Here is a 55,871-nt window from a genome sequence, read left to right on the forward strand (position 1 = left end):
GGACGACCCGACTCCTGGCCCGGGGGGGGGGTGGTGTTGGGGGGTCAGGCCTCGGGGGGGGGGGGGGGGGGGGGGGGGGGGGCGGCGGGGGCGGGGGGGGGGGGGGGGGGGGGGGGGGGGGGGGGTTTTTTTTTGGGGGGGGGGGGGGGGGGCCCCGCCCCCCCGCCCCCCCGCCACTCCCCAGCACACCACCCCGAACCCATCACCTTCGCAGGAGCACAGAGAGCCGATGAGCACCACGACGGTCGGCGGTCCGCGCAGCACCGGGGCGGACCGGACGAAGCGGTGGTACCGGGCACGCCGGTCGTTGCAGGGCGTGTCGTTCGTCCTGCCGAACTTCCTCGGCTTCGGCCTGCTCACCCTGGGCCCGGTCGTCGCGCTGTTCTACATCTCGTTCACCAACTGGAACGTCTTCGGCAAGGCCAAGTGGATCGGCCTGGACAACTTCACCCGCCTGTTCGGTGACGCGAGCTTCCACCGGGCGCTGCTCAACACCCTGTACTACTCGGCGTTCCACATCCCGCTCACGCTCGCCGTGTCACTGGGCCTGGCCCTGCTGCTCAACCGCAAGCTGCGCGGCGTCGCCTTCTTCCGCACCGCCGCGTTCTTCCCCTACGTCACGTCGATCGTGGCCATCGCCATCGCGTGGAACCTGCTGTTCAGCCGCGACGCCGGCCCGATCAACCAGATCCTCGGCCTGTTCGGGGTGGACGACCCGCCCGGCTGGACCGCGTCGTCGGACTGGGCCATGCCCGCCGTCATCGTGGTCGGGATCTGGCGCGAGATGGGCTACTACATGCTGCTCTTCCTCGCCGGGTTGCAGACCGTGCCGCCGGAGCTGCACGAGGCCGCCCGCATCGACGGCGCCAACGCCTGGCAGCGCTTCCGCACCGTGACACTGCCGTGCCTGCGCCCCACCACGTTCTTCGTCACCGTGATGCTCACCATCGGCAGCTTCAAGGTCTTCGACCTCATCCTGGTGATGACCAACGGCGGCCCGGGCCAGTCGACCCTGGTGCTGTCGCAGTACATCTACCAGAAGGGCCTGGTGGAGAACCGGTTCGGCTACGCCTCCGCGATCTCCGTCGTGCTGTTCGCGCTCTGCATGGTGGTCACGGTCGTGCAGTTCGCCGTCAACCGCAGGAGGAACGCCTGATGGCCGCACCGAACACGCTGCCGGACCTCGCCGCGCCCGCGCCCGCCGAGCGGGGTCGCCGCACGCCGGCCGACCGCCGCGACCGCCGGTCCCCGGGCGTCGGCAAGGTGCTCGGCTACGTCGTCCTCGCGCTGGCCGCGGCCGGGTTGCTGCTGCCGTTCTTCTGGATGGTCTCGTCGTCGTTGAAGACCGACAGCGGCGTGTTCGCCATCCCGGTGAGCTGGTTCCCGGAGTCGCCGCAGTGGGGCAACTACGTCGAGATCTGGCGGATCTCGGACATGCTGGTGTGGCTGAAGAACACCGTGTTCCTGTCCGTGGTCGTCACCGCGTTGCAGCTGTTCACCGGCAGCTTCGCCGCCTACGGCTTCGCCAAGGCCCGGTTCCCCGGCCGCAACGTGCTCTTCCTGGTCTACATCGGCACGATCGCCGTGCCGTGGCAGGCTTACATGATCCCGCAGTTCATCATGATGTCCGAGGTCGGACTGACCAACACGCCGTGGGCCGTCATCGCCCTGCAGGCGTTCAGCGCGTTCGGCGTGTTCCTGATGCGCCAGTACTACATGACGATCCCCGACGAGCTGTGCGAGGCGGCCCGGGTCGACGGCCTGAGCGAGTACGGCATCTACTTCCGGATCATGCTGCCGCTGTCGGTGCCCGCGCTGGCCAGCCTGGCCCTGCTCACCTTCGTGACCACCTGGAACGACTACCTCGGGCCGCTGATCTACCTGCGCGACCCCGACCTGTGGACCATCCAGCTCGGCCTGAAGTCGTTCGTCAGCGAGTACAACGCCGAGCACGCGCTGATCATGACCGGCTCCGTGCTGTCCGTCGTGCCCATCGCCGTGGTGTTCCTGCTGGGCCAGAAGTACTTCGTGCAGGGCGTCGCGACCAGCGGGCTGAAGGGCTGACGGCGGTGGGGTACGAGGTCTACAACCGGGTCTTCGCCACCGCGTACGCGTTGTTGGGCACGAGCGCGCTGGTCGTCGTGGCGAGTGCGCCGTTCCTGGCCGTGCTGCTGTTCACCCCGGTCGCGGTCACGTGGCCGCTGCTGGTGCTCACCGCGCCGTTCCTGGGGCCGGCCGTCGCCGCCGCGCACGCCGTGTTCGAGGCCGGGGCGTCGGACGTCCTGCGGGGGTTCGCGCGGGGGTGGCGGTCACACGGCCGCCGGGCCGCGCTGGTCGCCGGTGCGGCGGCCGGAGTGGTGGTCGTCCTGGCCGTCGACGCCCGCGCGGCCTGGGGCACCCCGGTCGGGGCGGTCGCCCTCCCCGTGCTGGCCGTGCTCGGCCTGCTCACCGTCGTGACGGCGCTGGTGACGCTGACGGGGTTGGTCGAGCGGCCGGACGTGCCCGTCGCGCGGCTCGCCCGCGCCTGCCTGTTCCTGGCGCTGCGCCGGGCCCACTTCAGCGCGGTGTCGCTCCTCGTGCTGTGGGTGCTGGCCGCGGCGGTCGGGGCGCTGCCCGTGCCCGCCCTCGCGCTGCTCACCGGTCCCGCCCTGTACGTCGTGTGGGTGGGCAGCCGCGCGACCCTGCGGCCCGTGCGCGCCGTCGAGGAGCCCGAACCCGCCGCGGGTTGAGCCGAGTTCGCTGTTCCGTCACCCGTTTCGAGGGAGAACCATGTCCGCGGAAGCAGACCGCGCCGCACCGACCACCGACCACCTGGCCGTGGCCTGGGACGCCGCTGTGGCGACCGTTCGGGGCAACATAGCCGACTTCACCGCCTGGTACCCGGACGACACCACGACCGGGGGCGCCTACCGGCCGCGCACACCCCGCGACGGCCAACCCGAGGGGGCCAACGTCGGCTGGACCACCGGCTTCTGGCCGGGGATGCTGTGGCTGGTCTGGGAGGGCACCGGCGACGACGCCGTGCTGGCCGCCGCGCGCCGCCAGGTCGACAGCTTCGCCGACCGCGTCACCCGGGGCGTCGACCTGAACACCCACGACCTGGGTTTCCTCTACACGCTGTCCTGCGTGACGCCGTGGCGGCTGCTCGGCGACGAACGCGCCCGCGACGCCGCGCTGACGGCCGCCGACCACCTGATGGTCCGCTTCCTGGAGCCCGCGGGCATCCTCCAGGCATGGGGCGACCTGGCGAACCCGCTGCAACGCGGCCGCACGATCATCGACAGCCTGATGAACCTGCCGCTGCTGTACTGGGCCGCCGAGACGACCGGCACGCCCGCGTTCCGCGAGGCCGCCATCCGGCACACCGAGCAGTTGCGGCGGCACATCATCCGCCCGGACGGCACCACGTTCCACACGTTCTACTGGGACACCGAGACCGGGGAGCCGCTGCGCGGCGCGACCGAGCAGGGGCACCAGGACGGTTCGTGCTGGGCGCGCGGGCAGGCGTGGGGCGTCTACGGGTTCGCCCTGGGCTACCGGCACGTGCGCGAGCCGTCGTTCCTCGACGCGGCCCGGCGCTGCGCGGACTACTTCCTGACCCGCCTGCCGGACGACCGCGTCGCCTACTGGGACCTGGTGTTCGGCGACGGCAGCGGCGAGGAGCGCGACTCCTCGGCCGCCGCGATCGCCGTGTGCGGCCTGTACGAGCTGGCCGAGCACGTGGACGACCCGGAGGTCGCGTCGCGCTACCGCGCCGAGGCCGACGCCATCCTGACCACGTTGACCACCGGGTACTCGACGGCGCACGACCCCGGGTCCACCGCGTTGCTGCTGCACGGCGTGTACGACAAGCCCAAGAACGTCGGCGTGGACGAGGGCAACCTCTGGGGTGACTACTTCTACCTGGAAGCCCTGTCCCGCCGCCTGCGCCCCGACTGGCGCAGCTACTGGTGACGCCGAGGGGGTGGGCGCGACCAACGCCCACCCCCTCGGTCGGTCAGGTGGTGAGCCGGAACGTGGCGTCGGCGCGACCCGTCGCGTCGGTGATCGGATCCAGCTTCAACTGGTAGGCGTAGTGCCGGATGTACCGGTCGGTGTGGTTGTAGGACTGGAACGACGACCACGACGCCGACGCCAGCCCGGCGACCTGGCGGAACGTCGCGTCGGCCTGGAACGTCGAGGTGCCGTCGTCGGCCGCGAGGACGAAGTCGTAGTTGACGTGCCGCAGGTAGTAGCCGGGGTAGTTGACCGACTGGAACGACACCGTGCCGGTGCCCGCGAGACCCGGCACCACCCGGAACTGCGCGTCCTGCGCCGGGCTGACGTTCGGGTCGATGCGCACGTCGAAGTCGGCGTGGCGGACGTAGCGGTCCTGGAAGTTGTAGGACTGGATGCGGTTGACCGGCGCGCCGGCGCCCCACTTGGCCAGGACCCGGCTCTCCTCGGCCGCGGTGAGGTTGAGGATCGACCCGTGCCGCTTGCGCGTGCCGCCCAGGCTGTAGTCGGTGCGGGTGACGAAGTTGCGCGTGCTGCCGAGGTTGGTGGACGTGATCGGCATGTACCCGCGGCCGGTGGCGTACTGGTCCAGCCACAGCGCCCACTCGTTGCGCCCGTTGAACTGCATCCACATGGGGCCCTCGACCACGTTGCCGCCGCCGGTGCCGTTGGAGATGCCCATGTGCGACAGGTTCCCGATGGTCGTCCACGAGCCCAGGACCGAGTTGCTGCCCTCGACGGTGATGTGGCCGTCGGCGGAGGCGCGGTAGTAGCGGTAGCCGCCGACGCTGCCGGGCGACTCGATGATCTGCGTGTCGATGATGCCCTGGCCCGCGCCGCGGTCGATGTAGAGCACCGGTGTGGTGAACGACCGGAAGTCACGCGTGCGCACGTAGTAGATGCGGTGCTTCTTGACGCCGTTCAGCGTCGCGTTGGTCGCCCAGTAGACGACGTAGTCGCCGGTGGAAGGATCGTGGATCGCCTCGGGAGCCCACGCGTTGCCCGCGCCGGAGATCGCGCCCGCGACGTTGAGCAGGCGTGGCGCGGACCAGGTCACCAGGTCGGTGGACTCCCACACGACCAGCGACTTGCTGCCGTTGTTCGCCGCGTCGGACCACGACGTGCCGGACGCGATGCGCAGGTCGGTGGCGATGATCCAGTACCGGTCGCCCGCGGGGGAGCGGACCAGCGCCGGGTCGCGCACACCGCGCGTGCCGACCGTGGACAGCAGCACGGGTGCGCCGTTGTTCAGGTCGGTCCAGCGCAGGCCGTCGCGGCTGTGGGCGAGGTAGATCTGCTCGCCGGTCGCGGACTCGCCGGTGAAGTGGGCCATCAGGTAGCCGGTGAACGGCTCCAGCGCCTCGGCCCGCCGCTCGGTCGTCACCGACCAGGACGTGAACAGCAGGGCCACGGCGGCGACGAGCGCGCCGACCCTGCGTGCGGTTGCGGTCACGGGTGATCTCCCTTGATCACGGGGTGGGGACGATCGGGGCGATGGTGCCGTCGGCGTTGAACACCATCCGGTCGACGGTCACCTCCCGGTTGGTGCCGTTGCCGGCCGGCACGGCGAAGCGGTGGTAGGCGACGTGCCAGGTGTCCGTGCCGGGCGCGCGCACCACCGAGTGGTGGCCGGGCCCCTTGATCCCCAGCTCCAGCCGCTTCTGGAGCACCACGCCGCGCTTGGTCCACGGGCCCAGCGGTGACGGCCCGGTGGCGTAGGCGACCCGGTAGTCCTCCTCGCGGGTGTCGTTCTCCGACCACATGAAGTAGTAGGTGCCGTTGCGCTTGAGCACGAACGACGCCTCGCGGTAGCCGCTGGGCGTGGTGGTGCGGACCTTCGCCGGGTCGAACGAGACCATGTCGGCGTTGAGCGGCACGACGTGCGCCGAGCCGTTGCCCCAGTACAGGTACGACTGGCCGTCGTCGTCGGTGAACACCATCGGGTCGATGGCCTGGCCGGGGTAGGCGCCCGCGCGGATCAGCGGCGCGCCGAGGGCGTCGCGGAACGGCCCGGTGGGCGAGTCCGACACCGCGACGCCCAGGTGCTTGGCCGTGTCGCCGGTCGCCGCGCCGCCGCTGAAGTACAGGTAGTAGCGGCCGTTCTTGGCGACCACGGCGGGCGCCCAGGCGGAGTTGTCGGCCCACGACACGTCCGGCCCGTGGTCGAGGATGACGCCGTGGTCGGTCCAGTTCACCAGGTCGGTGGAGGAGAACGCCTTGTAGTACGGGGACGCCCAGCTCGCGTAGCCGTCGGTGGTGGGGTAGAGGTAGTAGCGGCCGTTGAAGTTCGTGATGTGCGGGTCGGCGTACAGCCCCGGGATGACCGGACCCTTGGCCGTCTTCGGGGTCCACGGCGCGGTGAGGCGGAACGAGCTGTCCGCCCGGAACTGCGCGGTGTCCTGATAGGTGTCCAGCCACAGCTCGTAGTTCCGGTGCCGCAGCCGCCGGTCGGGGTAGTTGAACGAGGCCAACGACACCGAGCCGGTCACCGACCCGGTGACGGCGCAGAACGTCGCGTCGGCCCGGAACTGGGCCGTGCCCGCGTTCTCCTCCAGGTGCACCCGGTAGTCCCGGTGCCGCAGGAACAGCCCGTTGACGGCTTGGAACGAGTAGCACGACGGCGAGGCCAAGCCGGAGACCACGGTGAACGTGGCGTCCTGCCTGACCTGTGCCGTGCTGCCGGAGGTGACGGGGTCGAGCCGGCCGAGGTGGTCCAGGTGCCGGATGAACCGGCCGGGGACGTTCACCGACTCCAGCGACCGCGCCCCGGTCGGCATCGTGGCGGCCGAGGCCGACGGGACCGGCAGGGCGAGGGACGAGGCGGCGACGAGCAGCGACAGCGCGATGGTGCTGGTCCGTCGTGGCATCGAGGAGCTCCGATCTTCGGCGGTCGGGGCTTGGTGAGCGTTAACACGGACCGGGTGAAGGGCCTCCCGGCTGGAGCGCTGTGGCGAGTATGTTGCATGTTCGCGTTAACATCAAGAGGTGGCCGACGCGGTCCGCCGGCCGTCGCGGCGGTGCCTCGGTCACGGCCGCTCCGTCACCTCGCGGACACTTCCGACGGCGCGGCGGCCCAGGTGAAGCCGTCCGGGTCGGTGAACGCGCCGGTGTCGCCGTTGATCGCGATCCGGTGCGACCCGGCGCCGTCGGGGGAGACGCCGACGTCCTTGGCCAGCGCGCGGCGCCGGTAGAGGGCCAACTTGATCGGGCTGGACCCGGCGGCGAACTCGACGTACACCCGACCGAAGCTCTTGCCGACGGCCAATCCCCGCCCGACGTAGAACTTCCTGCTCGCGGCCACGTCCGCGACGCCCAGCAGGAGCACGACCTCGTCGACCTCCCGGGTGGCGGGCCCGCTGTCCTTCTTCGCCGAGGTCGCGATCTTCCAGGTCGTGCCGTCCGGCGCCTGCACCACGCCGCCGTAGCCCCAGAACGACTTCGCGGCGGGCTTGAGGGACGTGGCGCCCGCGTCGAGCGCGGAGGCGACGAGGCTGTCGACGGTGGACGGCTGGGAGACGGTGAGCGCCATGGTGAACCCGCGGAACCCGGTGGTGTGCTCCTGCGCGGTGTGGAAGCGCAGCCGGTCGCCCAGGCCGAACGCCTTGGCGTAGAAGCGTTCCGCGGTCCCGGTGTCGGCGACGTGGAGGGTGACGGAGTCGATGTGTGCCATGCCGACAACGCTAGGTCCGGCCCGCCGACGGGTGCTTCTCGATTCCTGACCGGTCCGCCGCCCGCCCGCTCGCCGACACGCCCTTGACACCCGCACGACCCGGCTCACACACTGGGCTTCGACGCGGTGATGTTTGCGCAAACATCGCGGTTCCCGAACCGGCTGATCCGCCGCGGCCGGCTGCACCACCCGGATGCGCCAGCGCACGGCCCGGCCCACGCCGGTCGCTGGTTCCTCCCGTCGTGGGCCGGACAAAGGAGTCCAGATGTCCCGCTTGTCCCCGAGGCGGTGGCGCGCGGTGCTCACCGCCGCGGTCGTCGGCCTGGCCGCCCTGCTGGTCCCCGGCGGCACGGCGCACGCCGCGCCGGTGACCGTGGACGTGGGCGTGCAGTTCACCGACACCGGCGGCAACCTCGTCCAGGCGCACGGCGGTGGCGTGATCAAGGTCGGCGGCTACTACTACTGGTTCGGCGAGAACCGGCACCCGGACAACCTGTTCCGCGCCGTGTCGGTCTACCGGTCGACCGACCTGAAGACCTGGGAGTTCCGCAACAACGTCCTCACCCAGAACAGCCACGCCGAGCTGCGGACGTCCTGGGTGGAACGGCCGAAGGTCATCTACAACGCCTCCACCGGCCAGTACGTCATGTGGATGCACTGGGAGAACGGCCAGGACTACGGCCAGGCGCGCGCCGCCGTCGCCTACTCGTCCACAGTGGACGGCAACTACACCTACCAGGGCAGCTTCCGGCCGCTGGGCCACATGTCCCGCGACATCACGCTGTTCAAGGACGACGACGGCACGGCCTACATGATCTCGGCCGCCCGGGAGAACTACGACCTGCACGTCTACCGGCTCAACGCCGACTACCGCGGCATCGCCCAGCTGGTCGGCAACCCGTGGCCGGGCGGGCACCGCGAGGCGCCCGCGCTGTTCAAGCGCAACGGCGTGTACTTCATGCTCACCTCGGGCGCCACGGGCTGGTCGCCGAACCAGGCGAAGTACGCCACCGCCACCAGCGTCTCCGGCCCGTGGAGCGCGATGCAGAACGTGGGCGACTCCACCACCTACCGCTCGCAACCGGCGTACGTGCTGCCGATCCAGGGCACCCAGGCGACGTCGTACCTCTACATGGGCGACCGCTGGGCCGGGGCGTGGGGCGGTCCGGTCGGCGATTCCAGCTACGTCTGGCTGCCCATCGCGTTCCCGAGCAACACCTCGATGAGCCTGACGAACGCGGGCCAGATCGTCATCGACACGGCCGCCGGCACGATCGGGACGGTGGCCCTGACCTACAACCGGATCACCGTGCGGCACTCCGGCAAGTGCCTCGACGTGGCCAACGCGAGCGGCGCGGACGGCGCGGCGCTGATGCAGTACGCGTGCGGCAGCGGCAGCAACCAGCAGTTCCGCCTCCAGTCCGCGGGCGGCGGCTACTACCAGGTGATCGCGCGGCACTCCGCCAAGTGCCTGGACGTCAGCGACGCCAGCACCGCGGACGGCGCGGCCGTGGTGCAGTGGAGCTGCGGCTCCGGCCAGAACCAGCAGTGGTCGCTGGTCGACGTCGGGTCCGGCTACCACCGGTTGGTCGCGCGCCACTCCGGCAAGTGCCTGGACCTGCCCGGCAGCTCGCAGGACAACCTGCAGTTCAAGCAGTACCCGTGCAACGGCGGGCAGAACCAGCAGTTCCAGCTCACCCGGGTCTGACCCGGGACGGCGGGGGACGGCGGCGCGACCACGCCGGCGTCCCCCGTCCGCCGGAGGGTCAGCCGGCGACGGCCCGCACCCGGCGCAGCACCTCGTCCACGCCCAGGGCGGTGGCCACGGCGTGCAGGTCGGGGCTGCGGGTGGAGCCGGTCAGGGCGAGCCGGATGATCTGCGAAGCCTCGCGGATCGACCCGCCGGCCGGGTAGGCCCCGGGGTTCTGCTTGAGGTCCTTCGGCTTGGGCGCGAACCCGTGCTTGGCGGCCAGGGTGCGGATCTGGTCGAACCACTCGCCGGAGTCCTCCAGGGGCTGGTAGGACTCGGCGAAGTCGGCCGCGAACGCGCGCACCAGCTCCGGCGCCACGCCCAGCTGGGCGAACTCCTCGCCGGTCACGTCGCGCGGAGTGAACAGCTCGGGGAAGAAGAACCCGTAGGACTCCCGGAACCCGGACCACTTGCGCAGGTCCTTGCGCGGGTTGGGCACGTCGTCGCCCCGCTCCACGGCCAGCGCGGCCAGCGCCAGGTCGCGGCGGGCGTCGAGCACCGGCACCAGCTCGGGGTCGTGCGCCACGGCCCAGGCGCGCACGGCGACGAGGATCTGCTCGCCGGTCAGCGTGGCGATGTGGTCGGCGGAGATGTCCTCCAGCTTCACCAGGTCGACCAGCGGCCCGGCGACACCGCACTCGGACAGCCGGATCGGCGCGTCCAGCGCCTCGGCCAGCGGCACCTCGGCCAGCCGGCCGTTGGCCAGGCCGCGCAGGTAGTACAGCACCGCCTCGGCCGGGAAGCCCTGCTCGATGTAGAAGTCCACCGAAGCCTCGGGGTCCTTGCGCTTGGACAGCTTGCGCTTGCCGCCGGGGATCTGCTTCATCAGCGGCGCGATGTGGGCGTAGCGGGGTGCCTCGAAGCCCAGTGCCGCGAACAGCTGGAGGTGCAGCGGCACCGACGAGATCCACTCCTCGGCGCGGATCACCAGCGTGGTGCGCATGAGGTGGTCGTCCACGGCGTGCGCGAAGTGGTAGGTGGGCAGCCGCACGTCGTTGGCCGAGGACTTGAGGATCACCACGTCGTTGCGGTTGTCCTCGTGCTCCAGCTCGCCGCGGATCACGTCCTGGAACCTGGCCCTGGCCTCGACGCCCGGCGAGCGGAAGCGGACCACGTACGGCGCGCCCTCGGCCAGCTTGGCCCGCACCTCGGCGGGGTCGCGGTCGCGCCACAGCGCCCAGCCCGCGTAGTAGCCGGGGGGCATCTTGGTGGCGTCCTGGCGGGCGCGGATGTCGGCCAGCTCGTCCGGGGTGGCGAAGCACAGGTACGCCTTGCCCTCGCGCAGCAGCTCGCGGACGTAGGTGAGGTAGATCGCCTCGCGCTGCGACTGGTAGTAGGGGCCGTAGTCGCCGACCTCGTCGTGCTCGTCGGCGGGCAGCCCGAAGTAGGCGAAGGCGTTGGTGAACTGGGCGGCGGCGCCGTGGACCTCGCGGGCCTGGTCGGTGTCCTCCACGCGCAGCACGTACGAGCCGCCGCTGCGGTGGGCGACGTCGCGGTCGATCATCGCCGCGTAGATGCCGCCGATGTGCACGAAACCGGTCGGGGAGGGGCCGAACCGGGTGACCTCGGCGCCCTCGGGCAGCTGCCGCGCCGGGTAGCGCTGTTCCCAGTGGGCCGGCTCCGGCAGGTCGGCGGGGAACAGGGCGTCGATCTCGGCGCGGTCAAGCATCGGTTTCACGGTCTCCAACAGCGGGTGGGTGGAAGGGCTCTGAGGCTACCAACCTGCGGCCGGCGCGCCCGACGAAGCCGCGCGTGCGGCACGCCCCAGCCGCCGAGCGTGGTCAACCGGGTCTCGGCGGCCTGCACGGGCAGCCGCGCGGGCTCGGGCACCGGCCCGCCACACCCGAGGCCGCAGCGGGCCCAGCCGCAGGTCCTGGTGCTGGAGGTCGAGCAGGCGGAACCTCAGGCACGCGTCCAGGGCCGGCCCGCCGTCCCGAACCAGGGCCGCGGTGCGGTACAGCCGCTCGGACCAGCGGCCGGCGACCGCGGCTCGGGCGGCATCGGGCACCACAGGCCGGCGCCTGCCCCTCGTCCGATCCCACCGCCACGCCGGCTCCATTGTGTCACTCTGGGTATCGGTTCGCGCCGTGATCGGTGAGCACAAGGGGTGGGTGGAGATCACGTGGCGCTGGGCGGAGTCCCGGTTCTTCGAGCGTGCGATGCCCCGGACGAACGCGTTACGGCAACAGGGTGACGTGCCGGCGGCGTGGTAACCCTTGTGATCACACCCGTCGATACGCGATCAGCACACCGTGAACGGAGGACACATGTCGTCCAGCGAGAAGCCGTTGACCGACGACGGCTTACCCGGCCTGTTCCACGTGGCCGACGCGATGTCCCTGCGCGGGCAGCGGGACTACCTCAGCGCGTTGCGCGCGCGCCTGGTCCTGGCCGTCGTGGCCGCGGTGTGCGGGGTGTTCGCGGTCAAGGTCGGCCGCGTCGACGTCGCGGCCGTGGGCACCGGCGTCGCGCTGCTGGTCATGCTGCTGGTCGAGCAGCACTTCCGCGGCAGCTCGCCGGAGACCAAGTGGTACGACGGTCGCGCGCTGGCCGAGTCCGCGAAGAGCATGGGGTGGCGGTTCGCCGTCGGCGGCGCGCCGTTCCCGCTCGGAGAGGACGAGCGGGAGTCCGAGCTGCGGTTCATCCAGCAGATGGGAGCGCTGCTCAAGGACGGGCCCAACAGCGGCATCACGCCGCCGGACCGACCCACGATCAGCCCGGCCATGCGGGCGTTGCGCCGGGCGGACCTGGGCACGCGCAAGCGGACCTACGTCGCCGACCGGGTCAACGAGCAGCAGGCGTGGTACGCGACCAAGGCCGCGACCAACGAGCGCCGGGCCCGCCAGTCGCAGCGGGTGCTGTACGCGTTCGCCTTCGGCGGCATCATCGCCGCGTTCGCCAGGGCGTTCGGCTACATCGGCTTCGACCTGGCGGGCGTGGCGGCGGCGCTGATCGCCGCGGGCGCGGCCTGGGCGGGCACCAAGCAGTACTCCACCCTGGCCCGCGCCTACGCCTACGCCTCCACCGAGCTGGGCATCGTCAAGGACCGGTTCGAGCTCGTGGCGGACGAGGCGACGTGGGCCGCCGAGGTCGCCGACGCGGAGGAGGCCATCAGCCGCGAGCACACGATGTGGCGGGCTTCCCGGACGCGGGCCACGTCCTGACGCGACCTCACCGGTCGAGGTGGCGCCGGACCAGCCGGGTCGTCGGGTGGTCCGGCCCGAGCGCGCGGACGCTCCGGTCCAGCGTGTCCAGGCCGAGCCGCGTCGCCTCCGCGCGCTCTCCCAGCTCCCGCAGGCCGTGCACCAGGTTGACCGCCGAGACGAGCGTGTCCGGGTGGTCGTCGCCCAGCAGGCGACGCCGGTCGGCCAGGGTCTGCTCGTCCAACGCCCGCGCCTCGGCGTGCGCGCCGACGCCGCGCAGGTCGGCCGCCAGATTGTTGGCCACGACCAGCGTGTGCGGGTGCACGTCGGACAGCAGTTCGCGGCACAGGTCGTGGGCCCGCCGCCGCAGCGGCAGCGCCTGCTCGGGCTCGCCCCGCCGGTTCAGGTGGGTGGCCGTGCGGTCCAGCAGCCAGGCGATGTCGTTCCCGACCAGCCGCAGGTCCCGGTCGGGCTCGGTGACGGTCAGCACGTGCGGCAGCAGCGGTCGCCACACCTCCGGGTCGTCGTCCTGGTTCTGCGGCACCGCCGCGCACAGCAGCAGCACGGCCGTGGTCGGCCAGCCCAGCAGCGGCCCGGCGGTGTCGTCGGCCCGCGCCCGCAGCAGCGTGGCGGGCACGGTGTGCAGCCGCACGCTGTCCCGCTCCGGCTGCACCATCGCCTGGCGGCGCAGCTCCGCCAAGGTCGCCTGGAGCGGCACCGGGTCGGCCGCGATGTCGGCCAGCGGCACGGGCAGCAGGTCGTGGTGCCGGGCGAACAACGTCAGCGGCACGGGTTCGGGCGCGAGCCACGCGATCAGCGTCAGGAGCTGGAACGCGGCGACGTCCTTGTCCGCGAGCCGGTCGAACGCCTCGGACCACGACGCGGCCACCGACGTCGGGTAGCCGCCGACGCCCTTGCTCGCGCCCAGCGCCTTGTCCGCCTCCACCCGCAACCGGGACAGGTAGCTGTCCGCGTCCAACGTGGTGTCGGCCAGCAGCGCCGCCGCCTGGTCGACCGCCAGCGGCAGGTCGCCCAACGCCTCCGCCACCCGTTCCGCGTCCGCCTCGTCCAGGTGGTGGGCCATCGCGCGCAGCAGTGCCACCGACTCGGCCCGGGTGAACGGCGTGACCGGCACGGAGGCGGCGAGGTCGTGCCAGTCCGGGTTCCGGGTGGTGATGACGACGTGCCCCGTGCCGCCGGGCAGCAACCCGCGCAACGCCGCCGGGTCCTCGGCGCTGTCGAACACCAGCAGCCACCGGCCCTGCGCGCGCAACGTGCCCGATAATCGGGCCGCGGCGGAGGCCGCGCTGTCCGACGGCCCGGCGACCCGCAACGCCCGCGCCAGCTCCGCCAGGTGGTTCACCACCAGCTCGGGCGCGCCGGCGGGCACCCACCAGGCCACGTCGTACTCCGCGGCGAACCGCTGCGCGTACTCCAGCACGGTCGTCGTCTTGCCCACGCCGCTCATGCCGAGCAGGGCGACGCACCGGGTGCGGGTCAGGTCCCGCCGCAGCCGCGCCAGCAGGTCGTCGCGGCCGGTGAACCGGGACAGCGGCGCGGGCAGGTTCCACAGCCGCGTGCCCGCCGTGCCCGCGCGGTCGACCTCCAGCTCGGTCAGCGCGTGGTGGACCGCGGTCTCGGCCTCGGCCGGCGACGACACCGTGGCGATCGTGCCGACCTCGGCCAGCCGGGCGCGGAACCGGTCCTGGCGCGGGCCGTGCTCGCGGTCCAGGAACAGCCGCGCGGGCCCCTCGGCGTCCTGGTCGAGCAGGAACACCAGCCGGGGGATGCCCGCCTCGCCCGCGACCTCGAACTCCAGCTCGGTGTAGGACACCTCGGGCCGGTCCCGCACCGGCGACCCGTACCGGAACCCGGCCAGCAGCACGTAGACGTCCGCCCGGAGCACCGCTTCCCGGCACACCTGCGCGGGCTTCTCCTCCCGCGCGGCGAAGTACGCCATGTCGATCACCGCGTCGCCGGCGCGGCTGATCGCGGACTCCACCGCGTCCACGAACGACCGGCCGGCGGGCAGCTCGCGCAGCTCCGACGTGTGGCTGATGAAGACCCGTCGGGGCGGTCGCGCTCGGTCCACGTCGATCAGCATCGCACGGGCGGCGCACCCCGCACTTTTCGGACGACGCGGGTCACCGCGACCCGGCGTGCTCCTCGGTCGACGCCGGTCGCGGCGCGAGGACGTTGGCGAACCCGACCGCCAGCAGGCACAGCGCCACCGGCACCAGGAAGGCCACGTTGAGCGGGATCCAGTGCGCCAGGCCGCCGATCAGCGCCGGACCGGCGAGCAGCCCCACGTAGCCGAGGCCGACGACGCGGGCCATCAGCGCGCCGGACGAGCGCTGGTCCAGGTTGCCCGCCGCGGAGAACAGCTGCGGCACGCTGCCGGACAGGCCGAGGCCGAACAGCGCCCAGCCCGCGAACGCGAGCGGCACCCACGGCGAGAACACCACGAGCGTGAGGCCGAGCGCGGCCAGCGCCGCCCCGTACCGCACGATCGCGACCGGGCCGACGAGCGCGGCGACCCGGTCGGTGGCGAACCGACCCACGGTCATCGCCACCGCGAACGAGCCGTAGGCGAACGCGGCCGTGCTGGTGGTCGTGCCCAGGACGTCCTCGGCGTGCAGCGCGGCCCAGTCGTTGGCGACGCCCTCGGCCAGCATCATGGCGAACGCGATCGCGCCCAGCAGCCACACCAGCCTGGTCGACGGCTTGGCCACCGGGGCGTCCGCGGTGGTCTCCTCGGCCTCGGGGCGGCCGTCCATCAGGAACCGGCCGGTCAGCAGCGACACCACGATGGTGAACGCGCCGCACGCGCTCAACGTCACCGCCGTCGGCACGTCCGCGCCCAGCGTGGCCGCGCCGACGAGCGCCGCGATCGCGCCGCCGATCGACCACATCGCGTGGAACGCCGCCATGATCGGCCGCGGGTAGGCGCGCTCGACCACCACGGCGTGGGAGTTCATGGCCACGTCGATCGTGCCGTTGCCGAAACCGAGGCACAGCAGGGCCAGGCCCAGCGTCCACCACGACGTGGCCAGGCCGGGGAAGAACATGGCGATGCCGAGCAGGACCCCGGCGGCGGGCAGGAGCCTGCGCTGACCCCACCGGTCCGCCAGCGGCCCGGCGACCTGCATGCCGAGGAACGCCGCGCCGCCGAGCACGAGCAGCAGCCCGCCGAGGGCGCTGTGCGAGATGCCGGTCGCGCGTTCCACGTTCGGGATGTGCACCACCCACAGACCGACGGCGAACCCGTTGAGGGTGAAGTAGATCCAGGTCGCGACGCGGGCGGCACGCGGCAGGGCGGTCGTCACAGGGTCTCCAGTCGTTCGGCTACGTGCACGAGCACCCCGCGCGCGGCCAGCTCGCGGCGCACGGCGGCGGGGGAGTCGGTGTCGGTGACCAGCACGTCCGGCCGGTCGGCGGGGCAGACGTGGGCGAGCGCGGTGCGGTCGAACTTCGTGCTGTCGGCGAGCACGACCGTGCGCGCCGACACGGCCATCGCCTGCTGCTTGACCTCGGCGTCGGCCAGGTTGTGCGCGGTGAGGCCGGCGTCGAGGTCGAACGCGCACGGGCTGAGCACGGCGACGTCGAAGCGCAGCGCCCGCAGCGACGCCAGCGCCAGCGGGCCGACCATGGCCAGCTCGCCGGGCCTGGGCTCACCGCCGGGCAGCAGCAGCCGCACCTCGGGGGCGTCCAGCAGCTCGCGCACCGCGTGCAGGGACAGCGGCATCACGGTGACCGGCCGGCCGCGCAGCAGCTTGGCGACCTCGACCGCGGTCGTGCCGCTGTCCAGCACGATCGTCTCGCCGTCGCGGACGAGCTCGACGGCGGCCGCGGCGATGGCGCGCTTGGCGTCGTTCGCGGTCGCGGTGCGCGCGGTGAACGGCGGCTCGACGCCCGCCGGGCTCAGCGGCACCGCCCCGCCGTGCACCCGGCGCAGCACGCCGCCCGCGGCGAGCAGGTCGAGGTCGCGGCGGATGGTCATCTCCGACGCGCCGGTGGCGGCGGCCAGCTCCGCCACGGCGACCTGCGCGCCGGAGCGGAGCCGTTCGGTGATCACCCGGTGGCGGTCGGCGCTCTTCACGTGAGCAACCGTCGCAAATCATGTGCGTTCGAACAAGCGATTTGTGCTTACGATCGCTTTTCCGGTCGTTCCCGGTCAGGCGGGCGTGCCCAGCGCCTCGACGGCCTCGACCAACGGGTGCAGCTCGGGTTCGTGGCGGGCTTCGTCCAGCCGCGGCGGTCGGTGGGGCAGAGGTAGCGCGACAGCAGGCCGCGGTCCTCCAGGCGGGTGACCAGCCGGGTGGTCGCGCTCTGGCTCAGCACGACGGGGGCGGAGACCTGCCCCACCTGGAGGTGGCCGCCCTCGCCGTCGTGCTGCCGGCTCAGCGCCTCCAGCAGCGAGTACTCGCGGGCGCTGAGGTCGTGCACGGCTTGGAGGGCGCGTTCCACCCGGGCCTCGATCTGGCTACGCGCTCTCGGCCGCGGCCCCGGTCTTCTCCGTGATGCCGGCCGGTCGGGTGGTCGCGTCCCTGGCGCACGGCGCGTTCTTCGGCGTGAGCTCGGTGGTCGCCGCCGCGCTCGTCGCCCCGGAGAGGAAGGCGTCCGCCATCTCCCTGATGTTCACCGGTCTGACCCTGGCGACGGTCGTCGGCGTGCCCGGCGGGACCGTGATCGGCCAGGCGGCCGGCCGGCGGGTCACGTTCGCCCTCGTCGCCTTGCTCGGCGTGGTCGGCCTGCTCGGCGTGGCGACGCTGGTGCCCGAGACGGGCCGGCCCGAGGGCGTCACCGTGCGCGCCGATGATGATCGAGGTCGCCGGGTACTCGCCGGGCTCGGTCACGTGGCTGCTGGTGCTGTCCGGCTCGCCCTGGTCCTGGCGTTCGTCGCCGCGCACCTGGACCGCCGCGCCACGGCGGCCCGGTCGGCCGCCGCGCGTGGTGCCGTTCTCGCAGAGGCCGCCCGGTGGGCCGGGCGGCCTGAGAGCGGCGTTCAGCGACCGAGCAGGGCGATGCGCACGGCGCGTTCGACCTGGTGGGCCGCGTTCTCGTGGCTCCGGGCGTTCGGGTGCACGAGCGTGGCGTGCGTGCCCTCGGGGCAGGGGATGGTCAGCGCGGGCAGGTGGATCTCGGTCGGCCAGTAGTCCTCGGCGTCACCGCAGATGCCCTCCACCCACTTCTCGCCGGCCGGTTGGCAGACGTCGTGGCCCACGCTGGAGCTGTGGATGTCGACGTACCGGTCGCCGAAGAACGAGCTGACGCTCTGGATCGTCCGGTTGAGCCGTTCGAGCACGCCCCGCAGCCAGTCGACGTCGTCGCGCCGGATGGAGAACAGCTCCGTCCAGTTCATGGGGGCGCAGTCGGCGCTCTGCTGCGGCAGCACGGCGGGGTAGCCGACCGTGAGCACCTTCGCGTTCGGCGCGGCTTGGTGGACGGCGGCCAGCATCGTGACGTACTCGTCCTGGACGCGGCTGAACTTGTCCTCGATGCCCTCTTCACCCTCGGGCGGGTTCTCGTAGTGCTCTCGGCACGATTGGCCGTTGAGTCCGAGCCCGACGCACTGGGCGAGCATCCCGGCGAACGGCAGGCTGTTGCCGCCCACGCCGACGGTGACCACGTCGGTGCCCTCGTCGAGCCCGGCCCGCTGCACCTGGGGGCTGACCGGCGGCCACTGCGCCGGCGCGTCGACCGGGCTGACCGGCTGCTGCTCGGCCTGCGCGATGTGGCGGATCTCGGCACCGCCGCAGCTGACGTCGGTCAGCTCCACCGGCCCGCCCGGCGGGAACTCGGTCAACGACCCGTGCACCAGGTCGGGGTAGCTGTCCGAGGTGCGGTCGCAGCCGTCCCGGTCCGGGTCGCCCAGGGCGGGCCGCGGGTCACCGATGAACACCCCCGCCGTGTAGGAATCGCCCAGCGCCGCCCACTGGTACGTGTCGGTCGTGGCGCTCGCCGGCACCGGCGCGGCGCCGAGCAGCACGACGGCGAGCGCCAGCCTGGTCACCCTGTGGATCATGGTCGTCCTTCCGCGGTACCGCTGTTGTCCAGCGTGGACGGTAAGGCGGAGGAATGCGGCACGGAGGACGATTCACCCTCCCTCGCATCGGGATCACTCCCCAGTGGCACGGCGGAACCCGGTCCCGCGAGCGCCGGGCCTCACCCGTCCGTGTGATCAGCCCCGCAGTCGCCTTGGCGCGATCCTTACGGCCCGAGGTGCGGCGGATCGGCTTCCCGGCGTGTTGACTGCCCCACGTGACCAGCCCGGAACGTGATCGGCACAGGGGAGAAACGCGCATGACCGACACGCCGCCGGGCGTGGTGCCGGCCCGGGTGGACAGCCCGGTCCGGCCCGCCACCCCGTCGTCCGCGCTCGGTCGGTGGCTGCTGGAGCACCGCGTCCAGCCGGTCGGCCCCGCCGGGACCGAGCAGCACGCCAAGCCGACGGCGTGGTGGAAGGTCATGTGCCTGACGGGGGTGGACTACTTCTCCACCCTGTCCTACCTGCCCGGCATCGCGGCGTTGGCGGCGGGCGCGGTCTCGCCGCTGGCGACGTTGCTCATCGTGGCGCTGACGCTGTTCGGGATGCTGCCGATGTACCGCCGGGTGGCCCGGGAGAGCCCGCACGGCCAGGGCTCGGTGGCGATGCTGGAGGACTTGCTGCCGTTCTGGCGGGGCAAGCTGTTCGTGCTGGTGCTGCTGGGTTTCGTGGCCACCTCGTGGATCATCACCATCACCCTGTCGGCCGCCGACGCGTCGGTGCACGCGCTGGAGAACCCGCGGGCACCGGAGTTCCTGCACGGGCAGGAGGTGCTGGTCACGGTCGTGCTGCTGCTGGTGCTCGGCGGGGTGTTCCTGCTCGGGTTCAGCGAGGCTGTCGGCGTGGCCATCCCGCTGGTCGCGCTGTTCCTGCTGCTCAACGCGGTGGTCGTGGTGGCGGGTGTGCTGGAGGTGCTGTCCTCGCCCGCCGCGCTCGACCGGTGGCTGGACGCGCTGACGGCCGGTGGGGGCGGCGTGGCCGGGGTCGTCGGTCCGGCGGTGCTGGCGTTCCCGCTGCTGGTGCTGGGCCTGTCCGGGTTCGAGACGGGGGTGAGCATGATGCCCCTGGTGGCCGCCGACGGCCGCACGCCGCAGGAGCGGCTGGACAACCGCATCCGCAACACGCGCAAGCTGCTCACCGCCGCCGCCCTGATCATGTCGGTGTACCTGGTCGCGACGAGCTTCGTGACCACGGTCCTGGTGCCGGTCGAGCAGTTCGAGCCCGGCGGCGCCGCCAACGGACGCGCCCTGGCCTACCTCGCCCACGAACTGCTCGGCGAGTGGGTCGGCACCGCCTACGACATCAGCAGCATCCTCATCCTGTGGTTCGCGGGCGCGTCCGCGATGGCCGGCCTGATCAACATCGTGCCCCGCTACCTGCCGTCCTACGGCATGGCCCCGGAGTGGGCCCGCTCGGTGCGGCCGGTCGTGCTCGTGTACACGGCGGTCTGCGTCCTGATCACGATCGTCTTCCGCGCCGACGTCAACGCCCAGGCGGGCGCGTACGCCACCGGCATCCTGGCCATGATGGTCTCCGCCTCGGCCGCCGTGACGCTGTCGTGCGCGCGGCAGCGGCGGCGGCGCGCGGCGGTCGCGTTCACCGTGCTGACGTTGATCATGCTGTACGCGCTGGTGGAGAACGTGATCGAGAAGCCGGACGGCATCACCATCTCGTTCTTCTTCATCCTCGCCATCATCGCCGTCTCCCTGGTCTCCCGCGTCAGCCGCACCACCGAGCTGCGCGCCGACCGCATCGAGTTCGACGAGGACGCCCGCCGGTTCATCGCCGACTCCATCGCCCACGACGGCGCGCTGACCCTGATCGCGAACCGCCGCCAGACCGGCGACGCGGCGGAGTACGCGGAGAAGGAGGCCGAGCAGCGCGGCACGAACCCGGTGCCCGGCCAGGCCGACGTGCTGTTCCTGGAGATCGACGTGGTGGACCCGTCGGACTTCAGCGACGTGCTCCAGGTGCGCGGCGTCGAGGTCGACGGCCACCGCGTGCTGCGCGCCGGCAGCCCCGCCGCGCCCAACGCCATCGCCGCGATCCTGTTCGTCCTGCGCGACACCACCGGCGTCCTGCCGCACTGCCACTTCGCGTGGAGCGAGGGCAACCCGATCGGGCACCTGTTCCGCTACCTGCTGCTCGGCCGCGGCGACACGGCGCCGGTGGTCCGCGAGATCATCCGCACCCACGAGCGCGACGAAGCCCGCCGTCCTCGCATCCACGTGGGCGGGTGAGGGCTCAGGCGTCCGCGGTGAGGCGCGCCAGCGTGCGGCGGCCCAACCGGCTCATCGTCGGGTTGCTCCCGGCGTAGTACCAGACGAGCCCCACCGCCTGCGCGAACGCCCACGCCCGGCCACGCAGCCACTGGAGGTCGTCGCACCCCAGGGCGTCGCGGAACGCCTGCCGCGGCACCGGGTCGAGCAGGTGCCACGCGCCGACGAGGTCCAGGGCGGGATCGGCCGGACCGAGACCGCCGACGTCGATGACCCCGCTGAGCCGACCGCCGGACACCAGGACGTTGCCGGGGATCAGGTCGCCGTGGGTCATCACGTCGTCGTCCTCGCGCGGCAGGTCGCGCCAGGCGTGCCACAGCCCGCGCAGCCTCGGCACGTCCAGGAGCTCGCCGCTGCGCTCGAAGCAGACCTCCACCCACTCGTCGTGGGACCGCAGGTCGCCGCCGCGACCCCGCCCGCCGAACGTCCGGCCCCGCGTGTCGATCGCGCGCACCCCCTTGACGAACTCGGCCAGGTCGCGCGCGAACGCCACCGACCCGCCCGGGTCCTCGTCGGTGGCCACGGTCCCGGGCAGCCAGGTCTGCACCGACCACGGCAGCGGGTAGCCCTCTCCGGGCTCGCCCATGGCGACCGGCTCCGGGGTGCGGAACCGCGTGCGGCCCAGGAGTTCGCGGGCCGCGTCGGCCTCGGCCGCCAACGACCGCCGCACCGACCCGACCTCCCCGGGCCGCAGTGGGAAGCGGGCGGCGAACCGGTCGCCGATGCGGAAGATGGCGTTGACCGTGCCTTCCGACGCCACCCGCGTCACGGGTGAGTCGCGCCACCGGGGGAACTGCGCGTCCACCAGTCGACGCACCGTCTCCGGCGCCACGGTCAGCTGGTCCTGGTGCATCTGCATGGCACGAGCTTCACACGACGACGTCCAGCACACCCATCACACCCAGGTCCTCGTGCGAGGCGACGGCGTTCGCCACCGCGAGACGCAGGTGGCGGCCAGGACAGTGGCCGGGGAGGTTGGTGCACGCGGGGATGTCCGAGAAACGGACCGGTGAGCCGATGTGAGTGTTCAGTCAGTCCCGGCGTGCGGTAACGGTCGGCGGAACCGCGCCGATGACCTGGGTACATCCGTTCCGCGTGAGGGGGTGCCTCGTGGAGGACCCTGCAGCAGGTCTGTTCATGCTGAAGGCCGAGGTCCCGGTCGTCGTCACCGGCGAGGAAGACCACCAGGCGTGGCTGGCGAGGTACCCCGTCGCGCCGGGTGGGAAGTGGCGCGTGGCGGTCGCCCTGGCGTGGTGCACGATCGCCTCGGGCAAGTACCAGGGCCAGTACGCCATCGAGGTCAGGCTGGACGGCCGGCGGGTCGGCGAGCTGACGTACCTGATGTCACGGCGTTACGCGGAGGTCATGGGCCAGGTGATCGACGCGGGCGAGAGTCCGGGTTGCCAGGCGGACGTCCAAGTCGGTGAGCGCGGTCACGAGATCGTGGTCCACCTGCCGCGTGACCCGTCGGCCGTCGTCGTGCCACCCGGATCTGCCACCCCACCGGTGAAACGGAAGTCCCACCGTCCGATGTGGATCGCAGCCGGGGTGGTGGTGTTCCTGTTCGTCGTCATCGCGGCCCTCGCGGACGACAAACCGTCCACGCCGGACTCCGCTGCCCCGCTGAGCACGACTGCGGCCCGCCCGACAACCGCCACGCCGACAACCACCGTGCCGACAACCACCGTGCCGACAACCACCGTGCCGACAACCACCGTGCCGACAACCACCGTGCCGCCCACAACGACGACGACCACCACGACCACCACGACCACCACGACGACAACCACAACCGTCGAACCGGCGCCGCAACCGCAACCGCAACCCCAGCCCCAGCCGAACCCGGCGACCCAAGCTCCGCCGCCGCCCGCGCCGAACCAGGGCTGCCACCCCAGCTACGAGCCGTGCGTCCCCATCGCGAGCGACGTCGACTGCAAGCCGGGCAAGGGCAACGGCCCTGTCTACGTGACCGGTCCGATCAAGGTCATCGGCCCGGACGAGTACGGCCTCGACTCGAACAACGACGGCGTGGGTTGCGAATAGGGAGGAAGAACATGTCACGGAAGTGGGGCGCGTTATCGGCGCTGGTCCTGGCGGTGGCCGGGGGCACGGCCGCCACGACCGGTTCCGCGCAGGCGGTCGCGGTGGACCAGACCTGCGTCGGGACCTGGGCCGTCACCTACGACCCGCCCATCACCAACACGCCGCAGGTCGTGGCCGGTCACCTCACCGGCTACTTCCCCGCCTGCACGAATCCAGTCGCGCCGAGCGGGTCGTACTCGCAGCACTTCACGGACACGGTGACGTGCGCGACGCTCTTGAGCTCGGGCGCGGCGTCGCGCACGTACACCTGGAGCAACCCGTTGGCCGCGCCCACGACGTTCGAGTACAACTGGACCGTCAGCGACGTCGCCGGTCAGGCGGTGATCACGAACACCGGGCTGATCACCGGCGGCACGTTCGCGCCGGCGAGCGCCGAGCAGGTGGCCGTGCTGGTGACGCCGGACGCCCTCCGGTGCGGTGGCGCCGGCATCTCCAGCCTGACCGGGCCGACGACGTTGACGGTCTTCCGCCCGTAACGGCCGTCACCAGGTGATCGGCAGGGTGGCGATGTAGTCGTTGAGCAGGCCCGAGATCAGCCGGTGGTCGTTGAGGGAGAAGTGCCAGTCGCAGCCGAGGCGGTCCAGGCCGGGGTTGTCGTAGTTCCAGAAGCGGACCCGGTCGTCGCCGCGGGCGTTGCGGTCGGCCACCACCTGCTGGGCGGTGTCGGCGAAGAGGTCGGTGGCGCTGACCACGATGACCGTGTTCGACCCGTACTGGGTGCGCAGCTTGTCGATGAAGCCCTGGTACGCGCTCTTGTACGCGGCGACCAGGCTCTCCGGCGTCCACGCCTCACCGGGGTTGATGGCGGTGGAGAAGTCGTTGGTGCCCAGGCCGACGACGACCAGCTGCGGTCGCCAGGTGTCCGGGTTGCGCCACACGTCGCCGGTCACGTTCTGGAGGCCGCGCTCGTAGGAGGTGCGGAACGAGGTGCCGGGCTCGCCGCCGTTGTAGTTGCGCACCATGCCGCGGCCGGAGTGGGCGTTGACCTGGTAGTCGGCGCCGAGGCCGCGGGCGGTCAGCGCGCCGAACGTCAGGTCGGTGTTGGTGTTGCGGTCGACGCCGCCGTTCGCCGAGCAGTCGCGCGTGGTGGACAGGTTGCCGTAGCCGGCGGTCAGCGAGTCGCCGATGAACTCGATCTGGCGGGTGCGGGCGGCGGGCTTGTCCAGCACCTGGCCGCCCGCGGCGGGGAGGAACCCGCCGAACTCGCCGGCGGCCCAGGGGCTCTCGGTGCGCTTGACCAGGCGGACGGTGTGCTCGGCGTTCGTCAGCCCGGTGATCCAGCGGGTGATCCGGCCGGGCGTGATCAGGGACGCCACGGTGGTCCCGTCGACCTGGACGTCGTAGTCGTTGGCGGCGTCGTTGAGCACGATGCCGACCCCGGTGCCGCGGAACCGGCTCTCGAAGTAGATGCCCGGCCAGGTGTAGCGGGCGGTGTCCTCGGTCGCCCGGACCCGGCCGACGGTGTGCGTCCGGGCGAGGAGGTCGCGCACCGGCGGCGTGGACGTGGTGGTCGTGGTGGTGGTGGTCGTGGTGACGGTGGCTCCGGTGCACGCGGTGCCGTTGAGCGTGAACTCGGTGGGCACCGGGTTGGAGCCGGTCCACGTGCCGTTGAAGCCGAACCCGGCGCTCGCGCCGGTGGCGAGGCGGCCGTTCCAGCTCAGGTTGTCGACCTCGACCCGCGCGCCCGACTGGCGCACCGTGCCGTTCCAGAGCTGGGTGACCTGCTGCCCCGCGCCGAACGACCACGCCACCCGCCAGCTCGCCACCGGGTCGCCGAGGTTGGTGACGGTGACGTTGGCGCCGAAACCGCCGGTCCACTGGTTGGCCACCTGGTAGGTGACCCGGCAGCCGACGGCCGCCTGGGCGGGCGCGCTGGTGACGGCCGCGGCGGCCAGGGCCGCGGTCACCGCGACGGCGACCGCGCCGGCGACCGCCGACCGGGACCGATGACGCGTGGTGTGCACGTGAACCTCCACGGGGCGACGTTGCTGGGAGCGCTCCCGGGCGACGGTAGCGAAGAAGTTGCGCAACGAGAAGGGCCGGCGAGGCTACGGCTGCGGTGCGTATCGATTGGTGGGCAACGCGAGCGCCGCCGTCGGTCACCGGACGCACGCAGTCCACAAAGGACCGGGCGTGCCGCTCGTGCGCCGGACCGCCGCGGAGCCGGCGCCACACCGCTCCGGCCTGCGGAGCGCCACGGGGGTGAACCGCGGGGCTCCCGGCTGCGCCGGGAGCCCCGTCACCCGATGGCTCGACCGCCCGGAGCCGGTGCCGGCCGCGTCGCCCTCGGGCCCGCGCCCGGACCGGGCTGCCGACCTCGTGCGCGGCGGGGACCTAGCCGGGCAGCGAGTCGGTCCACCGGGCGTCGATCCGCGCCCCCGCCGGGTCGGCCACCGAGTACACTGCGCCGTCCACGGTGATGAAGACCGACGTCCCGTTCACCCGGCCGGTCGCCGGGTCGACCACGAGCCGCCGCCCACCGGGCAGCACCAGACCCTGCCCACCCGGCACCGTCCCCACGCCCTCGACCTCCGGGTACGCGGCGATCGCGCGGAACGCCGCCGCCCGGACCCCGGGCGTCGCGGGCACCGCGGACACCAGGGCGACCAGCGAGTGGAACGTGGCCATCTCGCGGTCCTCCTCGGTGAACGGGCCGGCGCTCGACCGGGCGCCGCCGCGCCCGATCGCCTCGGTGATCCAGGCGCGCAACGCGTCCGGCTCGGCGGGCAGGGCGCGCAGCTCGCCGAACGTCAGGTCGACGCCGAACAGTGAGAACGGCTTGGGCCGCTCCAGGTCGAGCGGCATGACCCGGCCGCCGGTCTTCGCGCCCCGGAACCACAGGCCGCCGTCCCGCCCGGTCCAGTACTCGTACACCTCGGCGGAGTCGCCGACCGTCACCTCCACCTGCCAGTAGGCGCCCGACCCCTCGGGCGACCGCTCGGCCGCGGTGGCGGCGGCGAGCAGGACCTCCGGCCCGCTCGCCACCCGGTCCGGCGCGGTCGACGCGGCGGACGGCGGGCCGTCGGGCGGCGCGGTGGGCAGGGTCGTGAGCGCCACGGCGGCGGCCGCCGCGACGGTCAGCCCGGCGCCGGCGGTCAGCCACCCGACCCGCTTGCGGGAGGCGTGGCCGCCGCGCACCCGGTGCCGGAGCCGGTGCCGACTGCGGTCCACGACGTCCGGGGACGGGTCCTCCGCCAGCGCGGCGCGCAGCGTCTGCAGGTCATCCATCGTGGGCCTCCGGGTCGGTCAGAGCGGCGTCGAGCTTCTTGCGCGCACGGCTGAGCCGGGAGCCGACCGTGCCGGGGGAGATGTCCAGCGCCGCAGCGACCTCGCGGTAGCCGAGCTCGCCGAGCGACACCAGCAGCAGCACGTCCCGTTCGCCCCGGGTCAGCCCCGCCAGCGCCTCGGCCAGCCGGGGCCGCAGCCGCCGGGCCGCCACGGACGCGACCACCGCGTCCTCGTGGCCCTCCACGACGTGGTCGACCTCCACCCGCGCCAGCGCCCGGTAGTGGCGCGCCTCCTTGCGGCGGTGCCTGGCCACCAGGTTCGTGGCGATGCCGAACAACCACACCCGCACGTCACCGCGTTCGGCGTCGAACGCGCCCCGCCGGTCGAACGCCACGAGGAACGTCTCCGCGGCGATGTCCTCCGCGGTCTGGGTGCCGAGGCGGCCGGCCACGTACCGGTAGACGGCCGTGAAGTACCGGTCGTGCACCTCGGTGAACAGCTCCGGGTCCTGGCGGAACCGGGCGGCGAGTTCGGCGTCGGTGACCCGCGCGTCCGTTCCCGCCGTCATGTGCTCGCCTCTGCCATGGGGTGAGCCTTCCTGTCGACGACAGCTCTCACCCACACTTCGCCGCAGGCCCGATCTTCTTCCCGCCACGGCGGCGGCCCACCCGGGTCAGGCCGTCGGGACGGTCTCCCCGGCCTCGTGGCGGGCGGCGTGCAGGCCCGGGAACGCCAACCGCACCCGGCTCGCCAGGTAACGCGCACCGGCCGTGCCGCCGGTGCCCGGCAGGTCGCCCAGCATCCGCCGCACCACGGCCAGGTGCCCGGCCTGCCAGTCCCGGTACCCCCGCGCCACCGCGGACATCGCGTCGGCCACCCGGCGCAGCGGCCCACCCGACCGCCACACCTCGGGCAGCGTCACGCCCGCGGCGGCGGCGGCCTCGGCCAGGGCGGTGGCCAGCGGGGGTTCGGTCGGCCCGAAGCCCAGTGCCCGCTCCAGCGCGGCGAACTGGCGGGACTGCGCGCCGCTGGCCGTGCCCAGGTACGGGCGGAACCGGGCGAAGCACGCGGGCGGCAGCCGGTCGAGCACGTCCAACTGGGCCCGCAGCACGCCGAACAGCGCCGCCGCCCGCTCCACGTGCTCGGCCGCCGTGTCCGCCGAGCCGCGCCGCAGGGCGCTCGCGGCGAGGTCCAGGTCCAGCAGCAGTTGCGCCATCCACAGCTCGCTGGCCTGGTGGACCACGATGAACAGGTGCTCGGCCGAGCGGACCGCGTCCGATCCCGGGTCCGATCCCGGGTCCGACACCTCGGCGGGCGCCTGCGGGCGCTGCAACGACAGCAGCGCGTCCAGGCACAGGTAGCCCGAGTAGTCCAGGGTCACGGGGGTGCTCCTCCCTTCGACGACCGCGGGCTCAGCCGTGGGCCGGCAGGAGCAGGCCGTGCGCGGCGAACTCCTCCTCGGCGCCGGGCACCTCGAACACGCCGGCGGAGCGGAACACCCGCACGGTCGCCCGGCAGATGTGGGCGGCGCGGGCGTCACCGGCGCCGGGACCGTAGGAGTCGGCGACCACGGCGCGTGCGGTGTCGCCGTCCAGGCCCGCCAGCCGCAGCGCGCCCTGCACCGGCTTGACGTCCCAGTTCAGGCACGCCTTGACCAGGCCGGGCAGCGCGCGGGCGACCGGCGCGCGCAGGCCGGGGTCGAGCTGGGTCCACAGGCGGTGGAAGAAGTCGGCGAAGAACCGGTGGTGGTGGCCCTCGTCCTTGGCGTGGTCCCGGGTCAGGTCGCGCACCACGGTCAGCACGGTCGGGTCGTTCGGGATCTCGTTGAGCACCGCCGTGATCATCGTTTCGAAGACCACGACCTGGAGCAGCGGCACCACGGCGGGCGTGTCGGGCAGCAGCCGCGCGCCCGCGTCCTCCAGCGCGTCCACGAAACCGCCGTAGTCCCACGGCGGCAGCGGCACCCCGGTCTCGCGCGCGATCTGGTCGGCCAGGTCGAGGCTGTAGAGGGAGTGGTAGCCCTCGTCGCAGTAGACCTTGAACGCGTCCATCCTGGCCTGCGCCGGCAGGTCCACGCCCGACCGGTTGTTCGCGATCAGCTCGGCCGCGCGGTTGACGATCCTGGTCTCCAGGTGGGCTGTGGACAGCAGGAACTGGTACAGGTGGCGGATGGTGAGGTCGCGGCGGGCCCGGTCGGGCAGCGCGGCCACCGCCTCGTGCGCCAGGTGCGGGATGTGCTGGGCCGGGTAGAACACCTTGCCCTGGTCGGTCTCGTCGTGGAAGAGCCGGCGCGCGCCGCCGCGCACGCCGGCGGTCTCGTACCAGGACGCGAACGGACTGCTCATGGGGTGCTCCTCGACGGTGCGGTGGCCGCCGCGAGGCGGTCGATGCCGGTGGTGACCAGGTCGGCGGGCACGGCGTGGCACAGCCGGAACCAGCCGGGTCCGGGCGCGCCGAACGCGGACCCGGGCAGGACGTTGACCCGCGCCGCCCTGGTCCGCCGCCACAGCCGGTCCTCGGCGGCGAACGTCGGCTCGTCGAGCCGGTCGCGCAGGTCCAGCCACAGGCTCAACCCGGCGCTCGCGGGCACGTGCCGGATGCCGTGCGCGGTCAGCAGGGCGGACGCGTGCGCGTGCGACTCGCCCAGCCGACGCGCGTTCTCGGCGAGCAGCGCGGAGACCCGCCCCTCGTCGGACAGCAGGTCGCACAGCAGCGCCTGGGTGTCGGTGGACACGGTGGCGAAGTAGGCCACCGCGCGGGCCGCGTCCCGGGCCGGCCGGGCGGGGCGCAGCACGCCGACCTTGAGCCCGGACAGCCCGAAATCCTTGGCGAAGCCCCAGATCACGTGCACCCGGTCGGCGTGGGGTCCGAGCACGTCCGGGTCCAGCAGGCTGACGAACGGCTCGGGGCCGAACGCGCAGTGCGCGTGGATCTCGTCGCTGATCACGTCCAGGTCGTGCTCGGCCGCCACCCGCAGCAGGTCGCGCAGCACCGCGGCGGGGTAGACCGCACCGTGCGGGTTGGCGGGCGAGCTGAGCGCCACCGCGCGCACGGTCGCCCCTCGGCGGCGCAGGTCGCGCACGGTCCGGTCGACCACGTTTACGTCCAGCGCGAAACCGGTGTCGGGGCTCATCGGCGCGGGCACCAGTCGGGCGCCGGAGCGGTCGGTCAGGTCGCCGGCGAACGCCGAGTAGTAGGGCGCGGGCACGACGATGACGTCACCCGGGTCGCACGTGACCGTGGCCGCGATGTCCAGCGCCGCCGTGGCGCCCGCCGTGATCACCAGGTCGTCCGGGTCGACCGGGGTGCGCCACGTCCCGCCGAGCAGCCGGGCGACGGCGGCGCGCAGCTCCGCGGTCCCGTGCGGCAGGCCGTACCGCGTGTCCACCGAGCGCCGCCGGGCGGTGAGGAACGGCTGGAGCACGTCCTCCAGCAGCCGGTTCTCGGCGGTGCCGAGGTTCACGTGCCCGGACGGGTTGTCGACCGGGTGGAACGGGTCGGCCTCGGCCTCGAAGTGGGCGGTGGCGATGACGGGTGCGCCCGCGGCGAGCCGGGCGGCGGCGCGGGAGGTCATCGGACCGCGCTCCGCTCGACCGAGGGGCCGGTGAGCAGGCCGGGGTGCGCGCCGAGGCCCATCGACGCGTCGACGACCGCGCCGTGCAGCAACGCCGCCGCGGGCTGCGCCAGCCAGTGGATCAGCTCGGCCACCTCGTCGGGTCGGATCAGCCGGCCGCCGGGCAGCCGGGCCAGCAGGGCGTCACGGGCCTCGGGGGAGAGCCCGTCGAGCGTGCTGGCGCGCAGCATCTCCGTGTCCACCGCGCCGGGGCACACCGCGAACACCCGCACCGGTTCGTGCGCCAGCTCGGCGGCCAGGTGGCGGGTCAGGTAGGTCAGCGCCGCCTTGCTCATGCCGTCGGCGACGTGGAAGCCGGGGAACGTGGCGATGCCGCCGCCCACGCTGGCGACGTTGACCACCACGCCGTCGCCCCGGAGCAGCATGTCCGGCAGCACCTGCTGCGCCAGCCACAGCGGGCCGAGGCTGTTGACCCGGAAGAACGCGGCGGCCTGCTCGGCCTCGCCGTCGACCTGCGACTCGACCGTCTTCGAGCCGACGGCGGCGTTGTTGACCAGCACGTCGACCGGACCGGGCAGCTCGGCCGCCAGGCGCTGGTGCGACACCCAGTCGCCCTGCTCGAACGGGAACGCCGCGACCTCGCCGCCCGCCGCGGTGTGCTCGGCGACGATCCGCTCCGCGCGGTCGCGGCCGCTGCGGTAGGTGAACCACACGCGGTCGCCCGCGGCGGCGAACCGGGCGACGGCGGCCCGGCCGATCCCGCTGGAGCCGCCGGTCACCAGGACGGTCCGCATCAGTGTCTCCTGTCGGTGTGGTCGGCTCGGTCGCCGTGCGTCGGTGCGGTGTGCCGGTCCGGGCCGTGCCCGTCCGGGGTGTGCCGGTTGAAGCTGTGCCGGTTGAAGCTGTGCCGGTTGAAGCTGTGCCGGTTGAAGCTGCGCCGGTCCGAGGTGGGGCGGTTCAGGCTGTGGCGAAGGCCAGCGCGTGCACGGCGCCGCCGATCGGGTCGTCCGGGTCGCCGAGGCCGAGCGGCAGGTCGAAGTGGTTGCGGCCGGGCACCACCAGCTCGGTCACGGGCACGCCCAGCGCGGCGGCCCGGTCGGCGGCCAGCCGCTGCTGCGCGTCGAACCCCGCCGGCTCGTCCGCGCCCCGGGCCAGCACCAGCGGCGGCAGCCCGGCGTGCAGGTGCCGTGCGGGGCCGCACTCGGCGACCTCGTCGGCCGACAGCCGGACCTCGTCGCCGATGGTGGTGCGGCGCAACGGTTCCAGCTCGTAGAGCCCGCTGAGCAGCACCGCGCCGACCGCCGGCACGGGGTCCGGCCCCACCAGGCACATGCCCGCCAACTGCGCGCCGACGGAGTGGCCGACGAGCACCACCCGCCGGGGATCGACCCCGAGGCTCGCGGCGTCGTCGACCAGCGCCCGCACCGCTTTCCTCACCGACTCGGTGATCTCGCGTACCCGCGCCTGAGGGGAGAGGGGGTACCCGACGGCCGCGAAGGCGGCTCCGGCGGCGACCAGCCCCGGCGCGCCGTAGGCGGACGACCACTCGTCCAACAACTGCCAGTAGCCACCGTGGACGAACACCACCAACGGCGCGTCCGGTCCGGTCGCGGGGAAGAAGTGCACGTGCTCGGCGGGGTCGGCGCCGTACGGCAGCGCCCGCCAGGCCAGCTCCGCCCGTGCCGCCGCGGACCGGTCCGCGTACCGGTCGAGGTACGGCCGGACCGAGGGGACGCCCAGACCGGGCAGGTAGTCGCGGTCGAGCCGGCCCGCACGGGCCGCGGCTAACTCGGCCTTGCTCACCGGCCCTGCCCGCCGACCGTGCCCCGGCTGATGGTGTTGATCACGGCGGCGATCCTAACCGGACACCCGACCGGGGTGGTCCGAACGGCCGACGCCCACCACCGGCCGGACCCTACCGCTCCGGGCCCGTCGAGCCGACCCGGACTTGCGGGACGACCAGGGTGAACAGGGCCACCCGACCACCACGGCTGCCGTCCCGCGAACCACCGGGCGCGCGGTGGACCGGACCCGCGCGGAAGCTGCGGGGTGCCGAATCCGACCCTCGACCCGCACGGTCCGCCCACGGCGCCGCGGGCCGTTCCGACGACCGGCGGCTAGAGTGGGGGCCATGTCGAGTCCCGAGGCGGACACGGTGGGGGCTTTCGGTCACGCCGTCAGCCCCCTGCACCACTGAAGACACCGGTTCCGTCGCACCGCGACGGCCGGACGGGTGTGCGCTTCGGGCGCTGACCGCGGTGCCGAGAAGGCCCTTCTCGTGCTTCTCCCACCTCGGAGCCCACTCGATGCCTCTCGCGCTGTACCTGCTCGCCCTGGCCGTGTTCGCCATGGGCACCTCGGAGTTCATGCTCGCCGGCCTCCTGCCGGACCTCGCCGCGGACCTCGACGTGACCGTCGGGGCGGCCGGCTCGCTCACGTCGGCCTTCGCGGTCGGGATGGTGGTCGGCGCGCCGCTGATGGCGGCGCTCGCCCGCGACCGGCCCGGACGGCTCAGCCTGCTCGGGTTCGTCCTCGCGTTCCTGGCCGCGCACGTCGTGGGCGCGACGACGTCGAGCTTCCCCGTCCTGGTGGTGACCAGGGTGGTCGCGGCGCTCGCGAACGCCGGGTTCCTCGCCGTGGCGCTGACGACCACCGCCGCGCTGGTCCCAGCCGACCGGAAGGGGCGGGCGCTCGCCGTGCTGCTGTCGGGGACGACGGTGGCCACGATCGCCGGCGTCCCCGGCGGGGCGGTGCTCGGTGCGCTGCTCGGGTGGCGCGCCACGTTCTGGGCCGTCGCCGCCCTCTGCCTGCCCGCCGCCATCGGCATCCTGAAAGGGGTCCCGCCGCGCGCCGGGGAACGGGCCGCGGGCCCGGCCCTGCGCGAGGAGCTGGCGCAGCTCAGGCGGCCCCGGCTGGTCCGGGTCATGGTGCTCGGGGCGCTGGTGAACGCCGCCACCTTCGCCGGCTTCACCTTCCTGGCCCCCGTCGTGACCGGCACCGCCGGGCTGGGGGAGCTGTGGGTCCCCGTCGTGCTGGTGCTGTTCGGCGTCGGTTCGTTCCTCGGCGTCACGATCGCCGGGCGCGCGGCCGACCGGCGGCCCGGCCTGGTGGTCGCGGCCGGTGGTCCGCTGCTGGCCGCCGGCTGGGTCGCCCTGGCCGTCGCCGCGGAGCAACCGGTCGCCCTGCTCGTCCTCGTGTTCGCGCAGGGAGCGCTGTCGTTCGCGCTGGGCGGCACGCTGATCGCCCGCGTCCTCCACGAGGGTGCCGGCGCGCCGACCATGGCCGGCTCGTACGCGACCGCCGCGCTCAACGTCGGCGCTACCCTCGGACCGCTGCTCGCCGCGACCACCCTCGGCACCGGACCCACCGGTCCACTGTGGACGAGCGCGGCCCTGGTCGCGCTCGTCCTCGCCGCGTCGGTCATCCCCGCCCGGAGCGCTCCAGGGCGAGTGCCGCCCGCCGGATGATGTCCAGGCGGCCCGCCGCCACCCGGCCCGCCACCCGGTCGACCGGGCCGACCAGCGATGTCGCGTCGATGAACTCGAACGGCAGGCAGGTGGCCGCCGCGGCGCGGTCACCGGCGCGGAGGTGGCCGTGCAGGTCGGCGACCGCCTGCCCGAACCCGAGCTGCACGGCCATCTTGCAGCAGAAGTCGTGCTCGGGGTCGCCGATGCCCAGGAGGTAGGCGTACTGCCCGCGCAACGCGTCCGTGGCGTCGCGCGGGTCGTCGGCGAACGACGTGGCCAGGCACGGCAGCACGTCGAACCGGCCGGTCAGGCGCTTGGGCGCGGTGACCGGGACGCCGCGCGGGCCGAAGACGGCGGTGATCGCGTCGGCTTCGACGCGGTCGAGCTCCGGCACACCGGCGGCGTCGGCGAACACCACGTCCACGTCGGCCGGGGTCAGCCCGGCGTCCACCAGCGCCAGCTCGGCGGCGCGGCGCAGCCCCGGCGGGCGCGGGGAGCCCGGCGGCGGGTCGAACGTGGCGGCGTACCCGGCGATCTCGCCGTAGACGCGGTGCGCGCCCCGGTCGCGGGCCGCGCTGTCCCGTTCCAGCACCAGCATGGCCCCGCCCTCACCCGGCACGTACCCGCGCGCGTCCGCGTCGAACGGCAGGTAGGCGCGGCCCGGGTCGGTGGCGGTGCTGACGCGACCGCTGGACAGGTGCGACAGCCAGCCCCACGGGTCGAACGCCGAGTCGACTCCACCGGTGACCACGAGCGGCGTGCCGCGGCGGACCGTGCGCCGGGCGTGCCCGATCGCGTCCAGCCCGCCCGCCTGCTCGGCGACCAACGCGCTGCTCGGGCCGCGCATGCCGTGGCGGTTCGAGAATGGGCCGAGGGCGACCTGATCGCCGTGCTGGAGGCGATGAAGATGGAACAACCGCTGCACGCCCACCGCGCGGGGACGGTCACCGGGCTGGCGGCGCTCGTGGGCGCGACGATCTCGGGCGGCGACGTCGTCTGCGAGATCCGCGACTGACACCCCGTCCGCCACCCCGGCCCACCCGACGGCGCGGTCACGGTGAAGCCGACGTCCTCCCGCGGCACGGTGAAGTGCCCGACAGGTCCGGCAGCTGCACGAGCGTTGTCGGGGGAGTCGTGGCAGGTCCCGCCGACCTTCGGCGCTGTCCGCGCTCCCGGGCAGCCGGGCGGCTCACCGGACCGGCGGCTCGGTGTGGATCAGGGGCCGGACCGAGTCGCGGATGACGATGTGGGTGCCGAGCATGACGTGCTCGGGCGCGCCCGACTTGTCGCGCGCCCGTTGCAGCGCCATGCGCACGGCGGTGCGGCCGAGCTCCTCGTGCGGCACGTGGACGGTGGTGAGGTCGATGTCGGCGGCCGGCGGCAGGTCGTCGAAGCCGACCAGGGAGATGTCGTCGGGGATGCGCAGCCCGTGCTCGCGCAGCGCCTGGCGCGCGCCCGCGGCGATGAGGTCGTTGCCCGCGAAGACGGCGGTGAAGTCGGGCGGCCCGGCGGCGAGCCGCTCGCTGATCATCCGGTGGCCCTCGCGCCGCTCCATGCTGCCCTCGACCTCCAGCCCCGGGTCGTGCGGCACGTGGTGGTCGGCCAGGGCCTTGCGGTACCCGGCGATGCGGCTCTCCTGCGTGCTGTAGCCGTCCCGCCGGCCGAGGAACAGGATGCGGCGGTGGCCCGCCGACAGCAGGTGGCTGGTGATCGCGTGCGCGCCGCCGGTGTTGTCGTACTCCACGACGAGGGCGGGCACGTCCGGGCCGAGCGCCGGGCGGCCGCACAGCACGAGCTGCGAGCCGGCCAGCGCCAGCGCGCGGGCGTACTCGACCATGCGCTCGCGGTACGCCTCGTCGGCCACGACGTTGCCGACCAGGACGACGCACTCGGCGTGCTCCTGGCGCATGAGCTGCACGGTGGCCAGCTCGCGCTCGGCGTCGCCGCCGGTGGTGCCGACGATGCACAGCTTGCCCTCGACCGCGGCCTGGGTCTGCACGCCCTGCGCGACGTGGGCGTAGTGCGGCGAGACGACCGAGTTGACGATGATGGCGACGCTGCGGCTGCTCGCGCCCGCCAGCCCGCGCGCGTTGGCGTTGGCGACGTAGTCGAGCTCGCGGACCGCCCGCAGGACCCTGGTGCGGGTGGCAGGAGCGCTGGGGTAGTTGCCGGACAGGATCCGGGACACGGTGGCGACGGACACGCCGGCGTGCGCGGCCACGTCGCGGATCGTCGTCGGCCGCGGTCCCTCGCTGTCGGACGCCGCGCGCCGGACCATCCCGCCTCCCCTTACCGCTGAAACCCGTGCGTAATCGCTTACACGCGATGTTTCCGGGTGTCCGCCGTGCTGTCAAATTGCCTTGCGCGCGCCGGTTCGACCCCACGCCCGCCCTGCGGGCGGCCGTTGGCGAGTGCTGGATGTAACCGTATACCGCCGACTGCTTGCTCCCTTGACAAGATTTCCTGCTCATGTTGCGATCTGGCCGCAGTAAACGGTTGCACAACCCGCCGTCTCCCCGGAGCAACGCCCACTCGAGTGGAGCCCTTCATGGCGACGATCTCCCGACGTAACCTCCTGCTCGGCGCGGCGGCGGTCGGCGCCACCGCCGGACAGCTCGGCCCTCTGACCGGCGAAGCCCGCGCGCACCCCGTCGCGGCCACCCGGGCGGCCCCGGCGAGCGGCCGGCTCGCCGACGGCGTACCGCTGACGTGGCTGGAGGGCGGTGCGCCGGGGCAACTGGCCGCCGGGTCCACCTGGGGCGTGCCGTGGCCGAAGGGCACCGTGCCGGAGGAACAGGCGTTCGCCCTGCGCACCGGGGCCGGGCAGCCGGTGCCCGTGCAGTCGTGGGCGACCGCGTTCTGGCCCGACGGATCGCTCAAGTGGACCGCGCACGCCATCGGCGCCGACGTGCCGCCGGCCGAGCAGTACGTGCTCACCGGGGGCACGCCCGCCGCGCCGGCCGCCGCCGTGTCGGTCGTGGACGGCCGGAACGAGGTGGAGGTGAGCACGGGCGTCATCCGGTGCGTGCTGCCGAAGAAGGGCGACCAGCTCGTGCGCGCCCTGTTCCGGGGCGACCGCGAGATCGCGCGCCGCGGCCGGCTGGTGTGCCTGCGGCAGGGCGAGGCGGGCGACGACGAGGGCGGCGCGGCGAAGGCGGAGCAGTTCACCGGCCGGGTGGAGAAGGTGACCGTCGAGCAGTCCGGGCCGGTCCGCGCCGTGGTCAAGGTCGAGGGCGGGCACCGGCACGGCGACCGGACCTGGTTGCCGTTCACCGTCCGGCTGTACTTCTACGCCGGCAGCGACGGCGTCCGCGCGGTGCACAGCTTCGTGTACGACGGCGACGAGAAGAAGGACTTCATCCGCGGCCTGGGCATCCGGTTCGAGGTGCCGATGCGCGACGAGCCGCACAACCGGCACGTGCGCTTCGCCGGCACGGGCGACGGCGTGCTGTCCGAGGCGGTGCGCGGCATCACCGGCCTGCGCCGCGACCCCGGAGCGGCGGTCCGCCAGGCGCAGGTCGCCGGGAAGGCCACCCCACCCGTGGCGACCTGGGACACGCGCGTCAGCTCCCGCCTGCACCTGATCCCGACCTTCGGCGACTACTCGCTGCGCCAGCTCACCGCCGACGGCTTCCAGATCCGCAAGCGCACCGGGGCGGGCCACGGCTGGATCCCGGTCGACGCGGGCACGCGGGCGGGCGGGCTCGGGTACGTCGGCGGCCCGGCCGGCGGGTTCGCGTTCGGCATGCGCAACTTCTGGCAGCTGCACCCCGGTCAGCTCGACGTCCGCGGCGCGGCCGGCGACGCGGCCGAGGTCACGGTGTGGCTGTGGTCGCCCGACGCCGGGCCGATGGACCTGCGCTTCTACCACGACGGCCTGGGCCAGGACACCTACGCCGAGCAGCTGGAGGGCCTGGAGATCACCTACGAGGACTACGAGCCGGGTTTCGGCACGCCGTACGGCATCGCCCGCACGACGGAGCTGGTGTTCTGGGCGCTGGACGCGACCCCGCCCGCCGAGCGGTTCGCGGAGCTGACCGACGCGGTGCGCACACCGCCGCTGGTGGTCGCCGCACCGGCGCACCTGCACGCGGCGGGCGTGTTCGGCGACTGGTCGCCGGTCGACCGCTCGACCCCGGCCAAGGCGCGCATCGAGGACCGCCTGGACTTCCTGTTCACCTACCACAGCGCGCAGGTCGACCAGCGGTCCTGGTACGGCTTCTGGGACTACGGCGACATCATGCACAGCTACGACCCGGACCGGCACGTCTGGCGCTACGACGTCGGCGGCTACGCCTGGGACAACTCCGAGCTGTCCACCGACCTGTGGCTCTGGTACCACTACCTGCGCACCGGGAAGGCCGAGGTGTTCCGCTTCGCCGAGGCCATGACCCGCCACACCGGCGAGGTCGACGTCTACCACCTCGGCAAGTGGCGCGACCTGGGCACGCGGCACGGCGTGCAGCACTGGGCCGACAGCGCCAAGCAGCTGCGCATCAGCAACGCGGGCTACCGCAGGTTCCTGTACTTCCTCACCGCCGACGAGCGCATCGGCGACCTGATGCGCGACCTCGTGGACGCCGACCGGACGTTCCTGGCGCTCGACCCGATCCGCAAGATCCGCACCGGGCCCTACGAGCCGGACCCGCACGCGCTCAGCGTCGGCACCGGCACCGACTGGAGCGGCCTGGCGCTGGCGTGGCTGACCGAGTGGGAGCGCGGCGGCGACCCGGTCGCGCGCGAGAAGCTCCTCAACGGCATGCGCACCATCGCCGCGATGCCCAACGGCTTCGCGCAGGGCAACGGCCTGTACGACCTCGACAGCGGTGAGTTCGCACCCGCCGGACCCGCCGTCAGCGTCGGCTCGCTCGGGTCGGTGTTCGGCCTGGTCGAGGTGTGCAGCGAGCTGATCGACCTGACCGGGGACGAGGCGTTCGAGCGGGCCTGGTTGCAGTACTGCCGCCTCTACAACGGCACCGCCGCCGAGCAGCAGGCCGAGACCGGGCAGTCGTGGGGCAGCCTCAACCTGCGCCAGGCGCACTCCCGGCTCACCGCCTACGCCGCCGCCCGGCTCGGTGACACCGCCCTGGCCGCGCGGGCCTGGAAGGAGTTCGACACCGGCCACGCGGGCTACCCGAAGGCGTTGGCGTTCACGTCGACGCGGGTGGAGGGCCCGGCCGTGCTCAAACCGGTCGACGAAGCGGCCTTCGCCTCGGTCAACGCCTCCGCCCAGTACGGCCTGGCCGCCATCCAGTGCCTGGCCCTCGTCGGCGACCACCTCCCGTCGTAGCACCGGTACCGGAGGAGAACCCCGTGGTGGACCACCCCGCGTTCCCGCCGCCCGACCCGCGGCGGTCCCCGCAGACCGGCTGGACCAGGGCGCACTGGGAGGCCGCGGCGGACCACCTGCTGGCGTCCGTGGAGCCGTACGCGACGCCCGGCTTCGCCCAGTACCGGCTGCCGGGCCGGCCGAGCCGGGCGGGGGTGGCGAGCGACGGGCTGGAGGGCTTCGCCCGGACGTTCCTGCTCGCCGCGTTCCGGATCGCGGGCGCGGGCGGCGACGTGCCGCCCGCGCTCCTGGAGCGGTACGCGCGGGGCCTGGTCGCCGGGACCGATCCGGCCCACCCGCACGCGTGGCCCGCCCTGGCGGACATGTCCCAGCAGCTCGTGGAGTCGGCCTCGGTGGCGCTGGCGCTGCACGAGACGCGACCGTGGCTGTTCGACCGGTTGTCGCCGGCCGAGCAGGACCGGGTGGTGGCGTGGCTGGCCGGGTTCGTCGGCAAGCGCACGCCGGACAACAACTGGGTGCTGTTCCGGGTGGTCGTGGAGCAGTTCCTGGCACAGGTGGGCGGGCCGCACGAGCCGGGCGAGATCGAGAGCGGGCTCGCGCGGATCGAGGACTGGCACGTCGGTGACGGCTGGTACTCCGACGGCAAGGGCAAGAACTTCGACCACTACTGCGGCTGGGCGATGCACCTGTACCCGTCGCTGTGGGCCAGGATGGCGGGCGACACGGCCCGCCAGGAGCGCTACGCGGCGCGGCTGGGCCGTTTCCTGGAGCAGTACCAGCACTTCTTCGCCGCCGACGGCGGTCCGGTGCACCAAGGGCGGTCCCTGACCTACCGGTTCGCCGCGGTCGCGCCGCTGTGGTTGGGCGCGCTGACCGGCGCGTCACCCCTGCCGCCCGGCCGCACCCGGCGGATCGCCAGCGGCGTGCTGCGCCACTTCGCCCGGCGCGGCGCGCCGGACCGGCGGGGGCTGCTGACCCTGGGCTGGTACGACCCGTTCCCGCCGGTCGTGCAGGACTACTCGGGGCCGGGGTCGCCGTACTGGGCGAGCAAGGCGTTCCTCGGCCTGCTGCTGCCGCCCGACCACCCGGCGTGGACGGCGACCGAGGAGCCCGCGCCCGTCGACCTGGCGGACCAGGCCGTGGCGATGCCCGCGCCCGGCTGGCTGCTGCACGCCACCCGGGCCGACGGCGTCGTGCGGCTGGTCAACCACGGCAGCGACCGCGACCGGGTCCAGCCCGCGGACGGCGTGCCGGACCCGCACTACCTGAGGTTCGGCTACACCAGCCACACCGGGCCGGATCACGGCGGGGTGGACAACCAGCTCGTCGTCCTCGCACCGGACGGCACGGAGTCGGCCCGGCGGCGCATCGAGCCGCTGGCCGTCGCGGACCGCTTCGCCGCCTCGGCCTACCGGGACGGCGACGTGCACGTGGTGACGGCCTCGGTGGTGCACGGCGCGGCGGAGGCCCGCGTCCACCGCGTCACGGCACCGGCCGGCCGCCGGGTGCGCGACGGCGGCCACGCCCTGGCCGCGCCGTCACCGCCGGACGTGCGGGCCGGGGGCGGCCTGGCGCTGGCCCGGCGGTCGGACGGGCTGACCAGCGCCGTGCGGGCCCTGCACGGCTATGCGCACGTGGGCGTGGTGACAGGGGAGGGCGTCAACGCGTTCGGCGAGCACTCGGCCACACCGTTCGCGATGGCCGACCGGCACCCCGGCGGAACGGCGGTCTACGTCGGCCTCGTGCACCTCGGCGTGACGGACGACGACCCGCCCACACCCGCCGTGCGCGTGGAGGAGGACCGGGTCGTGCTGGAGCTGCCCGACGCCGTGACCGCGACGATCCGCTGGGGTGAGGTCCCGACCTGCGAGTGGACGTGAAGCGCTTACCCGGGAACCGCCCGCATGTCCGTTTCGGGCCGGGGAGCCGGTAACGTGCCCTTCCGCACGAGTACGTGGGGGCGGGTGCGAGGCGAGGTGGGGCGTGCCGGGGCAGGCTGAGCTGGTGCTGCGGCGGTTCGGCCGGCGGTACGCGGTGCTGGTGCGGCTGCTGACGCTGCTGCCCATCGGCGCCATCGCGCTGCTCAGGGTGGTACCGGAGCACTGGGTGCTGACCTCGGTCGCGGTCGGGGTCGCCGCGGTGTGGACCGGCGCGTACGCGTGGTGGCTGCCGAGGACGTCCGGCGCCGCGCCGGTCGCGGTGGACGTGGTGGTGCTGCTCGGCGTGGTCCTCAGCGCGTACCCGACCGACGCGGTCGACCACAGGAACGTCGGCTGGCTCAGGCTCCTCGTCACGTTCGCCTGCGTGACCTACCAGTGGCACACCTCGCTGCCGGCGGGCATCGCCGCGGCCCTGGTGGTCGACGGCGCGCTGCTCGTCGTCACCACGACGGGGAGTGCGGACGGCGACGCGGTCATCTCGCAGGCGTGGGTGCTGGTGGCGACCGCGCTGTCCCGGGCGGCGTGGCTGCTCGTGCGGCGGGCCGCCGAACGGGTCGACCGAGTGGCCGCCGAGGCGGCGCGGGCACGACGGGACTCGGCGGTGGCCGCGGCCGTGCGCGCCGAGGAGCGGGAGTTCGCGGCGTCGCTGCACGACACCGCCGCCGCGACGCTGCTGATGGTCGGCAGCGGGCAGGTGCGCGCGGACAGCGCCTGGCTGGCCGCACAGGCGCGCCGGGACCTGGACCGGCTGCGCTCCGGCGGCGCCGGCGGTACCCGGCACACCGACCTGGTACCGCTGCTGCACGCCGAGGTGGAAGCCGTGCACCTGGACGTCGAGCTCGACGCCCCCGAGCGGCTCGTGCTGCCGTCCGCCGTGGCGGCGGCGTTCGCCGACGCGACCCGCGAAGCGCTGAACAACGTGCGGCGGCACGCGGGCACCTCGCGGGCGTCCGTCCGGCTCGGCGGCGACGAGCGGCGGCCCACGCTCGACATCGCCGACCGCGGCCGGGGTTTCTCGCCCGACGCCGTGCCCGCCACGCGGCGCGGGCTGCGGGAGTCGGTGCACGGCCGGCTGCGCCGCATCGGCGGCACGGCGACGGTCCGGTCCACCGTCGGCGCGGGCACCGTCGTCCGGTTGGAGTGGCGTGATGGGGACGGGTGACGTCGTCGGCCACCAGGCGCGGGCGCACCTGCTGTTCGGCCTGCGCGTGGCGACCTCGTTGGTCAGCGCGGTGGTCGTGGGCGGGTTGGGCTTGAGCAACCTGGTGCGCCGCTGGGAGTCCCACGACCTGCCGCTCGCGCAGGCGGCGGCGTTCGCGGTGCTGGCGGCCGTGATCGCGGCGGACGCCGTGCTGCTGGCCCGGCGCCGGCCGTGGGGGCGGCTGGGCCCGCCCGCCGTCGCGGCGGTGCTCCTGGCGTTCGCGCTGGCCACCGTGACGCTGCCGGAGGGGAGCACCGCGTCCGCGGTGGACTGGGCGTTCGGCGCGGCCAACTGGGTCGGCCTCGTCGTGCTGCTGGAACGTCCGCTGTGGACGGTGGTGGTGTTCCTGTCGGCCCACGAGGCGATCGCCCTGGTGAACCTGCTGCTGGTCGCCGACGTGGACAAGGGCGACCTGGCCCGGCTCGCGACGGGCTCGGTCACCGTGATCGGCTTCCCGCTGTGCGTGGCGGTCGTCGCCTCCGTGCTGCACCGGCTCGGCGCGGAGGCGGCCACCGCCCGCGCCGCGGTCGAACGGGCGCGGACCGCGGACGCCGTCGCGGCCGAGTCCCACCGGCGCAGGCAGCAGCGGTTCGCCGAGTTGTCCGCGGGCACGATCCCGCTGCTGGCGGGGCTCGCGGACGGCTCGCTCAGCCCGGAGGACGCCGAGGTCCGGCGGCGCAGCGCGATCGAGGCGGCGCGGGTGCGGCGGCTGTGCGCCGAGACCGACGTGGTGACCAACCCGTTGCTGCACGAGCTGCGCCACTGCGCCGACATCGCCGACCGCAAGGGCGTGGTGGTGGAGCTGGAGGCGCGCGGCCACTGGCCGACGCCGCCCGTCGCCGTCCGGCGCGACCTGACCGACGCCGCGCTCACCGCGCTGGCCACGGCCGGGTCGTGGGCGAGGGTCACGGTGGTCGGCGACGACGGGCTGGTGTCGGTCAACGTCGTCGCGGACTGCGCCGAGGTCGTGCCGCCGAGCCCGGCGACGCCCGGCGTGCGGGTCGAGCTGATCGGGCACGGCACGACGACCTGGGTGGAGGCCACGTGGCAGCCGAGGACGTGATCACGGCGGTGATCGTGGACGACCACGCGGCGATCACCGCTGGCGTCCGCTACTGGTGCGAGCAGGCCGTGCCGCCGATCCGGCTGGTCGACGCGGAGGCCAGGCTCGCCGCCGTGTGGACCGGGCCCGGCGCCGCCGCCGACGTGGTGATCTTCGACCTGGAGCTGGTGCCCGGCCGGCCGGACTTCGCCGCGCTGCGCAGGCTGGTCGACAACGGCCGCCGCGTCGTCGTGTACTCCCAGCACGCGGACGCGGCCACCGCGCTCAAGTGCGTGGACCTCGGCGCGCTGGCCTACCTGACCAAGCGCGAGGGCCTGGACCACCTGATCCCCGCCATCCGCGCCGCCGCGCGGGGCCTGCCGTACACCGCGCCGTCGCTGTCCGGCGCGCTCGCGGCCGACGACGCCCCCGACCGGCCGCGGCTGTCGCCGCGCGAGGCGGAGGTGCTGCGGGCCTGGTTCACGTCGTCGTCCAAGGAACTCGTCGCGGCCAAGCTCAACATCACGGTGAAGACCGTCGACACGCACATCGCCCGCGTCCGGGTGAAGTACGCCAACGTGGGGCGGACGGCGCGGACCAAGAGCGAGCTGGTGAGCCGGGCGCTGGACGACGGGCTCGTGACGCTCGCCGAGCTCAACCGGTCCGACACCCCGCTGTAGGGCGTTCACCCGACACCGGGGCCGTCCTCGCCCGCGTACGGTCGGCACCCGGTGGCCGCCTGAGCACCGCGCCTTCGTGGGGTGGGCGCGGTGGGCGGCCCCTCGGCTACCGGTGGGGCGTCGACAGGTCGTCGACCCGCACGGACGCCAGGGCGTCCTCGACGGTGGGGTGAATGGTCACCATGTGGTGCACGTCGGTGATCTCCAGGGGGCGCAGGACGGCACGCCGGTCGGTCGCCAGGGCCAGCGCCACGCCGCGGTCCGCGGCCTTCACCACCGCCTCGACCACCAGTTGGATGCCGGTCGAGCCGAAGAAGTCGACCCTGGTCAGGTCGAGGACGAGGGCGGCGGGCCGCCGGTCCAGCTGGTCGGTGACGGCCGCCCGGATCGGCCGGTCGCAGGCCATGTCGATCTCACCGACGACCTCGACCACGGCGACGCCGCGGTGGTGGTGGACCCGGGTGGTGGTGGGGGTGGTGTCGCTGCCGAACTCGCCCATCGGGCACTCCTCGGGCTGGTACGAGAACCAACAACCGAGCTACTGCTCAACCCGATTCGTCGCTCCACGCTGGGTGGTCGTGCGGCTGGACACCCTTGACGGTACGGCGCGGCCGGCACGACCACAACCGGGTCGTCACCCGGTTGTCGGCGAGGCGTTCGGCCGGTGGTGGGGCAGCAGGGGGAGGACCAGACCGGCGAGGGCGTCGGCGGCGGAGTAGTTCAGGGCGTGCCCCGCGCCGGGCACCTCGACCAGCCGGCCGTGCGGCAGCGCGGCGGCCACCTCGGCGGCCCACTCGTGCGACACGATCGGGTCGCGGCTGCCGCGGGTGACGACGGTCGGTGTGCGGACGTGCCGCAGCTTGTGCTCGACGGGGTCGTCCAGGAGGTGGCGGAACGTCGCGGCGATCCGGCGCGGCCCGCAGGTCAGGTAGTCCAGGCCGACGACGAAGGGCAGCGTCGGCCGTTCCCGCGGGACGTCGGCCGCGAGCCGCGCGAGCTGCCGCGCCGCCGAGCGGGCGTGCCGGTCCATCGTGGGGCTGATGAGGACGACCGGGCCGAGCAGGTCGGGGGAGTGCGCGGCCAGGTCCACCACCACCTGGCAGCCGCCCGAGTTGGCCACCAGCAGCGCCCCGCTGCGCCCGGTCGCCCGCAGCCAGTCGGCCAGCGCGAGGGAGAGGCCGCGCACGTCCAGCGGCTCGGCCGGTCCGGGTGTGCGGCCGAAGCCCGGCAGGTCGGGCGCGGCCACCCGCGCGTGGGGTGCGAGCCGCCGGGCCAGCGGCAGGAAGTAGCGGTGGGAGCAGCCCAGGCCGTGCACGCACACCACGTCCGGCGCGCCGACCGCGCCCAGCACGCCGGCGTGGACGGCGCCGGTGACCTCGTGCTCGAACCGGTCCGGTCGACGTCGCTTCACCACGTCCGCCACGGTGCGCATGCCGTGGGGCATACCCGTTGCGGTCCGTCCGAACCGGAACGCGGGCAGCCTCCGGCCGCGCCGGGGGGAGGGGCGGCGGCCGGAGGCCGGTAGGGGGGTCGGCGCGGCGGTCGCCTCTCGGCGAGTGGCTCGACGCGGCTCCAGCCGAACGGTGTTCCGCGAAGGCGCTTGGTGAGGCCCGGGGACACGGACCGCACCGACCACTCGTCACAACGGTCCGGCCGGGCCCGGTGTTCCCGGCCGGGAGTGCGTTCCGTCACCCGGCCCAGCGGTATGAAATGACAATCGTTTCCGTTAACATGGGTGCGGTCGTCGAGCGGCACGACCAGATGGAGGAGCTGTGAAGCAGGGCATCCACCCCGACTACCACCCGGTGGTCTTCCAGGACCTGTCGACGGGGAAGGCGTTCCTCACCCGGTCCACGGCCACGTCGGGCAAGACCGTCGAGTGGGAGGACGGCAACACCTACCCGCTCATCACCGTCGACATCACCGCGGACTCGCACCCGTTCTGGACCGGCACGCAGCGCCTGGTCGACACCGCCGGCCGGGTGGAGAAGTTCAACCGCCGCTACGGGAAGAGGTCCCGCTGATGGCCGTGCCCAAGCGCAAGACCTCGCGCAGCAACACCCGCCACCGCCGGGCCCAGTGGAAGGCGGAAGTGCCCGACCTGGTCCCGGTCACCACGCTCGACGGCCGCAAGCTGACCGTGCCGCGACGATTGGTGGCCGCGTACCGCCGGGGTCTTCTCTGACCCTCTTCGCGGTGGCACACCCGTAAGGGGTGCATCGTGAGCCGGGGGCGTGGTGACGGTCGTCCAGCTCTCCGGCGGGTGGCCCGGGTTCGCGCGCGTCAGGCGTCGGTCGGCCGGTCGGGGCTGCCCTGGGCGCGGGCCGAGAGGTCCTGCCACTCGTCCCACGTGGCCAGGCGGGCCTCGTAAGCCTGCCGGATCATCGGGTAGAAGCCCGTGCCGAACAGGACCCGCAGGGGCGGCTCGTCCAGGTCCACCAGTTCGAGCAGGGCGCGGGCGGCGGCGGCCGGGTCGCCGGCGGGCTGGTTCGCCACGGCACCGGCCAGCCGCGCGCGCAGGCCGTCGTAGGCCGGGTTCAGCTCGGCCATGTGCCCGTTGTCCAGGGGGTTCGGGTTCTTGCCGTCGCGGGTGGCGAAGCCGCCGGGCTCGACCACGGTCACCTTGATGCCGAATTCGGCGACCTCGAGGGCCAGGGCCTCGTTGAAGCCTTCGAGAGCCCACTTGGACATGTGGTACGCGCCGCCGAGCGGCATCGCGATCAGTCCGGCGGCCGACGACAGCTGGACGACGTGGCCCGAGCCCTGCGCGCGCAGGTAAGGCAGCGCGGCCTGGACCACCCACACCGCGCCGAACAGGTTGGTCTCCACCTGGTCGCGCAGCTCCTGCTCGCTCAGTTCCTCCACCGCGCCCACCTGGGCGTAGCCCGCGTTGTTCACCACCACGTCGAGCCGGCCGAAGTGCTCGACCGCCCGTCGCACGCCCGCGAAGACGGCGGCCTTGTCGGTCACGTCCAGCTCGATGGGGAGCACCGCCTCGCCGTGGGTGGCGACCAGGTCGGCGAAGCCCGCCGTGCTGCGGGCGGTCGCGGCCACCTTGTCGCCGCGGGACAGGGCGGCCCGGACGAACTCGCGGCCCAGGCCGCGCGAGGAACCGGTGACGAACCAGATCTTGCGCACGATGTCTTCCGTTCTGCCGTCGCGAAGGGACGGCATGAAGGCACCGGTGAGCCGCATCCTGTGACAGCACGCGCTCGTGACCTGCGCCACACGCTCGTCGGGCCCCGCCGGGGCGTCACCCGGCGGGGCCCGACGTCGAACGTCGACAGTGGAGCGCGATCAGGAGTTGGAGCTGTACATCGCGTCCGCGACGTCCTTGAGGAACTTGCGCTCCACACCGGTCGGGAGCATGACCACGATGCGGTCCACGCCCGCCTCGTGGTAGTCGTCCAGCTTGTCGAGGTGGGCGAGGAAGACGGTGACCTCCATGTCACCGCGACCGGCCGCGGCGGCGCGCTCCCGCAGCTCGGCGACCCGTGCCTTGAACAGGCCGGGGTCGGCGTGGTGACCGGGCATCCACCCGTCGCCGAAGGCCAGCACCCGGTCGAGCACCGTGGGGCCGTCACCGCCGACGAACACCGGCGGGGCGGGCTGCTGCACCGGCTTCGGCCACGAGTAGATCGGGTCGAAGTCGACGTACTTGCCGTGGTACTCGGCCTTCTCCTCCGTCCAGATCCGCCGCATGGCCTCCATCCGCTCGGCCATGACCGACACCCGCTTGCGGTACTCGACGCCGTGGTTGCGGATCTCCTCGTGGTTCCACGGCGAGCCGATGCCGACGCCGAAGATCATCCGCCCGTTCGACAGCCGGTCGAGGGTGGCGACCTGCTTGGCCAGCCAGATCGGGTCCCGCTGCACCACCAGGCAGATCCCGGTGCCGATCCGCAGGGTCGACGTGACCGCGGCCATCGCGGTCAGCGTCACGAACTGCTCGCGGTTGCGGTAGAAGTCGCGGGGCATGTCGCTGCCCGCTTCCTCGAACCCCTCGCTGAGGTCCTTGCGCTCGGCGATGTTGACGGTCTGCTCGTTGCCCGCGCCGAAGCGGATCGAGCGCCGCACCGGCACGTGGCTGTGGTCGGGCACGAACGCCGACTCGATGCCGAGCCCCTCGGCCTCGCGGGCGAGTTCGAGCGGGTCGAGGCCCTCGTCGGAGTTCATGGAGAACACACCGAACTTCATTGTTCCAAACCTCTGCTTCCCGTCGCGGACGTCGAGTCCGCCGGTGGTGAGTCGTGCGGTCGCCGATGGGACGGCACCGGCGGTCCCGGCCGGGCGCTCCCCGTCGTCAGAGGAGCACCTGGCCGGCGTGGTAGTCGCCCGCGTGGGGCAGCTGGCTGATCACGTTGATGCGGTTGAAGGCGTTGATGATGGCGATGAGCGCCACCATGGCGGCCTGCTCTTCCTCGTCGTAGTGCTTCACGACCCGGGCCCACACCTCGTCCGGGACGCCACCGGCCGCGTCGGCGATGCGGGTGCCCTCCTCCGCGAGCTCCAGCGCGGCCCGCTCGGCCTCGGTGAACACCGTGGCCTCCCGCCAGGCCGCGACCAGGCTCAGGCGCACCGGCGTCTCCCCGGCGTGCAGCGCTTCCTTGGTGTGCATGTCGACGCAGAACGCGCAGCCGTTGATCTGGCTGGCGCGCAGCCGCATCAGCTCCGCGGTCGCGTCGGGCAGCTTCGACTTCGCGACCACGTGGTGCGCCGAGGTGATGTACTTCAGGACCTTGACCGCGACCTGGTTGCCGAAGAGGTCCAGGCGAGCTTCCACGGTGTGCTCCTCCGTTGGTGGTGCTGTTGGTGACACATCTCCGACGAGGCAGGCCGGTGAGATGTGAGGAGCGGATGTCCCCACGTCCGCCCCCGCCGCGCCGCCCGCGGCGCGGCGGGGGCGGCGCGGTCAGGCGATCTTGCGCGCGGACAGCACGGCCTGGAGCGGCAGCGCGTCCGCCGGGATGGCGGCCGGGTCCTCGACGACCACCTGGGTCATCTCGAAGCCGCACTCCTCCAGCCAGCCGCTCCACGTCGACAGCTTCTGCGGCCCGCCCTGGCCCATGGCGCAGCCGAGGAAGAACGCCGGGTAGAAGTCGACCGAGCGGGAGTCGTGGTCGCGCACGTTGTCCTGGTAGACCGGGACCAGCACGCTGACCTGACCGCCGACGTCGAGCGACTTGTTGACGTTGTGCAGGATCTTGAGCACCTCGCTGCGGTCCCACAGCGTCAGGAAGTGCCGGATCAGCACGATGTCGAAGCCCGGCGGCACCTCCTGGAAGACGTCGCCGCCGATGAACGAGCAGTGCTCGGCCACGCCGTTGGCCTTGAAGTTCTCCAGGGCCTCCTGCTCCTTCTCCGGCAGGTCGAACGTCGTCACCGTCAGCCCGGGGGAGGACTTGAGCCGGTAGGTGTTGATCGCGCCGAGGCCCGTGTTGCCGGCCAGGTCGAGCACCCGCGCGCCGGCCGGCACGTCCACGTTCTCGAAGAACCACGGGTCCACCCGGGCGGTGCCCGCGTCCATCGCGGTGGCCCACGACTCGCGCAGGTCCTTGTGCTCGGCCACGGCGCCGAACAGGTTGCCGTCGTAGCCGTAGAACTCCTTCAGGCCGACGACCGTGCCCGCCTTCACGCTCTCGGACAGGTAGTACAGCTGCCGGAGCATGGTGACCTTGACCAGGTCCATGAAGACGAGCACCCGGTCCAGGTCGGCCTTCGGCAGGTCGGCGAGCGCGTCGAGGGAGTAGCCGCCCGTCGCCGCGTCGTAGGCCAGGAAGCCCTCCTTGACGGGCAGGTGCAGGAGCTGTTCCACGTGGTCCGGTTTGGCGCCGACCGCATCGCCCAGCTCGACCGCGCTCGCCCCGGGCTTGTCCCGCAGCGCGTCGATCAGGCCGAGCTCGAAGCAGGACAACAGGTTCGCGAAGCGCGCGGGTCCCACCATGTAGTCGCGGAACTTCGCGAGCGTGGCTTCAGGCGTCATCAAACACAATCCTTAGAGTCCGTTGTATCCACCGCCGCAGCACTCGGGTCGCAGCATCGGCCACCGGACTTGGGCAGGACTGGTCAGCGGCTTGGCGCCGGCTTGGCGGCTCCCGGCCAGGGCCGCAGCTTCTCCGGGTTGCGCACCGCCCAGATGTGCTTGATCACCTCGCCCGCGACATCGAACGCCAGGACGGTCACCGTGACGCCGTCGTGCTGGGTCACCAGACCGGGCTGGCCGTTGACCGTGCGCTCCAGGACGGTCAGGCCGGGCACCCGGTCGACCAAATCCACGAAGTAGGCCGCGACCCGCTCGCCGCCCCGGACGGGCCGCGGCTCGGCGCTGGCCAGGCCGCCGCCGTCGGCGATCGTCACGACCTCGGGGTCCAGCAGGCCGATGAGGGCGTCGATGTCCTTGGCCTCCCACGCCTGCTTGAAGTCGCGGACCACCTCGGCGTGCCGGACCGTCACCGCGCCGGGCGCCTGCGCGGCCCGCACCCGGCGGCGGGCGGACGTGGCGAGCTGGCGGCAGGCCGCGGGCGTGCGGCCGACGATCTCGGCCACCTCGCTGAACGGGTAGCGGAACACGTCGTGCAGGATGAACGCCACCCGCTCGGCCGGCGTCATCGCGTCCAGCACGACCAGCAGCGCCATGTTGATCGACTCGTCGAGGGTGACCCGGTCGGCCGGGTCGCCGGTCGCGCCGCCGGACCGGCCGCCGACCCACTCCGTGTGGTCGGGCAGCGGCTCCGGGATCCACTCGCCGACGTAGCGCTCCCGCCGGGCCCGCGCCGAGCGGAGCTGGTCCAGGCAGATGCGGCTGGCCACCCTGGTCAGCCAGGCGCCGGGGGAGTCGATGGCGTCCTGCTCGGACCGGGACATCGCGTACCAGCGGGCGTAGGTCTCCTGCACGACGTCCTCGGCGTCGGCCAGGGAGCCGAGGAGCCGGTACGCGAGGTTGAGCAGCAGCCGCCGCTCGCTCATGATCGCGCTCAAGCCGGGGTCGAGCCGGTCGTCTTCCCGCTGGTCCGGCTCGTGCTCGGTGCTCATGGTGTCGTCAACCCCCTCGGTCGCCTCCCGCCAGTCTGAGGCAACGCACCGAGTGGCGCGCGTCACCTCACAAAGCGAGGGCTCGCGTCGTCGTAGTGGTGGAGACCGGCTCACCGGGCCGGGACGGGCGCCTCCCGTCCTCGTCCGTACGGCCGTGCGCTCCGGCAACGCCCACACGATCAACCCGAAGGAACACGAACCGATCATGGAATCCGTGAACGTCGCCATCATCTACTACAGCGCCACCGGCACCGTACACGCCTTGGCGCACGCCGCCGCCGAGGGCGCGGAGAAGGCCGGCGCCCAGGTGCGCGTGCGCAAGGTCGCCGAGACCGCGCCCGAGCAGGCGATCGCCGCCAACCCGGCGTGGGGCAAGCACATCGAGGAGTCCGCCGACGTCGTCCCGGTGAGCCACGACGACCTGGAGTGGGCCGACGCGGTGCTGTTCGGCACCCCGACCCGGTTCGGCAACCCCAGCAGCCAGCTCCGGGCGTTCATCGACACCACCGGTCCGCTGTGGTTCGCGGGCAAGCTCGCGGACAAGGTGTACTCGGCGTTCACCGCGTCCAACACCGCGCACGGCGGCCAGGAGTCGACCATCCTGGCGCTGTCGAACACCTTCTACCACTGGGGCGGCATCATCGTGCCCCCCGGCTACACCGACCCGATCCAGTTCCAGTCGGGCAACCCCTACGGCGCGTCCCACGCGGGCGGCGCGGAGGCGCCCAACGACGTGGCGCTGCAGGCGGTGCGGTACCAGGCCCGGCGCGTGGCCGAGACCGCGGCGGCGCTGAAGGCCGGTCGCGCCGCCTCCTAGTCCCGACCGCGGACTCCGGGGCACCGCCGCCGCGGCGACCACCGGCGCACCGGCCGGCTCCGCCGCGGCGCGCCAAGTCGACCACAAGTCGCCGGCAAGCGGGATGGGCGACGGTACTGGGCGTATGCCCGAGCCCATCCCGTGACGCGCGCCGTGGCGGCGGTGCCCAGCCGACCGCGCCGCGGGCCGCCCGGGTGGCATCGGGGTGGGATTCGCTCGGACACGCTCCGAACCCCGCGCGCGCACCCGCACAGGACCCAGGAGGGCACATGCACGACACCCGACCGACGCCGGATCGCATCATGCGGCTCATCAACGGCTACTGGGCCACCGGCATCCTCGGCGCGGCGGCGAGCCACTCGGTGTTCACCCACCTCGACGGTGGCTCGGACACCCCGGAGCTGCTGGCCGCGCGGGCCGGGATCTCCGAGCGCGGCGCGCAGACGCTCCTCGACGGGCTCGTCAGCCTGGAGCTGGTCGAGCTGCGCGACGGTCGCTACCGCAACACCGACGACGCGTCCGAGTTCCTGGTGGAGGGCAAGCCGGCGGGGCTGAGCGAGTTCGCCAAGCTCAAGCTGGGGCACATGGGCGCGATGGCGTCGCTGCCCGAGGTGGTGCGGGCCGGCGGGCCGGTGGCCGACGCGACGGTGGAGGTGGCCGACAACCCGCACTGGGAGAAGGTGGTCACGGCCATCGCCGCGCAGTCCGTGCCGGTGGCGACGATCGCGGCCGACGCGCTGCGGCTGGCCGACGCGGGCGAGATCTCCATCCTTGATGTCGGCGGCGGCTCGGGCGTCTACTCGGCCATCTGGCTCTCGCTCAACCCGGCCGCCCGCGCGACCCAGCTCGACTGGGGCCCGATCAACGCGATCGCCCGCCGGCTGCTGGCCGAGCGGGGCGTGGCCGACCGGTTCACCTGCGTCGACGGCGACCTGCACACCACCGACTTCGGCACCGCCGCCTACGACGTGGCGGTGTACTCCCACATCGCGCACCAGGAGGGTCCGGAGGACAACATCGCGACCTTTACCCGGTTGCGTGACGCCCTCAAGCCCGGCGGCACGTTGGTGGTGAACGACTACGTGGTCGACGACGACCGCGGCGGTCCGCCGTTCGCGCTGCTGTTCGCCTCGGAGATGCTGCTCAAGAGCAAGCAGGGCGGCACCTGGCGGCGGGCCGACTACCACGACTGGCTGACCAAGGCGGGCTTCGAGGACATCACCTTCCAGCCCACCTCGTCCCCGGCGACCCTGATCTTCGCCCGCTGACGCGGTTCCGACCCCGAGACGACGGCGGCCGTCCCTTCCGACACCGGAGGGGACGGCCGCCGTGGCGTGTGGGCCGATGTGACCGGCGTCGTCCTGCCGGCACCGGAGAGACGGCCGTCGCGGCACGTGGGCCGATGCGACCGCGGCCGTCCACTCCGCACGGGAGTGGACGGCCGCGGCGGCGTGGGGGTCAGGCGGTCTTCGTCGCCGACAGGACGCCCGGGATCGGGATGACGTCCGGCGGGATGTCGGCCGGGCTCTTGGCGATCGCCTTGGTCACCGTGAACCCGCGCTCCTCCAGCCACCGCCGGTAGGTCGACAGCTTCTGCGGCCCGCCCTGGCCCATGGTGGCGCCGAGGAAGAACGACGGGAAGAAGTCGACGTTGTAGTTGTCGGTGTCCTTGATGTCCTCCGGGTACACCGGCACCATCACGTGCACCTGGCCGCCGACGTTGAGCGACTTGTGCACGCCGTCGAGGATCCGGAACACGTCGTCCTGGTCGAACATGTCCAGGAAGTGCTTGATGAGCACCACGTCGTAGCCCTCGGGGATGCTGTCGAAGACGTTGCCGCCGATGAACGTGCAGTGCTCGGCCACGCCGTTGGCCCGGAAGTTCTCCAGGGCCTCCTGCTCCTTCTCGGGCAGGTCGAACGTCGTGACGCGCAGGCCGGGCGAAGCCTTGTGCCGGTAGGTGTGGATCGCGCCCAGGCCCGTGTTGCCGGCCAGGTCGAGCACCTGCGCGCCCGCCGGGATGTCGACGTTCTCGAAGAACCACGGGTCGATGCGCTCGGTCACCTTGTCCATCAGCGTCGACCAGGCGTCGCGCAGGTCGCGGTGCTCGGCCACGGCCCCGTACAGGGTGCCCTCGAAGCCGTACAGCTCCTTGAGGCCCGCGACCGTGCCGGTCCGCACGCTCTCCGTCAGGTAGTACAGCTGCCGCAACGACACGACCTTGATCAGGTTCATGTAGGCCAGCGCCCGGTTGAGGTCGGGCGCGGCGACGCCGGCGAGGCCGTCGAGGGAGTAGCCGCCGGTGTCGCCGTCGAAGGCGATGAAGCCCTCCTTGACCGGCAGGTGCAGCAGCTGCTCCACCGCGTCGGGCTTGGCGCCGACCACCTTGCCCAGGTCGGCGGCGGTGGCGCCGGGCTGCTCGCGGATCGCGTCGACGATGCCGAGTTCGAAGCAGGACACCAGGTTCATGAACCTGGCGGGCCCCACCATGTAGTCACGAAGTCGGGCAAGCGTTGCGTCCGGTGTCATCGGGCTGATCCCCTCGGTTGGTTACGGTCGCGAAAGTTCGCCGCGTCGGGCCGGCCGCGGTTCACGCCCGCTTCTCCAGCTGCTCCTGCAAGCGGCGGGACAACTCGATCCGCTGCACCTTGAGCGTCGCGGTGCGCGGCAGCTCGGCGCGCGGGATCTGGATCGGGTCGGCCAGCTGGGGGAAGCCCGCGACGGCCGCCCGCCAGCGGTCGAGGTCGAGCGGCTGGTCCTCGGTGGTGCAGATGACCGGGATGGCCTCGCCCTTCGGACCGGTCACCACGACGAGCTCGCTCAGCTCGGGCATCCGGCCGAGCACGACGTCCTCGACCTCCAGGCTGCTCTGCACGCCGGCGATCATGTCCACCTCGCGGTCGAGCATGTGCAGGCAGCCGAACTTGGTGCGGTAGCCGACGTCACCGGTGCGCCACCACTTGCCGTTGAGGTTCTCGTCGAACCGGTCCTGCTCGCCGTGGTAGGTCTGGGCCACGGCCTTCCAGCTGACCTCGATGAAGCCGGGGTTGTCCTTGGACGGCCGCTTGCCGTTGCGGCTCACCACGCGCACCCGCGCGCAGCCGGGCATGGCGTAGCCGACGCAGCGCCCGTCCGCCCGGTGCGCCGAGCCGGGGAAGTAGGGCCGGCCGACGGCGGGGCCCACCTCGCTCTGGCCGTAGATCTGGAAGAACAGCGGCGACCGCCGCTCGGAGGACTTGAGCAGCCTGCTGATCGTCCTGGGGTGGATCGCGTCGAACGTGGTGCTGAAGTACTTGATGGACGCGAACGGCTTGCGCGGGTCCTCGGCGAGGTCCTCCCAGTCCATCAGCGAGTTGGGCAGCACCTCCAGGAAGCCGGGCCGGTACTGCCGGAGCACCTCGGTGACCTCGTCCGGGTCGGACTGCCTGATGAGCACCACCGGCATCGCCCGCACCAGCGCCAGGGCCATCGCGGCGAACATCCGCGAGTGCACGAACGGGATGTGGATCGCGACGGTCTCGCGGTTCTTCATCAGCGCCAGCAGCCACCGCTGCGGCCGCAGCCGCAGCTTCATGGTCTGCGGCGTGTGCACGACGAGCTTGGGCACGCCGGTGGTGCCGGACGTGTGGGTGATCATCGCGGGTTCCTCGGGCACCCGGAACACCGGCCGGACCCTCGGCGAGCCGGCGAGCTCGGCCAGCGACACCGCGCCCGGCCTGCTCCCGGCCACGATCAGCACGGTCGAGGTGCGCCCGTCCAGCGGCACGTCGGCCATGGCGTCGAGCTTGGGCACGTCGGTGAGCAGGTGCGGCCGGTCCAGCCGGTCGAGCAGGGCGGCGACGGTCGGGCCCTTCAGGGCGGGCGACAGCATCACCGGCACCGCGCCGATCCGCGACGCGGCGGTGGCCAGCACCCAGGCGTCGAAGTTGGCGGTCTTGTAGACCGCGACGTGCTCGGCGGGCCGGACGCCGGCCGCCCACAGCCTGCCCGCCAGGTCGTCCACGTGGCCGACGAGCTCGGACACGGTCATCCGCCGGCCGGCCTCGGGCAGCACGTCCAGGTCGTGGTCGAGGGTGAGCAGCGTCGAACCGTTCCTGGCCGCGGCCACGTCCGGCAAGATGCCGGGGTAGAAACCGCGCTTCCACGCTCTGTGGATCATGGACCCCTTCATCCAGACTTGCTCCTTCCGGGTGTTCGACGACACTCGGGCCCGCACCGGTCGGCGGGGCACGGGGGCACGCCGAGGTGTCGCCGCCGTGGACCGCATGCGCCGCTGCCCGCACTAGCATCGACACCCGGACTTGGCCGGGACTGTGCGACGGGTTGGCGCCGGCTTGGCGCGACGCCCCGGCCGGCCGGCCGCCCACCCGCTCCCGCCCCGCGGCGGCGTCCGCCCGCACCGCGCCGACGCTCGGCGAATCGCGTGCCCGCGCCGGAAACCGTTGGTGGGCGAGAAGTCCACGCCAAGCCGATCACAAGCGCGGTGGGGAACAGTGCTGGACGTATGCCCGAGCCGACCCTCGAACCGCCCCGTCGCAGCCGACCGGCTGACCCAGACGGTGGCGTCGGGGTTTCGAGGAACACTCTTACGTGCAGGGGGTTGCGGCCAGACA

At 73.2% G+C, this 55,871-nt stretch carries 50 protein-coding genes and 1 pseudogene (1 of these 51 running past the window's edge); 22 read left to right on the top strand and 29 right to left on the bottom strand.

Going from position 1 to position 55,871, the window contains the following annotated elements:
• Window positions 1–229 precede the first annotated feature (229 nt).
• From ACIQMJ_RS36115 to ACIQMJ_RS36130, 4 genes are read left to right on the top strand one after another with little or no spacing between them, the layout of a single operon-like run.
• Window positions 230–1,156, top strand: coding sequence for a carbohydrate ABC transporter permease (locus ACIQMJ_RS36115; protein WP_499765504.1), 927 nt, complete (start codon window positions 230–232; stop codon window positions 1,154–1,156).
• Window positions 1,156–2,064, top strand: a complete 909-nt coding sequence (locus ACIQMJ_RS36120; protein WP_499765505.1) for a carbohydrate ABC transporter permease — start codon at window positions 1,156–1,158, stop codon at window positions 2,062–2,064. The genes ACIQMJ_RS36115 and ACIQMJ_RS36120 overlap by 1 nt, the downstream gene beginning before the upstream one ends.
• A gap of 5 nt (window positions 2,065–2,069) precedes the next feature.
• Window positions 2,070–2,729: a hypothetical protein gene (locus ACIQMJ_RS36125; protein ID WP_499765506.1), complete on the top strand. Its 660-nt coding sequence runs from the start codon at window positions 2,070–2,072 to the stop codon at window positions 2,727–2,729.
• Between the two features lie 40 nt (window positions 2,730–2,769).
• The gene (locus ACIQMJ_RS36130) at window positions 2,770–3,954 is read left to right on the top strand and encodes a glycoside hydrolase family 88 protein (protein WP_499765507.1); all 1,185 of its coding nucleotides are present in this window, start codon (window positions 2,770–2,772) and stop codon (window positions 3,952–3,954) included.
• A 43-nt stretch (window positions 3,955–3,997) separates the two neighbouring features.
• Here ACIQMJ_RS36130 and ACIQMJ_RS36135 read toward each other — a convergent pair whose 3' ends face one another.
• From ACIQMJ_RS36135 to ACIQMJ_RS36145, 3 genes are all read right to left on the bottom strand, one after another.
• Complete coding sequence (locus ACIQMJ_RS36135) at window positions 3,998–5,449, bottom strand: glycoside hydrolase family 43 protein (RefSeq protein ID WP_499765508.1); 1,452 nt, start codon at window positions 5,447–5,449, stop codon at window positions 3,998–4,000.
• 16 nt (window positions 5,450–5,465) lie between these two features.
• On the bottom strand, window positions 5,466–6,863 hold the full coding sequence (locus ACIQMJ_RS36140) for a family 43 glycosylhydrolase (RefSeq protein WP_499765509.1): 1,398 nt from the start codon (window positions 6,861–6,863) through the stop codon (window positions 5,466–5,468).
• A 173-nt stretch (window positions 6,864–7,036) separates the two neighbouring features.
• The gene (locus ACIQMJ_RS36145; RefSeq protein WP_499765510.1) at window positions 7,037–7,666 is read right to left on the bottom strand and encodes a glyoxalase; all 630 of its coding nucleotides are present in this window, start codon (window positions 7,664–7,666) and stop codon (window positions 7,037–7,039) included.
• Window positions 7,667–7,931: 265 nt separating this feature from the next.
• Here ACIQMJ_RS36145 and ACIQMJ_RS36150 point away from each other — a divergent pair, with 265 nt between their 5' ends.
• Window positions 7,932–9,374: an RICIN domain-containing protein gene (locus tag ACIQMJ_RS36150; RefSeq protein ID WP_499765511.1), complete on the top strand. Its 1,443-nt coding sequence runs from the start codon at window positions 7,932–7,934 to the stop codon at window positions 9,372–9,374.
• Between the two features lie 58 nt (window positions 9,375–9,432).
• On the opposite strand, the gene ACIQMJ_RS36155 is transcribed toward ACIQMJ_RS36150, so the two are convergent.
• Window positions 9,433–11,085 carry a glutamate--tRNA ligase gene (locus ACIQMJ_RS36155; protein WP_499765512.1) on the bottom strand — a complete coding sequence of 551 codons (1,653 nt, stop codon included), beginning with the start codon at window positions 11,083–11,085 and terminating at the stop codon, window positions 9,433–9,435.
• A 598-nt stretch (window positions 11,086–11,683) separates the two neighbouring features.
• Here ACIQMJ_RS36155 and ACIQMJ_RS36160 point away from each other — a divergent pair.
• Window positions 11,684–12,580, top strand: coding sequence for a DUF4231 domain-containing protein (locus ACIQMJ_RS36160; protein WP_499765513.1), 897 nt, complete (start codon window positions 11,684–11,686; stop codon window positions 12,578–12,580).
• A gap of 7 nt (window positions 12,581–12,587) precedes the next feature.
• Here ACIQMJ_RS36160 and fxsT read toward each other — a convergent pair whose 3' ends face one another.
• From fxsT to ACIQMJ_RS36180, 4 genes are read right to left on the bottom strand one after another with little or no spacing between them, the layout of a single operon-like run.
• Window positions 12,588–14,651 carry an FxSxx-COOH system tetratricopeptide repeat protein gene (gene fxsT, locus ACIQMJ_RS36165; RefSeq protein WP_499765514.1) on the bottom strand — a complete coding sequence of 688 codons (2,064 nt, stop codon included), beginning with the start codon at window positions 14,649–14,651 and terminating at the stop codon, window positions 12,588–12,590.
• Window positions 14,652–14,703: 52 nt separating this feature from the next.
• Window positions 14,704–15,885, bottom strand: coding sequence for an MFS transporter (locus ACIQMJ_RS36170; RefSeq protein WP_499765515.1), 1,182 nt, complete (start codon window positions 15,883–15,885; stop codon window positions 14,704–14,706).
• On the bottom strand, window positions 15,882–16,658 hold the full coding sequence (locus ACIQMJ_RS36175) for a DeoR/GlpR family DNA-binding transcription regulator (protein WP_499765516.1): 777 nt from the start codon (window positions 16,656–16,658) through the stop codon (window positions 15,882–15,884). The genes ACIQMJ_RS36170 and ACIQMJ_RS36175 overlap by 4 nt, the downstream gene beginning before the upstream one ends.
• 47 nt (window positions 16,659–16,705) lie before the next feature.
• Window positions 16,706–17,026, bottom strand: a complete 321-nt coding sequence (locus ACIQMJ_RS36180) for a MarR family winged helix-turn-helix transcriptional regulator (RefSeq protein WP_499765517.1) — start codon at window positions 17,024–17,026, stop codon at window positions 16,706–16,708.
• A gap of 53 nt (window positions 17,027–17,079) precedes the next feature.
• Between ACIQMJ_RS36180 and ACIQMJ_RS36185 the strand changes: the two are divergent.
• A pseudogene (locus ACIQMJ_RS36185) lies at window positions 17,080–17,400 on the top strand (MFS transporter); the annotation flags it as partial.
• Between the two features lie 164 nt (window positions 17,401–17,564).
• Here the strand turns inward: ACIQMJ_RS36185 and ACIQMJ_RS36190 are convergent.
• Entirely contained in the window at window positions 17,565–18,584 is a 1,020-nt protein-coding gene (locus tag ACIQMJ_RS36190) for an SGNH/GDSL hydrolase family protein (protein ID WP_499765518.1), read from the bottom strand.
• A 278-nt stretch (window positions 18,585–18,862) separates the two neighbouring features.
• Here ACIQMJ_RS36190 and ACIQMJ_RS36195 point away from each other — a divergent pair, with 278 nt between their 5' ends.
• Window positions 18,863–20,845 carry an APC family permease gene (locus ACIQMJ_RS36195; protein WP_499765519.1) on the top strand — a complete coding sequence of 661 codons (1,983 nt, stop codon included), beginning with the start codon at window positions 18,863–18,865 and terminating at the stop codon, window positions 20,843–20,845.
• 4 nt (window positions 20,846–20,849) lie between these two features.
• Here ACIQMJ_RS36195 and ACIQMJ_RS36200 read toward each other — a convergent pair whose 3' ends face one another.
• A complete protein-coding gene (locus tag ACIQMJ_RS36200; protein WP_499765520.1) occupies window positions 20,850–21,743 on the bottom strand; it encodes an aminoglycoside phosphotransferase family protein in 894 nt (297 codons plus the stop codon).
• Between the two features lie 251 nt (window positions 21,744–21,994).
• On the opposite strand from ACIQMJ_RS36200, the gene ACIQMJ_RS36205 reads away from it, so the two are divergent.
• Both ACIQMJ_RS36205 and ACIQMJ_RS36210 read left to right on the top strand, forming a co-directional pair.
• Window positions 21,995–22,927 (top strand): hypothetical protein, encoded by a 933-nt coding sequence (locus ACIQMJ_RS36205; RefSeq protein ID WP_499765521.1) that lies wholly within the window; start codon window positions 21,995–21,997, stop codon window positions 22,925–22,927.
• Window positions 22,928–22,938: 11 nt separating this feature from the next.
• A complete protein-coding gene (locus ACIQMJ_RS36210; protein WP_499765522.1) occupies window positions 22,939–23,463 on the top strand; it encodes a hypothetical protein in 525 nt (174 codons plus the stop codon).
• A 6-nt stretch (window positions 23,464–23,469) separates the two neighbouring features.
• On the opposite strand, the gene ACIQMJ_RS36215 is transcribed toward ACIQMJ_RS36210, so the two are convergent.
• The 8 genes from ACIQMJ_RS36215 to ACIQMJ_RS36250 form a co-directional block, all read right to left on the bottom strand.
• Window positions 23,470–24,963 carry a cellulose binding domain-containing protein gene (locus tag ACIQMJ_RS36215; RefSeq protein ID WP_499765523.1) on the bottom strand — a complete coding sequence of 498 codons (1,494 nt, stop codon included), beginning with the start codon at window positions 24,961–24,963 and terminating at the stop codon, window positions 23,470–23,472.
• A gap of 358 nt (window positions 24,964–25,321) precedes the next feature.
• On the bottom strand, window positions 25,322–26,215 hold the full coding sequence (locus tag ACIQMJ_RS36220) for a CU044_5270 family protein (protein WP_499765524.1): 894 nt from the start codon (window positions 26,213–26,215) through the stop codon (window positions 25,322–25,324).
• On the bottom strand, window positions 26,208–26,783 hold the full coding sequence (locus ACIQMJ_RS36225) for an RNA polymerase sigma factor (protein ID WP_499765525.1): 576 nt from the start codon (window positions 26,781–26,783) through the stop codon (window positions 26,208–26,210). Before ACIQMJ_RS36225 ends, ACIQMJ_RS36220 begins: the two co-directional genes overlap by 8 nt.
• A 105-nt stretch (window positions 26,784–26,888) precedes the next feature.
• Window positions 26,889–27,596 (bottom strand): tryptophan 2,3-dioxygenase family protein, encoded by a 708-nt coding sequence (locus ACIQMJ_RS36230; RefSeq protein ID WP_499765526.1) that lies wholly within the window; start codon window positions 27,594–27,596, stop codon window positions 26,889–26,891.
• A gap of 31 nt (window positions 27,597–27,627) precedes the next feature.
• On the bottom strand, window positions 27,628–28,560 hold the full coding sequence (locus ACIQMJ_RS36235) for a diiron oxygenase (protein WP_499765527.1): 933 nt from the start codon (window positions 28,558–28,560) through the stop codon (window positions 27,628–27,630).
• Window positions 28,557–29,789, bottom strand: a complete 1,233-nt coding sequence (locus ACIQMJ_RS36240) for an aminotransferase class I/II-fold pyridoxal phosphate-dependent enzyme (RefSeq protein ID WP_499765528.1) — start codon at window positions 29,787–29,789, stop codon at window positions 28,557–28,559. The genes ACIQMJ_RS36235 and ACIQMJ_RS36240 overlap by 4 nt, the downstream gene beginning before the upstream one ends.
• Window positions 29,786–30,583 (bottom strand): SDR family NAD(P)-dependent oxidoreductase, encoded by a 798-nt coding sequence (locus ACIQMJ_RS36245; RefSeq protein ID WP_499765529.1) that lies wholly within the window; start codon window positions 30,581–30,583, stop codon window positions 29,786–29,788. Before ACIQMJ_RS36245 ends, ACIQMJ_RS36240 begins: the two co-directional genes overlap by 4 nt.
• A 163-nt stretch (window positions 30,584–30,746) precedes the next feature.
• Entirely contained in the window at window positions 30,747–31,592 is an 846-nt protein-coding gene (locus ACIQMJ_RS36250; RefSeq protein WP_499765530.1) for an alpha/beta hydrolase, read from the bottom strand.
• Between the two features lie 503 nt (window positions 31,593–32,095).
• On the opposite strand from ACIQMJ_RS36250, the gene ACIQMJ_RS36255 reads away from it, so the two are divergent.
• Window positions 32,096–33,256: a Cmx/CmrA family chloramphenicol efflux MFS transporter gene (locus tag ACIQMJ_RS36255; RefSeq protein ID WP_499765531.1), complete on the top strand. Its 1,161-nt coding sequence runs from the start codon at window positions 32,096–32,098 to the stop codon at window positions 33,254–33,256.
• Here the strand turns inward: ACIQMJ_RS36255 and ACIQMJ_RS36260 are convergent.
• Window positions 33,210–34,103 carry a beta-ketoacyl synthase N-terminal-like domain-containing protein gene (locus ACIQMJ_RS36260; protein WP_499765532.1) on the bottom strand — a complete coding sequence of 298 codons (894 nt, stop codon included), beginning with the start codon at window positions 34,101–34,103 and terminating at the stop codon, window positions 33,210–33,212. The two genes, ACIQMJ_RS36255 and ACIQMJ_RS36260, sit on opposite strands and share 47 nt — an antisense overlap.
• 3 nt (window positions 34,104–34,106) lie before the next feature.
• Between ACIQMJ_RS36260 and ACIQMJ_RS36265 the strand changes: the two genes are divergently transcribed.
• The gene (locus tag ACIQMJ_RS36265; protein ID WP_499765533.1) at window positions 34,107–34,271 is read left to right on the top strand and encodes an acyl-CoA carboxylase biotin carboxyl carrier protein subunit; all 165 of its coding nucleotides are present in this window, start codon (window positions 34,107–34,109) and stop codon (window positions 34,269–34,271) included.
• Between the two features lie 174 nt (window positions 34,272–34,445).
• Here the strand turns inward: ACIQMJ_RS36265 and ACIQMJ_RS36270 are convergent, their stop codons facing one another.
• Complete coding sequence (locus ACIQMJ_RS36270) at window positions 34,446–35,534, bottom strand: LacI family DNA-binding transcriptional regulator (protein WP_499765534.1); 1,089 nt, start codon at window positions 35,532–35,534, stop codon at window positions 34,446–34,448.
• Window positions 35,535–35,804: 270 nt separating this feature from the next.
• On the opposite strand from ACIQMJ_RS36270, the gene ACIQMJ_RS36275 reads away from it, so the two are divergent.
• The 5 genes from ACIQMJ_RS36275 to ACIQMJ_RS36295 all read left to right on the top strand — a co-directional run bounded on the left by ACIQMJ_RS36275 (window position 35,805) and on the right by ACIQMJ_RS36295 (window position 43,409).
• Window positions 35,805–38,546 carry an exo-rhamnogalacturonan lyase family protein gene (locus tag ACIQMJ_RS36275; RefSeq protein ID WP_499765535.1) on the top strand — a complete coding sequence of 914 codons (2,742 nt, stop codon included), beginning with the start codon at window positions 35,805–35,807 and terminating at the stop codon, window positions 38,544–38,546.
• A gap of 23 nt (window positions 38,547–38,569) precedes the next feature.
• Window positions 38,570–40,426: a DUF2264 domain-containing protein gene (locus tag ACIQMJ_RS36280; protein WP_499765536.1), complete on the top strand. Its 1,857-nt coding sequence runs from the start codon at window positions 38,570–38,572 to the stop codon at window positions 40,424–40,426.
• Between the two features lie 103 nt (window positions 40,427–40,529).
• Complete coding sequence (locus tag ACIQMJ_RS36285) at window positions 40,530–41,648, top strand: sensor histidine kinase (protein WP_499765537.1); 1,119 nt, start codon at window positions 40,530–40,532, stop codon at window positions 41,646–41,648.
• The gene (locus tag ACIQMJ_RS36290) at window positions 41,635–42,750 is read left to right on the top strand and encodes a hypothetical protein (protein WP_499765538.1); all 1,116 of its coding nucleotides are present in this window, start codon (window positions 41,635–41,637) and stop codon (window positions 42,748–42,750) included. The genes ACIQMJ_RS36285 and ACIQMJ_RS36290 overlap by 14 nt, the downstream gene beginning before the upstream one ends.
• The gene (locus ACIQMJ_RS36295) at window positions 42,732–43,409 is read left to right on the top strand and encodes a response regulator (protein WP_499765539.1); all 678 of its coding nucleotides are present in this window, start codon (window positions 42,732–42,734) and stop codon (window positions 43,407–43,409) included. Before ACIQMJ_RS36290 ends, ACIQMJ_RS36295 begins: the two co-directional genes overlap by 19 nt.
• A gap of 106 nt (window positions 43,410–43,515) precedes the next feature.
• Here ACIQMJ_RS36295 and ACIQMJ_RS36300 read toward each other — a convergent pair whose 3' ends face one another.
• Together ACIQMJ_RS36300 and ACIQMJ_RS36305 are read right to left on the bottom strand one after the other, a co-directional pair.
• Window positions 43,516–43,908, bottom strand: coding sequence for an STAS domain-containing protein (locus tag ACIQMJ_RS36300; protein WP_499765540.1), 393 nt, complete (start codon window positions 43,906–43,908; stop codon window positions 43,516–43,518).
• Between the two features lie 135 nt (window positions 43,909–44,043).
• Window positions 44,044–44,841, bottom strand: coding sequence for an alpha/beta fold hydrolase (locus ACIQMJ_RS36305; protein WP_499765541.1), 798 nt, complete (start codon window positions 44,839–44,841; stop codon window positions 44,044–44,046).
• Window positions 44,842–45,181: 340 nt separating this feature from the next.
• Here ACIQMJ_RS36305 and ACIQMJ_RS36310 point away from each other — a divergent pair, with 340 nt between their 5' ends.
• Window positions 45,182–45,433, top strand: a complete 252-nt coding sequence (locus ACIQMJ_RS36310) for a type B 50S ribosomal protein L31 (RefSeq protein WP_499765542.1) — start codon at window positions 45,182–45,184, stop codon at window positions 45,431–45,433.
• Window positions 45,433–45,594, top strand: coding sequence for a 50S ribosomal protein L32 (gene rpmF / locus ACIQMJ_RS36315; protein WP_499765543.1), 162 nt, complete (start codon window positions 45,433–45,435; stop codon window positions 45,592–45,594). The genes ACIQMJ_RS36310 and rpmF overlap by 1 nt, the downstream gene beginning before the upstream one ends.
• Window positions 45,595–45,692: 98 nt before the next feature.
• On the opposite strand, the gene ACIQMJ_RS36320 is transcribed toward rpmF, so the two are convergent.
• The 5 genes from ACIQMJ_RS36320 to sigJ form a co-directional block, all read right to left on the bottom strand.
• Entirely contained in the window at window positions 45,693–46,547 is an 855-nt protein-coding gene (locus tag ACIQMJ_RS36320) for an SDR family NAD(P)-dependent oxidoreductase (protein ID WP_499765544.1), read from the bottom strand.
• A gap of 159 nt (window positions 46,548–46,706) precedes the next feature.
• Window positions 46,707–47,606 (bottom strand): LLM class F420-dependent oxidoreductase, encoded by a 900-nt coding sequence (locus ACIQMJ_RS36325; RefSeq protein WP_499765545.1) that lies wholly within the window; start codon window positions 47,604–47,606, stop codon window positions 46,707–46,709.
• A 106-nt stretch (window positions 47,607–47,712) separates the two neighbouring features.
• A complete protein-coding gene (locus tag ACIQMJ_RS36330) occupies window positions 47,713–48,192 on the bottom strand; it encodes a carboxymuconolactone decarboxylase family protein (protein WP_499765546.1) in 480 nt (159 codons plus the stop codon).
• A 129-nt stretch (window positions 48,193–48,321) separates the two neighbouring features.
• Window positions 48,322–49,392, bottom strand: coding sequence for a methyltransferase (locus ACIQMJ_RS36335; protein WP_499765547.1), 1,071 nt, complete (start codon window positions 49,390–49,392; stop codon window positions 48,322–48,324).
• A gap of 83 nt (window positions 49,393–49,475) precedes the next feature.
• A complete protein-coding gene (gene sigJ / locus ACIQMJ_RS36340) occupies window positions 49,476–50,441 on the bottom strand; it encodes an RNA polymerase sigma factor SigJ (protein WP_499765548.1) in 966 nt (321 codons plus the stop codon).
• 205 nt (window positions 50,442–50,646) lie between these two features.
• On the opposite strand from sigJ, the gene wrbA reads away from it, so the two are divergent.
• The gene (wrbA, locus tag ACIQMJ_RS36345; RefSeq protein WP_499765549.1) at window positions 50,647–51,258 is read left to right on the top strand and encodes an NAD(P)H:quinone oxidoreductase; all 612 of its coding nucleotides are present in this window, start codon (window positions 50,647–50,649) and stop codon (window positions 51,256–51,258) included.
• A 269-nt stretch (window positions 51,259–51,527) separates the two neighbouring features.
• A complete protein-coding gene (locus ACIQMJ_RS36350; protein WP_499765550.1) occupies window positions 51,528–52,526 on the top strand; it encodes a class I SAM-dependent methyltransferase in 999 nt (332 codons plus the stop codon).
• A gap of 190 nt (window positions 52,527–52,716) precedes the next feature.
• Here the strand turns inward: ACIQMJ_RS36350 and ACIQMJ_RS36355 are convergent, their stop codons facing one another.
• Both ACIQMJ_RS36355 and ACIQMJ_RS36360 read right to left on the bottom strand, forming a co-directional pair.
• A complete protein-coding gene (locus ACIQMJ_RS36355; protein WP_499765551.1) occupies window positions 52,717–53,787 on the bottom strand; it encodes a methyltransferase in 1,071 nt (356 codons plus the stop codon).
• Window positions 53,788–53,848: 61 nt separating this feature from the next.
• Window positions 53,849–55,417 carry a class I adenylate-forming enzyme family protein gene (locus ACIQMJ_RS36360; RefSeq protein WP_499765552.1) on the bottom strand — a complete coding sequence of 523 codons (1,569 nt, stop codon included), beginning with the start codon at window positions 55,415–55,417 and terminating at the stop codon, window positions 53,849–53,851.
• Between the two features lie 453 nt (window positions 55,418–55,870).
• Here ACIQMJ_RS36360 and ACIQMJ_RS36365 point away from each other — a divergent pair, with 453 nt between their 5' ends.
• Window position 55,871 carries a 1-nt sliver of a type III polyketide synthase gene (locus ACIQMJ_RS36365; RefSeq protein WP_499765553.1) on the top strand. It continues 1,133 nt past the right edge of the window, so only 1 of the gene's 1,134 nt is visible here; the start codon is cut by the window's right edge — 1 of its three bases falls inside, at window position 55,871; its stop codon lies off the right edge, out of view.

The sequence above is a fragment of the Actinosynnema sp. NPDC091369 genome, assembly GCF_044757065.1.
GTDB lineage: Bacteria > Actinomycetota > Actinomycetes > Mycobacteriales > Pseudonocardiaceae > Actinosynnema.

Excerpts from the sequence above, each read along its gene's own strand:
- ACIQMJ_RS36335 (WP_499765547.1), bottom strand. The coding sequence starts at position 49,392 with ATGACGCCTGAAGCCACGCTCGCGAAGTTCCGCGACTACATGGTGGGA.
- ACIQMJ_RS36245 (WP_499765529.1), bottom strand. The coding sequence starts at position 30,583 with ATGCGGACCGTCCTGGTGACCGGCGGCTCCAGCGGGATCGGCCGGGCC.
- ACIQMJ_RS36140 (WP_499765509.1), bottom strand. The coding sequence starts at position 6,863 with ATGCCACGACGGACCAGCACCATCGCGCTGTCGCTGCTCGTCGCCGCC.
- ACIQMJ_RS36120 (WP_499765505.1), top strand. The coding sequence starts at position 1,156 with ATGGCCGCACCGAACACGCTGCCGGACCTCGCCGCGCCCGCGCCCGCC.
- ACIQMJ_RS36270 (WP_499765534.1), bottom strand. The coding sequence starts at position 35,534 with ATGGTCCGGCGCGCGGCGTCCGACAGCGAGGGACCGCGGCCGACGACG.
- ACIQMJ_RS36275 (WP_499765535.1), top strand. The coding sequence starts at position 35,805 with ATGGCGACGATCTCCCGACGTAACCTCCTGCTCGGCGCGGCGGCGGTC.
- rpmF (WP_499765543.1), top strand. The coding sequence starts at position 45,433 with ATGGCCGTGCCCAAGCGCAAGACCTCGCGCAGCAACACCCGCCACCGC.
- ACIQMJ_RS36240 (WP_499765528.1), bottom strand. The coding sequence starts at position 29,789 with ATGACCTCCCGCGCCGCCGCCCGGCTCGCCGCGGGCGCACCCGTCATC.
- ACIQMJ_RS36235 (WP_499765527.1), bottom strand. The coding sequence starts at position 28,560 with ATGAGCAGTCCGTTCGCGTCCTGGTACGAGACCGCCGGCGTGCGCGGC.
- ACIQMJ_RS36300 (WP_499765540.1), bottom strand. The coding sequence starts at position 43,908 with ATGGGCGAGTTCGGCAGCGACACCACCCCCACCACCACCCGGGTCCAC.
- ACIQMJ_RS36155 (WP_499765512.1), bottom strand. The coding sequence starts at position 11,085 with ATGCTTGACCGCGCCGAGATCGACGCCCTGTTCCCCGCCGACCTGCCG.
- ACIQMJ_RS36210 (WP_499765522.1), top strand. The coding sequence starts at position 22,939 with ATGTCACGGAAGTGGGGCGCGTTATCGGCGCTGGTCCTGGCGGTGGCC.
- ACIQMJ_RS36130 (WP_499765507.1), top strand. The coding sequence starts at position 2,770 with ATGTCCGCGGAAGCAGACCGCGCCGCACCGACCACCGACCACCTGGCC.
- wrbA (WP_499765549.1), top strand. The coding sequence starts at position 50,647 with ATGGAATCCGTGAACGTCGCCATCATCTACTACAGCGCCACCGGCACC.
- ACIQMJ_RS36325 (WP_499765545.1), bottom strand. The coding sequence starts at position 47,606 with ATGAAGTTCGGTGTGTTCTCCATGAACTCCGACGAGGGCCTCGACCCG.
- ACIQMJ_RS36190 (WP_499765518.1), bottom strand. The coding sequence starts at position 18,584 with ATGATCCACAGGGTGACCAGGCTGGCGCTCGCCGTCGTGCTGCTCGGC.
- ACIQMJ_RS36225 (WP_499765525.1), bottom strand. The coding sequence starts at position 26,783 with ATGACGGCGGGAACGGACGCGCGGGTCACCGACGCCGAACTCGCCGCC.
- ACIQMJ_RS36220 (WP_499765524.1), bottom strand. The coding sequence starts at position 26,215 with ATGGATGACCTGCAGACGCTGCGCGCCGCGCTGGCGGAGGACCCGTCC.
- ACIQMJ_RS36360 (WP_499765552.1), bottom strand. The coding sequence starts at position 55,417 with ATGATCCACAGAGCGTGGAAGCGCGGTTTCTACCCCGGCATCTTGCCG.
- ACIQMJ_RS36150 (WP_499765511.1), top strand. The coding sequence starts at position 7,932 with ATGTCCCGCTTGTCCCCGAGGCGGTGGCGCGCGGTGCTCACCGCCGCG.
- ACIQMJ_RS36115 (WP_499765504.1), top strand. The coding sequence starts at position 230 with ATGAGCACCACGACGGTCGGCGGTCCGCGCAGCACCGGGGCGGACCGG.
- sigJ (WP_499765548.1), bottom strand. The coding sequence starts at position 50,441 with ATGAGCACCGAGCACGAGCCGGACCAGCGGGAAGACGACCGGCTCGAC.
- ACIQMJ_RS36305 (WP_499765541.1), bottom strand. The coding sequence starts at position 44,841 with ATGCGCACCGTGGCGGACGTGGTGAAGCGACGTCGACCGGACCGGTTC.
- ACIQMJ_RS36350 (WP_499765550.1), top strand. The coding sequence starts at position 51,528 with ATGCACGACACCCGACCGACGCCGGATCGCATCATGCGGCTCATCAAC.
- ACIQMJ_RS36355 (WP_499765551.1), bottom strand. The coding sequence starts at position 53,787 with ATGACACCGGACGCAACGCTTGCCCGACTTCGTGACTACATGGTGGGG.
- ACIQMJ_RS36260 (WP_499765532.1), bottom strand. The coding sequence starts at position 34,103 with ATGCGCGGCCCGAGCAGCGCGTTGGTCGCCGAGCAGGCGGGCGGGCTG.
- ACIQMJ_RS36145 (WP_499765510.1), bottom strand. The coding sequence starts at position 7,666 with ATGGCACACATCGACTCCGTCACCCTCCACGTCGCCGACACCGGGACC.
- ACIQMJ_RS36195 (WP_499765519.1), top strand. The coding sequence starts at position 18,863 with ATGACCGACACGCCGCCGGGCGTGGTGCCGGCCCGGGTGGACAGCCCG.
- ACIQMJ_RS36200 (WP_499765520.1), bottom strand. The coding sequence starts at position 21,743 with ATGCAGATGCACCAGGACCAGCTGACCGTGGCGCCGGAGACGGTGCGT.
- ACIQMJ_RS36160 (WP_499765513.1), top strand. The coding sequence starts at position 11,684 with ATGTCGTCCAGCGAGAAGCCGTTGACCGACGACGGCTTACCCGGCCTG.
- ACIQMJ_RS36255 (WP_499765531.1), top strand. The coding sequence starts at position 32,096 with ATGCCTCTCGCGCTGTACCTGCTCGCCCTGGCCGTGTTCGCCATGGGC.
- ACIQMJ_RS36290 (WP_499765538.1), top strand. The coding sequence starts at position 41,635 with ATGGGGACGGGTGACGTCGTCGGCCACCAGGCGCGGGCGCACCTGCTG.